The following is a 51,824-nucleotide window of genomic DNA, read 5'->3' as shown; positions in this document are numbered from 1 at the left end:
CCCGCCCGTCCAAAAAGGACGGGCGGGACGCCCATCCCACTTTCAAGAGTGGAAGTTATTTAATTCTCATTCCTTACGCTGTTGTGGGGAGTAGGGGTTGAGCAGGAACTCCCGCCATCAAGCTTAAATTTAAAGGCAAAATAGCTTATGGGGTAACAACCCAGAATATTTTTGGCCTAAACTGGGTTTTTTGCATAATTTCTCCACAAAAAAGGGAGAAAAGCCGTTTTCTTTTCCCCCAAGTTTTCCTTGTGCCTCAAGCGCGAGCTCAAAACTATTCCAAATTCGAGTCCGGGTAGTGATTGCGAATTTGTTCGGCTTCGGGACAATCGTCAGAAACTAGGGGTTCGCAGTTAGTTCGGGATACCGAAGCCAACTTCTGGGATACAGCTCCAATACTTTCAAGACGCACCATTTCTTCCCAGGAGCTGATTTCGTCTTCTTCGTCGGTTTCGTAGCGCAGCGTGACTAGATCCCCTTCAATATCTAGGATACGAGCGCGCTCTATCCAACGTTGCTGATCTCGAAGAAAAATAGAAACCTCACGACCATCACAACAGAGTTGATAGATTTTGCGCTGTAGCATTTGTCAGTTCTCCTGCGCAGTGTAACTTGCTTAAAATATGGTCTGTTTACCGTAACGTACTTTGGGTTTTACATCGGAAGGCACAGCCGTATGGACTAGCCAGTTTCACGTTTTCCGCAACTTTGGTACCGATGGGAGTTACCAAATTCGATTTTACCACCAAATCTATCCAGTACGCCATTTATCCAATTACAGGTTGTGCAGCCAGTGGCATCTCTCGTGAGAGGCATTTGCCAGCATAGATCCGAGCATTAGGACTTGACTCGGGCGATCGCGATTAACAGCGACAATAACAACAGACTCTGCCTCTAAAATCTCGCTCTGTTTTGCCTCAAGTCCCCCAGAAAGCTATTGTTTCGACGTTTGTTCGATCGCCCACTAACGCCGTCAAGGCTCAATCTCAAATCTCAAATCTCGAAGCGAAAGCTCTAAAGTGACACTCAAACAGCGACAATAAAAACAGACTCTGCCTCAGATATAGCGGTTCTCAAAAAAGTGAGGTATGCCCTATGCCCTATGCCCTATGCCCTATGCCCTATGCCCATGAGTACCTCATATGAGAGCTCGAAAGGCTATATCTCGCTCTCTTATGTCTCAATTCCCCCAGAAACCTCTTGTTTAGAGGTTATTTCTAGCCCCCAGTACCCCCTCTCAACTCAATCTAAAATCTAAAATCTAAAATTTAAAATCGATTGTTCGATCGCCCACTAACACCGTCAAGGCTCAATCTCAAATCTCAAATCTCGAAGCGAAAGCTCTAAAGCGACACTCAAACAGCGACAATAAAAACAGACTCTGCCTCAGATATCTCGCTCTCTTATGTCTCAATTCCCCTAGAAACAAGAGTGTTTCGACTTTTGTTCGATCGCCCACAGTACCGCCTATTTCCTCAATCTAAAACCTAAAACCTAAAATCTAAAATCTAAAATCTAAAATCGATTGACTGGAGTGTGATAAAAATCACTGACAGCAGGCAGCCCCTAAATGTAGAAAATGGTGGCGGCCAACAACTAGCTTCAAAACGGGCAGCGGAACCTGTGGCGGTTAAGCTAAAAGAATTGCGGTTCCGTTCAACACAAATTGGAGTCATCGCTCGTGCGTATTAAGGAGGCTAATTGATGGTGTACGCAGAAAATTGGTCGCAGCCGTCTATCTTAGAGCTAGCGCGATCGGGCAACTTTCAAGCCCTGAATTACTGGATTGACAGCTTGCTGCGCCCCGAAGGGATTTATGCCCGCGTCGAACAGGCTCAGGCCGGCTGCGTCCAAATCCTCGTAGAATTCCAGCGCGAATTTGCGCCAGAGACTACATTACTCGGGAGCACTCTCCGGGAAGGCTTAGTCAAATTTATTTGCCACCAACTCTGGAGACTCAACTCGCCAGCAGTAGAAGGAGTGCGAATTCACGCGCGCTTGGCTGGGGATGCAGACATTCTCTGGAAACAGTCAGTGCGAATTGTCACTCCGGCAAACCGCCAGCGACGGCGTTACCGTTCCCTACCGATCGTCGATTGGGTTAAATTTAAAACGTATCGTTCTCTGCTGCTAGTGGGATCGGCACTTGCCTCATTTATTTTAGGGTGTTGGGTCAGCTACCACGAGGCTGTGGCCCTGCAGTTAGGCTCTTCAGTATCCGGCTACCAGCAAGGTGCGGTAATTTCGGGGCCGCCTCCAAAACGTGCGGATACGGTGCAAGCAGCCTTAGAAGTGGTACCAGTAGTTCAGCAAAAGCAAGTTGCTAATCCTTACGATCCAACAGTAACGCTGATGTTCGGAGGAAATGTGAATCTATCGGATGCGCTCGGAGCATCTGCCGCCAACGATCACCAATGGGCTTTCGCCAATATGGACGAGTATCGGCAAGCAGATGTGGCGATGGTTAACCTAGAAAACTCCCTGACTCGCTCTACATTGGGCTCTGCTAAAAAACAATTAAATTTTAAAGCCGATCCAGAATCGGTGAAAGTATTAACAGCCGGAGGAGTGGATATTGTCAATCTGGCAAATAGCCGCGCTATGGATTACGAGGAACCGGGGCTGGTGGAGACAATGAATACTCTAGATAATAGTGGGATTCAACACCTGGGAGCCGGCAGAGATATTAAAGAAGCCAGGCGTCCAGATATTATTGAAGTTAAGGGTCAGCGGATTGCCTACCTCGGTTATTACGATGCCGAGCTGAACGTCGCTGACCAAGGGAAAGCGGGCATTAACCCCCGCCGCAACAATCGCGTGGCGGAGGATATTCGAGCTCTTAGGAGTCAGGTAGACTGGATTATTGTTAATTACCACTGGGGAGTCGAATTGGCAGATTATCCGGGGGACGGGCAGATTGATTTGGCTCGGTTCACGATCGACCAAGGAGCTGATTTGGTAGTGGGACACCATCCCCAGGTACTGCAAGGTGCAGAAATTTACAATGGCCGCCCGATAGTTTACTCGCTGGGTAATTTTATATTCGGCCCGAATGCTCGCAGGGATTACGATACCGCAGTCCTGAAAGTATCGCTCAAAGACAGGAATATGAAGGTAGAGTTTCTGCCTGTGGAGGTGAAAAATTTTCAGCCGAAGGTGGTGAAGGGATCCTCAGCCGATCGCATCCTCAAACGCGTCGAGCAAATTTCTAGTATTTTCGATCGACCGATGCGATCTTCTGTAGTTCTCGAAGCCCTAGTCCAGCCAGGAGCGGCATCAAAAACTCCAAATTATCCATTGCCAGGAGCAGCAAAGAGCGGTACATACCAGCCGGGGCGAGGTTCCGGGACCAGCGGCGGTGAAAGCAATCAGCAAGGCCCCGGACAACCCAAACCTACTTTGATTTTGCCGGCTTTGCCGGCTGCGCCCCAACAGCCGGACAACTCCTCATTTTTCCCAAACGGGACAGGGCCTGCAATTGAATCAAACCCACCTCCGAATCAAAATTTGCCGCCCCGCATCTACCCCACTCAACCTCAAAATCCCAGCCGGGAACCAGAGCCGTTTACAAAAGAGCCATTCATCAAAGAACCGTTTATTTCGCCCCCATCTCCCAATCAAGGAGCAGTGCTGAGTCCCCAAAGCTATCTTCCCCCGACTCGGGCTGTATCTTTTGAAGTCGCACTCAAAGGGCACTCGGCCTCCGCGATCGTTCCAGCTACCACCAGCAACGGCTCCAAGCAGCAGATCGCCCTGCCTCCTATAGCTAGGAGCATTGGTTAGCCGGTGGGGGCCGGAGCGAGGATGCAGGGGGAGGATAGGGGCGGTAATGGGTGAACATCAAGATAATAGCGACCAATTATTAACGATCGATTTACTGACAACCAATGATCAATGACCTACTACCGATGACAAATGTGTTTGCGATCGCGCTCAAGCAAAAGCAGTACAAAACCTATATCCTCTCCGACGAAACCGCTAACTCTACTCTAGAAGTTGTGCCGGAACGGGGTGGTATTGCCACTAGCTGGCTGGTTGAAGGCAAAGAAATCTTCTATTTGGACGCGGAACGGTTCGCCAATCCCGATCTAACTGTACGTGGCGGGATTCCCATCCTGTTTCCCATCTGCAGCAATCTCCCCGATAATACTTACACGCACAAGGGAGTGGAGCGTAAGCTCAAACAGCACGGCTTTGCTCGAGACTTGCCTTGGACAATAGGTGAACAAGTTACGGAGGGTTGCGCCGCTCTGACGCTGATTCTCGACAGCAGCGACAAGACGCTGGCTGTTTATCCGTTTGATTTCCAACTAGCCTTCACTTATCAGATTAAAGGCAATTCTTTGGAAATTTTTCAGCGATACACCAATCTGTCTGACGAACCCATGCCGTTTTCTAGTGGTTTGCACCCCTACTTTTTGGCGACGGACAAATCTAAGCTCCGCTTTGAGATTCCGGGGATGCAGTACAGAGATCAGAACACCCACACCAAGGGTTACTTCACTGGGGTTTTTGACCCGACGCTGGATGAAATTGATGTTTCCTTTGACGAACTCACTGGCCTGGCTGCTACTGTCACTGACGCGGCGACCGGCTTGCGGCTGACCGTCAGTTACAACTCCAGCTATGGGAAGTTGGTTTTCTGGATGGTGAAGGGCAAGGATTTTTACTGTTTGGAACCTTGGACTGCTCCTCGAAATGCCCTCAACACTGGCGAACACTTGATTTATTTGCCCCCGGGCGCGACTTGCGAGATGCTGGTTCGCATGACTGCAAATTTTATTTAAAAAAGACTTGCTATTTCAAATGAGGGGTGCTACTATTAGAAATTGTGTGCGGTAACAATGTTTTCGCGGGTCGCTAGCTCAGCGGTAGAGCATTCGGCTTTTAACCGATTGGTCTCGGGTTCAAATCCCGGGCGACCCATAAAAATTTGTGAGTTAAGAATTTTGAGTTTTGAGCTGAATGCTCGGAACTCAAAATTTTGTTTGTTGAACTTTTTAGTAAATCTGGAAAGATAGTGCGCGATCGGTCGCAAATTGTCTTAATATTATCGTAAGAATTGAGCTTGTCCAAAATTCACTGCCCAAAAATCACAAATAATTAGGAGGAATATCTATGGCGCTTGTACCTATGCGATTGCTGCTCGACCACGCGGCTGAAAATGGTTACGGCCTACCGGCTTACAACGTCAACAACATGGAGCAAATCCAAGCGATCATGCGCGCTGCTGACGAAACCAACAGCCCCGTGATTCTGCAAGCTTCTCGCGGCGCTCGCTCCTACGCTGGCGAAAATTTTCTGCGCCACTTGATTTTGGCAGCAGTTGAAACCTATCCTCACATTCCCATTTCCATGCACCAAGACCACGGCAATGCCCCCGGCACTTGCTATTCTGCCATGCGCCAAGGTTTCACCAGCGTGATGATGGACGGTTCTCTGGAAGCGGATGCTAAGACTCCCGCTAGCTACGAGTACAACGTTCAAGTTACTCGCGATGTGGTGAATGTTGCTCATTCGATCGGCGTTAGCGTTGAAGGCGAACTGGGTTGCTTGGGTTCTCTGGAAACAGGAATGGGCGAAGCAGAAGACGGCCACGGCTTTGAAGGTGCGCTTTCTCACGATCAGTTGCTGACAGATCCCGAACAAGCTGTTGATTTCGTTGAGCAAACTGGCGTTGATGCTCTAGCAGTCGCGATCGGCACTTCTCACGGCGCTTACAAGTTCACTCGCAAGCCGACTGGCGAAATTTTGGCAATCAGCCGCATTGAAGAAATTCACCGCCGCTTGCCGAATACTCACTTGGTAATGCACGGTTCTTCTTCTGTGCCCCAAGAATTGCTGGAAATCATCAACAACAACGGCGGCAAAATCCGCGAAACCTACGGCGTACCTGTGGAAGAAATCCAAAAGGGCATCAAGTGCGGCGTTCGTAAGATTAATATCGATACTGACAACCGTTTGGCGATTACCGCTGCGGTGCGCGAAGCTTTGTTCGCCAAGCCCGATGAGTTTGATCCCCGCCACTTCTTGAAGCCGTCGATCAAGTATATGCAGAAGGTTTGTAGCGATCGCTATAATTCTTTCGGTTGCGCCGGTCACGGTACAAAGATTAAGCAAGTATCTTTGGATGATTTTGCAGCTAAGTATGCTAAGGGCGAATTGAGCTCTTCTGCTAAGAAGACTGTAGCTGTTTAAGAATTTTAGGTTTTAGATTTTAGTTTTGTCTGAAGTCTAAAGTTTGGATTGCCGGGTAGCTTTGAAGTTGCCCGGTTTTTGTTTTTGGACACAAATCAATAGAAGTGATATCACATCCGGTAGCATAGGAATTATTCATCTCTCTGTTCTCTGACTCTGTGTTCTCTGTGTCCTCTGCGGTTTAATCATTCCAATTCAACCGGAATTCATATGATATTGAAAACTGCGATCGCTATAGCAGTAAACTGTTACGCATTTAAATTGAAAATTCGGGACAGGCTAGAAGCCCGTCCCACAATAGTTTTATGGATTTTTGACACACAGTTTAAATGTAAAACAGCTTATCCCTATTTTTGCTTACAATGAAGCTAATGTTCGTGGGAAATTCAACCGTTTGAATCAAAGGTGAACGAATGGCAAAGGTTATTGCAGTTACAGAAGCTATTAAAAGCCAAGAGGAGGCTGAATCAAGGTTGAATTTGAGCCGAACTGAGGATGAGGCTTTTTTTACAGAGTGGCAAACCCAATTGCCAAGTCTCAGCGATTCTGAACAGACTGCTTTGGATACGCTACGACGTAGATTGCTATATCATAGGGCTGATGGAGAATTGTTAGAAGGGGCAGTGACTTTGCTGGTGGCATCACCTTTGTTAGAATTGGCGGGATTCTACGATCCACCGTTTAGGATGAAGGTTGAAGCTGCGATCGAAATTGCGATCGATGATGGGGAAGAAACCCTGCGCGGACGAATTGATATCTTGATTTTGCCTTGGCAGCTTTGGGTAATGGTTTTGGAGTGTAAGAAGACTACGATTTCGACGCGATCGGCATTACCCCAAGCATTAGCATACATGATGGCAAATCCTGATTTGGATAAACCGAGATTTGGTATGTTGACGAATGGCGATGATGTGTTGTTTGTGAAACTCAGGGCTCAACCTACAGCCGAATACGGGTTATCGCGGGCATTTTCGATTTATACTGTGCGAAGTGAATTGCGATCGGCTTTTCAAGTCTTGAAGCATTTAGGGCAAGGTATTACTGCCGTCTAAGTTACGGTGAAGGTATTGCCTCAGTACAGGTGAAATCGTGTAAAAATTTGCTTGTTGTTCAATCAAGCAGCGCCGCGATAGAGATTGCAGCGCATTTAGCAAATCTGAAGCCGGAATTATGTCATTTTCTAGCAATTTTGCCCGGTTGATTGGCTGGCTTTCTTTCGCTAACAAGGAGATTACTTGTTTTTCTAGTTCGGATAGGCGATCGAACTGCTGCTGTAAAACATCTTTCAAATCTTCTGGCAACAATATCGTATCATTTGGTAATAACTCTGTCACGCCTCCACCCAAGTCTTGAATCAGAGTCGCCACGCTTTTTAACCATAGGGGATTGCCTTGGTAACGATGAATGAGAGTTTCACTGTTGTCGCTTTCTTCTAACCCATAATCTCTGAGAATTTCCCGTGCAGCGGCGATGTCTAAACCTTTGACTTGTAAGGTGCGAATGGAAGTATTTTGGTTTTTAACTTGAGTCACTTCTCTCAGTTGTTCCCAACCGATTAACATAAAGCAGCTTTGATGGGATAATTTTTCTATTTGTTTGAATAAAGAGCGATATTCTTCGGATTCTGGTTTATATTTTCCTGCCAATTCGCCGCTACAGAAAAGGTTGTGAACGTCATCTAAGACGATTAAACAGCGATGGTTTTGTAAATACTTAATCAGCGGTAAGCGTTTCTGGTTTGTTGGGGATGAATCTTGTTTTTCGGAATGGCAAAAAAGCTGTATTAGGTTAGATTGAAATTTTTCAAGGGTGGGGAATTCGTCTAGAGTGTACCAAACTGCGTACTCAAACTCGTCTTTAATTTGTTGTACGAGTTGTACTGCTAAGGTGGTTTTGCCGATACCGCTGATGCCGGTGAGGGTGATGAGGCGACAGTGTTGTTGTAGAATCCAGGTGGTGAGGGTGTGGAGTTCTGGAGTGCGATCGAAGAAATCACCCAACTCTGGCATTTCGCTTAAATCTTGATGTAGAGTTTTGGTTTGTTGTGGGTTAGATGTTTCCTGATTTGGTGGGTTTGAGTTTGGGATATTTGGTGGGTGTCTAGCTTGTCCGCAAATGTTGAAAATACTGCTCACTACAACATCTTGTGCAAAGTTTACAACATTAGAGTTTTGCAACCTCTCCATTGTGGAGCGAAAATTCGATTTACTGACTTTTTCCCCAAACTCCTCTGAAAGTATCTGCCATAATTCCGATCCGATTTCCCTGATGCGACTTTCAGAACAGTTAAAATCTTTAGCTATTTCTTTGTATGTCTCGCGTTGTAGAGTTCCCCGCAGTACCGCTTCCTGTAAATCGTCAAGGTGCTGACCTGTTTTCTCGAAAACTATGCGATCGGCGACATTTAACATTTCTTTAAGATTCATCTGGCAGGGAGATGCGAGAGTTTTGTGTATTGTAGCTCACAACTGCCAACATTTTCGTACATTTTCGTACATTTTATTACCTTTTTGTACAAAATTAGATTAAACAGAGTGAAATTGGCGACAAAGTGGCGACAAAATAGAACATTTTTTTTGTAGACAAACGTTGAAGATATAAAACAGAATAGAATAAGTATTTAAGAATAAATTCCTGCGTATTCTGTAAACAACGGATGGTTAGACATCAAAGTTTATAAGGTATCCAGGGTTGCCACAACAAGTATATGGAGGTAAGTGTCATGGAAATTGTGCAATTAGTATTCTATTTCCTTCTGGGTCTTCTCGCTCTCGCGGTTGGTATTTATTTCATTTTTTCTCCGTTTGCTTTGATTATTGGGTTATTTAACCCCCGTATAGTTCTTGACGATAAAAAACCGCAAACTCGAATGAGAGTTTTAAAACGTTATGGCGTTACCAGCGTTATTATTGTTGGGATTGGTTTGGGTACATTATCTTCTGCTACCGCTGAAGATAGCGCCTATAGGACAGACTATTCCGTCTCTTCTACAACATCCAGCTATGCACCCCAAATTCAAGAAACTACACTAGCTTCGACACCTGTTGAAACAGAAACTTGGATTAATGTGAGAGGTAATCGGGCGGTTCAAGTAGATAGTATTGAAACAATAGATCGAATTGCTCCTAATAGTTTTTTAAAGCCAGTAGAAGCACAAGGCGGTCAACTTGTTATGGTTGAGCTAAAAATTAAAAACACAGGACAAGAATCTGGTAGTATGGCATGGTCAAATTACCAGTTGATTGATAGCCTGGGGCGGAAATATGACGAGATTAATGACTTCTCAGAAACCTTCACTATTAAGGAATGGCTTAAGGGAAATGGCAGAGAAGAGTCTAGTAATCAGTTATTTCCAGGACAAATTATCGAGGCTGTTAAAATATTTCGCGTCGCCAGTGATGCTGCGGATTTTAAATTAACAGTTAATGGTAAGCAGATCGCCATTAACTAGCTTGCTTTTTTCGTAGCCCAAATGCTAATTGGACTCAGCCAAAGTTCAGTATAAGGATCGGCGATCGCCGTTTGAAGTTGAAGCGATAGGCGTTGATCGCCGAGTAAATACCAAAGCCAAATGTGGGTATCGAGTAAAAGTTTCATTCTAAAACTTCCCATAGTTCGGCGACAGGAGCAATTAAATCTCCTAATATTTCACCGCTTCCTTTCATGGCACCAAAAGTGGGGCGTGGAGCTTGGGTGGTCGCAGGATAGATAATCACTAATGGTTTCCCTTCATGGATGATGGTGAGGGGGGTTTTGGTACGTTCGACCTCTATAAGTAGAGTCTGGAGGGTTTGAGGTAATTCAGTCGTGGTAATTTGTGCCATTTGCTGACTTTTCCCAATCTTATTCTATTTCTACTATGATAATGCGAGGATTAGACGGAAAGCGATGCTTGAGTGAAAAAAGAGCGATCGCCCCTCACAGCAAATACCAAACACTACGATGATTCTACAGAGTGCGATCGCACATAATCATCATCCCTAATGTGCGATCGACCTCCGGCATCAATTCTCCACAAACCATCCGGCTGAAATTCGTTATCTGCGTCCAAGCAGACAGTAGCATTCTTGCCCAATTCCACCCCAGCCCACCTCTAATTTGATTGTGTGGTTCGCCGTGACTTCTGAATCTTAGCGATGATGCCACATAAAATATTTTTTAACTCTATTCAGTTAGCGATAAAAATTTAAGCAAACATAGCATCGGGGGGGCGAGTTTGGCAGCACTAAACTCGCTCCTAATATAAATTATAGCTAAATTCTTCCCTTCAACCTTCTCCTTCTTCCTTCGCGTCCTTCACGTCTTCGCGGTTCATTTCTAACACAAATACCCCATCCAAGCCGGCAAAACCTCCGGCGAACCGTACCACTTCCCCGGAGAACGAGGCGAATGCCAAACCCCCTCCAACACCAGATTTTCTGCCCCATCCAAAACAGCAGCTTCCACCGGCGTAATTCCATCTCCCCAAGTTTCCCCCTTCCCCACAGTCAACTCATAACTTTTATAAGCCAGCCAAGTCCCAAAACCGCGCTTGCCAAAAACAGCCTTCCCAGCAGCGCACACATAGCGCACCTGCGGGTGAAAAGCCCCCGGATAGTGAATTTTGACAAAATCTAGATTTTTGCGCGTCCAGCGCTCTTGAGAGACGTGCGGCGTGCCTAAAGTGATTAAAGTATTCACATAAGGGTGAGCTTCCCACAAACCCGCATCCTCAAGCACGTCGCCGTGAATGGTGTAAGGCTTTTCGCCCAAATAGATGCGAGAAATCCAGCCGCCGGCGGAATGACCAAGAATTTCTTGATGGTACCCGCCACGCGATCGATCCGTGGAATCAATCCAAAATCTCAAATCTCAAATCCTCAAGCCCCCGAATTGATCCGTGGGGTCAATCTAAAATCTAAAATCTAAAATCTAAAATCGAATGACCGACGAGATTGATCTGCCGAACGCCGTATTGCTGTAACATTTGTTTGACCGTGCGATCGAGCTGTCGCAAAATTGGCACCATCGACCGCCCACCAAAAGTCGGCAACCAATCTCCCTTGCCCAGAGGCACTGTTACTGTTGGGAAACCTCGATCGACCAGAGATTTTTCTAATTCGCGATAGTCGGAAGCAGCAGCAAAATATCCTGGTAAAATCACGGTTGGTAATGGCATTGTCAATTTTAGATTTTAGATTTTAGATTTTAGATTTTGCGGCCGGAGTGCTACGATCTGTTTTTCAAGTTCAAAGACGCTTGCCAAAGCATCCTTTGGATTGTTAACATCTGCCGCTCGTTAAACCTTTTGCTTAGGGAATATCTACTTCTATGGCTCGCGAGCCGATTCAAACATGGTATTTTACCCTAGTTGTCGTTCACTTAGAAGACCGTTTTCTACTGGTACAAGAGCGCAAGTACGAGCAGCAGTGGTATCTCCCAGCAGGGCGAGTGGAAAAAGGAGAGACTTTGCTCGAAGCTGCTATGCGTAATACCTTTGAGGAAGCGGGCATTTCCATCATCGTTGAGGGAATTCTCCGGGTAGAGCACACAGTCATGCCTAGGGGCAATGTGCGCCTCCGAGTCATTTTTGTGGCTCGTCCACAAGATAAGACGCCGCCCAAGAGTAAGCCGGATGAGCATACTTTGTGCGCGGGCTGGTATTCTCTCAAGGAATTAGACCAGTTGTCTCTACGGGGAGAGGAAGTGCGGGAAATGTTTCAATATATGGCAAGCGGCGCTCCAATTTATCCCATCGACTTGCTCACCATCGAGGGAGCTCCTTTTAAAAATTACCGCTATCGCTGGTGAATCCATCGATTTTGGATTTTGGATTTTGGATTTTGGATTTGAGACTTCGGCGTGAGTGCGATCGCCCTTACGATTTTAGATTTACTTGCAGCGCAGTGAATCAGGGAGCAGGAACTTTAATTTACAATTTGTAGAATCGACCCTGACGCTAGTGTCGGGGGCTTGTACTCATTTTGGGGCGGGGCTACCGAGTGACTGCGGGCTGGGCTGACAGCCACTCGATCAGTTTTTTGATGGCGTAACCGAATTGGAAACGCCGATCCATCGAACTTGTCGATCGTGTTTAATAAATTTGGTTCAGTTTCGGGCCCATGAATTTTCATCAAGGTTGATCGGGCAACTTCGAGGGCGATCGTGCTAAAATTATACCTTTGAATTCCCAACCTCTCCTCATTAAAACGAATTCACACTCAATCACAACCACAACAATATAAATTACCAATCCCTCAATCTAACAATCTCCCAATCTAACAATCTCCCAATCCCCCAATCCCCCAATCTAAAATCTAAAATCTAAAATCTAAAATTTAAATGACTGACTCTTCCTCCCTAGCCAACACCCTTTCCGAACCGCTGCGCCAGCCTTTTTGGTGGGCAGCCCTAGCTTCTGTGGGCCTGCACGGAGTCCTCGGAGCAACCGCCCCGACGCTCTCAAACATACTTTATGGTGGAAATTCCTCAAAAAATATCCCCGGTTCTGTCGGCTTAGTAGAACTAACTCCCGCAGAAGTCAGCCGCCTGCCACAAACCATACCACCGAAACCGTCTAATACGCGATTTACGCCATTTACGATCGCACCAGTTCCCCTTCCACCAGCGCCAAAGTTAGCCCCACCCTTGCCCCCCGCACCTGATACCATCAACTTGCCCGCCATGCCGCCGGGAATGCCCCCTCCTGGATTCTTTTCCCCTCTCCCTCCTTCCCCTCTCCCGCCCTTCACGGCCCCAACAGCCCCGCCACCTCCCACAACTCCATCCCCAATAGTCAGAGCCCCCTCCCAGCCAATACCCACTTTCGTCCCACCCGTACCTCCCAGCGGTTTCCTTTTCCCACCTTTACCTGGTAATTTCGATCGCAATATCCCGCCACCACCATCGCTGAATGAAGCGCCCCAGATTCCCGGCGGCGGCTCGGAAGATGAAGCAGAAGCGCTCAAAAGGATTATAGCCAGTAGAGGCGGACTGCCACTATTTCCAGACGGAGCTCCAGTCTTTACCCCGGAATTCCCAATTGGCAGGAATGTGGGACCCGATGGAGTACCAAAATTGACTCAAAAAGATCCCAATAAAAGGACTCTCATCGCAGAAACTCAGTCCGGTCAACCGGGTTCAAACTTACCCACCGACAGAGAGACACTGCTGGCGGCTGGAGAGACCTATGTTGCTTTGTTTGAGAAATTCAAAAAGGCTTATCCTGACTTGGAAATGACAGGCCCGACTCCTGTGCCTGTGCCTTATCCCGTAACAGCTTGCTCACAAAAACTCCAAGGAAGAGCAGTTTTTGGAGCAGTTGTCAGCCCTCAAGGCTTGCTCAAGGCCGAGCCACAGCCGATCGTCCCCACGGGTTACGGTATTCTCGATAATGCGGCTAAAATTGCGATTATTAGCCCTTCTCTAACATTTGAAGCAGCCAGCACGCACAAGCTTTACCAACTGGATGTCGAGTTTAAGTACGACGAAAAAGTTTGTAGTGGCATTCCTGTCACCCCAACCAGGCCCAACCCACCAGGCCAGCAGCCGCCAGCGCCCGCCCCCACAGCGCCCAGCAGACCAACAGGCCAGCCGCCCTCCCCAGCGCCTACTGAAGTGCAACCGCAGTTTGAGAAGCCGCCGGCCCCCTCAAACAAACCGCAGCCAGGGGCCCAACCGTCGCCGCCTGCACCCAAGCCTGCGGCTCAACCGTCGCCATCGCCTGAACCGAAACCCGCCGGGGAACAGTCGCCTTCTCCTCAACCGGAACCCGCCGAAGAGTCCCCGCAGCCCGAAGCTGCACCATCTCCTGCCGCCGAAGAGTCTCCGCAGCCGGAAGCCGCACCATCTCCTGCCGCCGAAGAGTCTCCGCAGCCGGAAGCTGCACCATCTCCTGCCGCCGAAGAGTCTCCGCAGCCGGAAGCTGCACCATCTCCTGCCCCGGAAGTGTCGCCGTCACCGTCGCCGGAAGCAGCGCCATCTCCTGCTGCCGAAGTGTCGCCGTCACCATCGCCGGAAGCAGCGCCATCTCCTGCGGCTACCGAAAATTAATTGGGCATCGCTAATTGGCAATCGGTATTGTAAAACTTCGTTGAGTTTATAAGCAATTATAAACAATAGTAGTTAGTAGTTAGTAGGGTGCGTCAGCTTGAATATTTGTAGCTTCTCAAACGAATTTCTACTTGCTGACGCACCCTACTTTATCAACTAAGAACGAAGTTGTTTTTCGTCCGCCTGACCAGGCTTGGGACGATTGAAGTTTGGACTACAAAGCTAATTATCTATTTCCCTTAACCTCTCAATTGTATTGAACTTTATACATTTGAAATAAGTCGCCGCTTTGCTTTTTTACTACCTTAGCGCCTGCAGCTTTAATCATTTTTTCCCAATCTTCTATTGTCTCTAAAAATACTTCGCCGGCTCGATAAGTTTCCAAAATTGCCCAATCTTCTGCTAAAGGAGCATTGGGGTTGAGGACATCAAAAACAAAATGACCGCCCGGTTTTAGTACCCGCTTTACTTCTCCCATGACAATATTCCAATAGTCTATGGGATAGTAACAGCTAAAGCCTGTAGCGAGGCATAAATCGAACTGAGCCTCCTCGTAATTTAACTGGTGAGCGGGAGCCCATTCTACGCCTTTGAACAGCTTAGAATTGAGCTGAGGGCCGCGAGCGTTTAAGGCGTCTCGCGCTGCGCTGCTGATTTCTTGACCGTAAAAATAGGCTTCCCAATCCCGCCAAGGGTAGATGAGAAAGCTGACTCCGCAGCCTATGTCTAAACAGCGCTGATTTTTTTGAGGTTTGGCAATTTTCCAGAAGGGAGAAACTGTTTTTGCTTGGAGAGTTCCTGCGACTGATTCTAGGAAAATCGGCATTGCTTCGACTTCTTCGGGTAAGGCGAAAGCTTCTCCTCGGTATTCGCGATCGAACCGGGCAGCAACCTGCGATAGTAAAACTTGCCAGCTATCTGATTTGCCTTTGGCAAACCAAGTTTGCTCGCTTGTACTTGCTGGGCGTTCGGACTTTTTAGACATTCTTGAATTACCTTTTAGAAGCTTTGAGAGCTTTTGTAAAGTTTTGGCGGTAAGGCTTATTAAAAATTAACGCGGGCCAGAGCAGGGAGAGCTTCAGGCGATTTGCAAAACTTCGATCGAAGTTAGTGCGATCGAACCCATTCCAAAATTTCCAAATACCGCCACCGTAAGCGATCAGCAATGCCAAGCTAATTAACGTACTCATTTAAAAAACCCCTAAGCAATGGATAGGATTTTGGGTCAGCTAGTCAAAGCGCTACCCTTAATCTATCATTTATCAGACGCCAAGGCACACCGATAGCTGTAGTAATTCCACCTTCCGAAAGAGACTGCAAAATCCCCGCTGGCCACAAACTTAAAAATAACACCCCCGAAATAGCTTTCACCGAGCAAGCAAGAAGGGACTTCTGGTAAAAGTCGATCGTTCTGAGGACTTATACCATTTTAGATGGAAGAATTTAAGAATTAAAGAATTGGGAATGACTGATGAGATAAGGGTTTAGAGCACGGGCCTACAGTTGCATTCTGTTTTTTAACTGGTATTACCTCACATCTTGCACCATTCTCAAGAACAGGCAAGATGCCTGTTCCACAAGAAAATCTACTCTTTGTGGAACAGGCATCTTGCCTGTTCCTAAAAGGCTAATTGAGAATGGTGCAAGATATAAGTATCACCCAACATCCCCTACAAATCCGAGCTCGACCGGGGGAGTGGTGCGATGCCGCAAGTTCTAATTCGGTTGAAATCGGTTGCTGTTGGGGGACGGCCTGGCCGAACGGGATTTACCAGACGTGTCACTACTCGAAGATAATTAACTAAGAACTGATAGCTCGCGGCCGACGAATTACAGCAGGCAAACTTTTTCTAGCGGACAATAGCGGTAGAGAGCTTTTTAAGCAAGGAGGATTTTATGCGTGCAGTGCTGATGGCTGGGGGATCGGGAACTAGGCTCAGACCCCTGACGTGCGATTTGCCCAAACCGATGGTGCCGATTCTGAATCGCCCGATCGCAGAACACATTATTAATTTGCTAAAAAGGCATCAGATTACGGAAATTATTGCGACGCTGCACTACCTTCCCGATGTCATGCGCGAATATTTTACTGACGGGGCAGAGTTTGGCGTTCAAATGACTTACGCTGTGGAGGAAGACCAACCGCTGGGTACGGCTGGTTGCGTCAAAAATATTGCTGAACTGCTCGATCGCACTTTTTTGGTCATCAGCGGCGACAGCATCACAGACTTCGACTTAACCGCAGCAATCAAATTTCACCGTAGCCAGCAATCCAAAGCCACGTTAATTTTAACTCGCGTTCCCAACCCGATGGAATTCGGGGTCGTGATTACCGAGGAAAATTACCGCATCAGTCGCTTTCTGGAAAAGCCTTCTAGCAGCGAAATTTTCTCCGATACTATCAATACCGGCATTTATATTTTAGAACCCGAAGTCTTGGATTACCTGCCGGTAAATCAGGAGTGCGACTTCTCGAAAGACTTGTTTCCCCTGCTACTGGAAAAAAACGAGCCGATGTACGGCTACATCGCCGAGGGTTACTGGTGCGATGTCGGCCAGCTAGATGTTTACCGGGAATCTCAGTACGACGCGCTGCGGGCCAAGGTTAAACTGGATTTGAGCTACTACAACGAAGTTCGATCGGGACTTTGGGTAGGTCAGAATACTTTTATTGACGATAGCGCGATCGTCGAAGTACCGGCCATGATCGGCAACAATTGCCGAATTGGAGCCCGAGTTAAAATCGATGCAGGTACTGTGATCGGAGATAACGTGACTGTGGGGGCCGACGCTAATCTCAAACGTCCCATCGTCTGGAACGGAGCAATTGTCGGTGAAGACGCTCATCTTAGGGCCTGCGTGATTTGCCGGAGTACCCGCGTAGACAGGCGCGCTCACGTCCTCGAAGGTGCTGTCGTCGGTTCAATGTCCATCGTGGGAGAAGAAGCACAAGTGGGGCCGAGCGTGCGCGTCTGGCCGAGCAAAAATATTGAATCCGGCGCTCTGTTAAATCAAAATTTAATTTGGGGAGAACAAGCTAAGCGGAATTTGTTCGGTCAGCGTGGCGTTCAAGGACTGGCAAATGTGGATGTTACCCCGGAATTTGCAGTGAAATTGGGCGCGGCTTATGGCTCGACTTTAAAACCGGGGACTGCGGTATCGGTTTCTCGTGACCAGCGGAGCATTTCGCGGATGGTTTCGAGGTCTTTGATTGCGGGTTTGATGTCGGTGGGAATTAATGTGATCAATTTGGAATCGACGGCAATTCCGATCGCGCGCACGGTTTCGTCTACGATATCAATTGCTGGCGGCATTCATGTTCGCATTTCGCCCGATCGCTCCGACCACATTTTAATTGAATTCTTCGATATCAAAGGCATCAATATTACAAAAGGAGCTGAGAAAAAAATCGAGGGGGCTTATTTTAAGGAAGATTTGCGGCGAGCTCTAATTCCCGAAATTGGAGAGATGACGTACTTTAACCAAGCTCTCGATGTTTACAACCGCATTTTTGAGCGGCAGATGAATGTTGAGGCAATACGCTACAGCAATTCTAAGGTGGTAATCGATTACGTTTACGCGGTTTCTGGAGCAATTCTGCCCCAAATGCTTGCCAAGTTCGGCTGCGATGCGGTGGTTCTCAATGCCAGTCTCAAACAGACTTCTCTAAGCAACGGGGAACGGGAATATTTGCTCGACCAACTTGGCCGGGTGGTGAAAGCACTCAGCGCTAATTTTGGAGTGCAGGTATCGGCTAACGGCGAACAGCTCATTTTGGTAGATGAGTCTGGGATAGCGATTCGTGGGGAAATGCTGACGGCGTTGATGGTAAATTTGATGCTGACTTCTCATCCCAAAGGTACAGTAGTAGTGCCGGTTCATGCGTCTTCTGCGGTGGAGGCGATCGCCCGACGCTATCAAAGCAAGGTAATCCGCACGAAGGCGAACCCAACTGCTTTGATGGAAGCCGCTAACAGGAACCCGAATGTGGTTTTGGGCGGCAGCGGCCTTATGGGTTTTATTTTCCCGCAGTTGCATCCCGGATTTGACGGAATGTTCTGCATTGCTAAAGTGATAGAAATGATGACGATTCAGGAGCGATCGCTCGGACAGATCAAGGCGGAACTTCCCCGCATCACCCACCGCAGTTACAGCGTCCGCTGTCCTTGGACTATCAAGGGTTCGCTGATGCGACATTTAGTAGAAACTCATTCGCCCGATCGTTTAGAATTATTAGATGGAGTGAAGATTTTTAACTACAGCGACGACAATTGGGTATTAGTTTTACCCGATGCTAGTGAACCGACCGTTCATATCTTCGCCAACAGTGAGGATCGAGATTGGGTATCTGAAACGTTGAAGGAGTACCGCGCCCTCGTTCACGATTTTGTCAGTCAAGCCGAGGCGGCGGTTCTCCAAGATAAATTTGGTAACGTGTAATCGGGAATTGGGCCTTGGGCATTGGCAATGGGGAATTGGTAATGCAAAAGTAAAAAATAAAATGCGTTATTTTAAGTTTTACCTTTTTACTTGAAAGTTCATGCCCAATTCCCAATCCCGAAGTCCCTGCGCGGGCCAATTCCCAATTCCCGATGCCCAATTCCCGATGCCCAATTCCCAATTCCCAATTCCCAATTCCCAATTCCCAATTACGCACAGATAACAGATGAATAGCTGCATTTTGATGGCGGAAATAATTCAACAACCGCAACTCCGTTATACTCCTGACAATCAACTTCAAATCGCTGAGATGTTGGTGCAGTTTCCTGGCCCAAAACCAGAAGATCCCCCCGAACATTTGAAAGTGATAGGATGGGGAAATTTTGCTCAAGAAATTCACGAGAAATATCACGAGGGCGATCGCGTGATTATTGAGGGGCGGCTGAGCATGAATACGATCGAAAGAGATGGTATTAAAGAAAAGCGCGCTGAACTGACAGCTCAAAGGATTTACAGTGTAGGCGCCGATGCCATGAGTTCGGCTCCCCCAGCTAGAACCGCCCCGGAACCGGCTCAAATTCGCGACACCGCCCCGGCTAATGTGCCAAGCAATGTAGTACCTTTAGGCTCGCGGAACCGCAGTTCTAATAGCGCTCCAAGCGGCCCTAATCGCACGTCTAGTTCGGATTGGAACTCCCATCAGTCGTCTAATTCTGAGTCCGATCGCCAGTCGGGTTCGTCTAACGAACCGGAAAATCCCGATTACGATCCGATTCCATTTTAAAAATTAGGGTGCATCACTTGACGAGCGATCGCAAAACTTCGCAGTTCGATCGAAAGTGACGCACCTTAATTTAAGAGCGATTCCCTACGGGATAGCTTCGCTCGCGCGTACTTCAGGAAAAAAATGGGCGATCCAATTTGGCTGAACTACGAGCTAAATTGCAAATTTTACAGCTCGATCGTCACAACTTTTTTCTTGCTTTTTTCGTCGCGCAGCACGACTGTATTGTAGGGTGATGTATCCGTCCCCAGCGGAATTGGCAGCTTAAAGCTGCCGCTCTTATGCTTAAGTTCGCCTAAATCAATGCTTTTCGTTATATTGCCATCTGTTGCCAGATAAGCGGTAAGTTCGCCTTTATAATCTTCAATCAAAAAGTCTCTGAAGAAAACGACTTCCCCAGCCTCGGCATCGATAGCAAGGATGACCGTACCGCTAAACGTTGCGCCTTTTTCTTCTTCATCAACCGTCGCCATTTTAATTTCCGAGGGGTCTTGACCGGACATATCTGCCATAAATTTTTTCTCCTGAACTGAGCGCAATAATTAACAAGAATCATACCTGACGCTACGGGGGATCGCAAAACTCTTAGGACGTATTTCTGCATCTGTCTTGCTTCTGTCTGAGGTTAGAGAAGCCCGCGATCGCGCATTATACCCCCAAGTCTCGCAAACACCGCCGCGCTAATTCGATTCGATATTTAGCATCCTTACTCTGGAGTTTTTAAGGAGCGCGAATTAAATAACTTACAATTTTAATTGTTATTGTGGGATGGGCGTCCCGCCCGTCCTTTTTGGATGGGCCCGACGCCCATCCCACAAACTTGTGGAAGTTATTTAATTATCATTCCTAAGTGATTGGGTCGAGAATTAAGCCTGATGTTTTTGATAATTTAAGAGCGATCGCACTTGGCTCAATAAAGGGCGATCGCCCTTAAAGATTATTCTTTCCAGTAACGGGTTAAAATCCGCATTATTTCACCTGCTAGAGGGGACGGTAAAGGCGGACTCCATTCCCCAACTTCTGCAAAACCCAAGACGTGAAGTAAATTGATGATGCTTTCTACTCCTTTGGGAATCCCGCAAATCAACAATCGGATCGGTTGTTTGCCGATGGGTGCGTCGGGAATTTCTTCGCGCAGGAGTTCGGGAACTGACTTTGGCTGTGATATCATAAGTTTTAACTAGACAATAGTCGGAGAGCGATCGCCCTTGAGTTTTCGAGGCCAAGGGGCGATCGCTTTTCCGTTTGTACATCCTCAGCATAGTTCATTTTCTGAATTTAGTCAACTGCCAAGCTCAAATAATTTACCGTAGCGGTTAATTAAAGGATAGTGAAGGTTGCGGGATGGTAACATCAGCTTGCAAAGTCCAGGCTATTAATTGAGCGTCAACAGTGGTCATCCGTTGGAAATTGGCAGTTGTAATGGCCGAGCGAAATATCAGCAACAAAGAGTTGGCTGCTTTGGTGGGGATGCACCCAACTTCGTTTTCGAGACTCAAAACCCGCCGTCGCCTCACGAGAATTGACGAATCCACTCTCAATGCTCTGTGCAAAGCACTAAACTGCCAACCGGGCGATTTAATGGTGTATGAGGAAGACCAGCCCGATCGCACTTAACAAACCGACTGCGATCGTTCGTAGTAAGGTGGACAGCGACGCACCCTACACATTCGTGAAGCGAAGCTATCCCGTAGGGAATCGCACAATTTCCACTGCAAAAACGCGAGCAAACTCAGCGACAAGGATCGATCGCACTCGATCGACCTCAATTCCGGGGATAAACTGCTCTAAACTGCCAACAGGTTTATCTGGAATCCCGCAAGGTACAATTTGCCCAAAGCCTGCGAGATCGGGACAAACATTTAAAGCAAAACCGTGCATCGTAATCCAGCGGCTGACTTTAATGCCGATCGCACCTACCTTGCACCCATCCACCCAAACCCCAGTCATACCGGGAACCCGCGAACCCTTCAACCCCAAAACTTCCAGCACCCCCAGCAGCACTTCCTCCAACTGCCGCAAATACCAGTGCAAATCAGGCTGGTGACGGCGCAAATTTAAAATCGGATAGCCCACCAATTGGCCCGGACAGTGGTAAGTCACCTCGCCGCCCCGCTCAACTCGGTGAAGTTCCGCCCCAGTTTGGCTTGGGTCAAATTTCAGAAATTCCAGCTTTGCTCCCAGTCCCAAAGTGTAAACCGGCGGATGTTCCAGCAAAATCAGGACATCTGGCAAATCAGGCTTGTCGCGGCGTTCTTGCACGAGTTTTTGCTGGATTTCCCAAGCTTGGGAGTAGGGAACTTGTCCCCAATCGAGGAGCAAGCAGGGTTGTGCATTTAGTGGTTGATGGATTAGAGGAGAAACCATGCAAAAAATCAATAGTATTTTTACGGAATATTGGCCCAGCTTAAATCAAGAATTGTCAACATATAATAAAAGATTTGGAAGATAAGTGTTTTCGAGAATACATAGTGCTACTGTATAAAATATACCGAAGTTACAGAAGGGAGGGAGCTCTATGAAGCTTGTTATCCAGGGTAAAAATATAGAAATCACCGATGCGATTCGCGAGTACGTCAATCAAAAGGTGGAAAAGGCAGTTAGCCATTTTCAAACTTTGACGACAGAAGTGGACATACATCTATCGGTGGCTCGTAACCCCAGGATCAATCCTAAGCAGACTGCTGAGGTGACAATTTATGCTAACGGCAGCGTGATTCGGGCTGAAGAAAGCACGGAAAGCCTGTATGCCAGCATAGATTTGGTTGCCGACAAGATAGCTCGTCAACTGCGGAAATTCAAGGAAAAACGTCACGACAACAAAATCCAGAGTAGTGCCAAAACGGTTACGGTAGTTGAGGAACATCCTGTAGTAGCGGATCTGATTGGCGATCGAACTCCCGAACTTCCTGCTGAGGTGGTACGGACTAAGTATTTTGCTATGCCTCCAATGACTGTGCAACAAGCTTTGGAACAATTGCAGATTATCGATCACGATTTCTATATGTTCCGTAATGCGGAAACAGACGAAATTAACGTACTCTACGAACGCAAGACTCACGGTGGCTATGGAGTTATCCAACCCCGGCACAGCAACGGTAACGGTAATAGCAAAAATGGCAAAACTGCCGAAAGCGCTACATCTGAAAAATCGAGTGTTGCAAAAAGCTAGATAATTGCTAAGTGCTAATTGTTAATGGCTGCAAGTCGTTAGCAAAAAAGGACTAAAGTCCTTACTACGAACCACGAGTTTTTAGTAAGAACTTTAGTCCTTTCTTGGTTTTTTAGAGAATCAGGACTGAGGTGTTCACTACGAACAAGTGGTAAAATCTGTCTTTACCAGCTAGCTGTATCTCGCGACTAAATCTTTCGCTGCTTGTCGGTGTTTTTCTACCAAACTCGGCGGGGAAAGCACTTGGGGGCTATCCATATATCTTTGCACCCACACACTGAATTCGTTCAGGGAGGGATGGGGCAAATTTATCTAATAATTAACATACAGCAGCTTGCCAAAACTGTCCCTCGGCCCTTCCTTAATTTTTTGTCGCGGGTGTCGCCGATCTCCCTCTAGACTCCTTGCGCTGCCTGGGGTGTAGAATGGAGGTGAAACTAATTGAATGGAATGTATGCGGAAGTTAGTTTTCTCAGATACAGAAATGTTTTATCGTGAGCTAAAGACAGCCTTGGAGCAAGGTGAGCAAGTTGAAGTTATTACAGACTACGAGCGATATTCAGACCTTCCAGAGAAGTTAAAAACCATTTTTGAGTTACACAAGAACAAATCGGGAGAGTGGGTAAATATAGCTACAGGCGCATTCATCCCTTCTTCTGCTGGGGTTACTGCGCTTAACTACTCTGCCCTCTATATTTTTGCTTATGCAGCAGGTGCAGGTGCTCTTGGATTCATAGTTGGTGGTCCTGTTGGAGCAGCAGTTGGCGCTGGTATCGGAGCCTTAGCTGGAACTGTTGCTGTTGCGACATCAAGCGGAAGGCATCATGTAGATATAGAAATTGAGGCGAATGGTAAACTCCGGCTTAAGATTAGCCCAATCGATTGAACAACGTGACACTCCCCACTCGCTGGGGAAACTAATTGAATGGAAAGTTTGTTAACTCTGGGGTCAAGTTTGATAATCTGTGTTGGTGCTCCCCACTGGCTGGGGAAACTAATTGAATGGAAACTGACCTGCATCGGCGCAATGGTCGCACCAAATTTGTTGGCCCAACTCCCCACTCGCTGGCGAAACTAATTGAATGGAAACGCGCGGCCTGCACTGCGATTTTCGCGCCAATATCGCAGAAACCGGGTTTTTTAGCTAATCTGCTAGATAGCAAATCATTTTCGTAAAAAAACCCGGTTTCTGGCCACCCGCGCGCCACCTAACTTTTAATAGCTTCCAAAGTTTTGAGTGCTTCTGCAACGTGTGCTTTGAAGTCTAACATGGAGTCAAAAATATGCTTGACAACGCCTTCTTTGTCAATGACATAAGTTACTCTACCGGGCATAATCCACAGTGTAGCTGGAACTCCATATAATTGCCGAACTTTGTTGCCAGTATCGCTCAGCAGTGTAAAGGGTAGCTGATATTTGGTGGCAAATTGCTGGTGCGATTGTTGCGAATCTTCGCTAATTCCTATGACTTCTGCGCCTGCGTCTTTGAAGACTTCGTAGCTATCTCGAAAAGCGCAAGCTTGAGTCGTGCATCCGGGTGTGTCGTCTTTGGGGTAAAAGTAGACTATGACGTTTTTTTTACCTTTAAAATCTTTGAGGCTGACTGATGTGCCAGTTTGAGATGGTAAGGTAAAATCGGGTGCGGTGTCTCCTACTTTGACGGTCATGTTTTTTTAACTTAGTAGATGTGTTGGCGTGAAATTTTAACTTTTGTTATTGTACTGTTTTTTTGAGCAATAGTTCGCAGTTGCGATCGCCCGATTCGGGAGTATCTGAGATGTTGCACCATTCTCAATAAGCTTTTTATGAACAGGCAAGATGCCTGTTCCACAAGAAAATTCACTCTTTGTGGAACAGGCATCTTGCCTGTTAAGGGCCTGTTATACAAGAAAATTCACTCTTTGTGGAACAGGCATCTTGCCTGTTAAGCGAGAATTGTGCAAGATGTGAGTTACTACAAAGTTATTTGTTATCTGCCTTTGGTTAAATTTTTTAATTCCCGCCAGATTGGAGGAAGTTGGCCGGAGTTTGTGCGGGGCTGGGTGAGGATTCCTTGAGTGGGACTGAACAGCAATGATAGCACAAATAATCCCGATGCAACTAAAACTATTGCGGGGCCGGATGGCAAGTTATAGAAGTAGCTGAGATACATTCCGCTAATGCTGGAAATAACTCCGATTATTGCGCCTAAAATCATGACTTGGTGCAGGCGAGTGACTAGGAGATAGGCGGTACTTGCGGGTGTAATTAATAGGGACAAGACTAGCACTACGCCCACGGCTTTGAGGCTGGCAACTATGGTGAGGGCGATGAGTACCATCAGTCCGAAGTTGAGCAGGTTTACTGGCAAACCTGTGGCTTGCGCTCCTAATGGATCGAATGTGTAAAATAGCAGTTCTTTGTAAAAGAATACTACAACTAATAAGACTACGGCGACTATGACGGCTGTGTCGATCGCATCTTCGACTGTAACGCCGAGGATGTTGCCGAAAAGAAAGTGGTTGAGGTCGATTTTGTTGTCTTTTTGGACGATCGTAATTAGGGTGATGCCGAGGGCGAAGAAGGCTGAAAATACGATGCCCATTGCGGCGTCTTCTTTGATTGTCGATCGAGCTTTGATCCAAGCTATGATTACTGTACTCAAAACTCCGGCAATGAAAGCGCCGATAAAGATATTTCCTCCGAGGATAAAGGCGATCGCCAATCCGGGCAAAACCGAGTGGCTGATGGCGTCTCCGAGCAAGGCCAGCCGCTGTACCATTAGGTAGCTGCCGACGATCGCGCAGACGATGCCGACGAGAATGGCAATTATGAGCGATCGCTGCATGAATCCGTACTGCAACGGCTCAATTAAGGTTTGTATCATAAAATTATCAAATCAAAGTTAACTAATGACTAACAACCAAAGCAACCCGGTTCGATCTGAGATGTTGCACCATTCTCAATAAGCTTTTTAGGAACAGGCAAGATGCCTGTTCCACAAAGAGTGAATTTTCTTGTGGAACAGGCATCTTGCCTGTTCTTGAGAATAGTGCAAGATGTGAGTTCGATCCGAGATTTATCGTTGCCCAATTCAAGATTATCAAAAAAACCGCGTTCAAGAGTGTAACTCCTAGATTAATGACCAAGAATTTCTTGATGGTACCCGCCACGTGATTTATCCGTGGAATCCCAAATCGAAAATCGAAAATCCTCAAGCCCCCGCATTTATCCGCGGGGTCAATCTAAAATCTAAAATCTAAAATCTAAAATCTAAAATCGATTGAGGGCTGGCTAATTAAGCTGCTTGTCCGGCAAAGAACATTACTTGTCCGCCGTAGGCGCGGTAAAGGTTTTCTTTTGTTAGCACTTCTTGGCGGGAACCAGCGGCAATCAGTTCTGTATTTAACAAAATTAAATCGTCAAAATTGGTGATTGATTCGCCTAAGTCGTGGTTGACTACTAAGACGATTTTCCCGGCATTTGCTAGCTGGTGGAATATCTCGAAAATGATATTTTGAGTTTTTTGGTCAACGCCGACAAACGGCTCGTCAAAGCAGAAAATAGCGGCTTCTTGGGCTAAGGCTCTAGCTAGAAATACTCGCTGTTGCTGTCCGCCAGAAAGTTGTCCGATCGGTCTGTCTTTGTAAGCACTCATGCCTACTCTTTCTAAGGCATCGGCAGCGGTGCGGCGGCTAGCTGCGGAGAAGCGGCGAAACCATCCGGCTTTTCTGACTCTTCCCATCATCACGACATCCCAAACGGTGGCGGGATAGTTCCAGTCAATTTGCGATCGCTGGGGCACGTAGGCTACTGTTTCGAGTCGATCGGCGATCGCTTCTTCGCCCCAGGTAACAGTGCCGCGATCGGCGGGAATTAAGCCCAACATTGCTTTGATTAGGGTGCTTTTGCCGGCACCGTTGGGGCCAATAATACCCGTCAGCCTTCCCGGTTTGACGGAAAGATTGATATCTCTGAGTGCCTCTACCGTGCGGTAGTTTACTGCTAAGTGCTTAACAGCGATAATTTCAGTGTCGGTAGCGCTGTCTTTGAGGTGGCAAACCATTTTAGACCAAGGATTCTCGTTGGGGAAGGCGGCGGTATTCATGGCGGTGAGTCTATCTCCTTTTTATTAAGTTTACTGTAAAAATGAAAAGAATATGAAATCATCGGTAAATAGGAATAATCTGGAACGCACGAGAGGTAGATAATGCGACAGTGCCAGCTCGAAACCCCTCAAACCATAGGTTTGGTGGCGAAAATCTCAAGTCGGTTAAAACTGATATCTTCCATCCTTCTCAATAACAGGCAAGATGCCTGTTCCACAAAGAGTGAGTTTTCTTGTGGGGTGGGCATCCTGCCCGTCAAGAACGGGCAAGATGCCCGTTCCACGAGTGAGTTTTCTTGTGGAACAGGCATCTTGCCTGTTCCTAAGCAAGTTATTGAGAATGGTGTCAGATGTGACTTAAAACTGATATCTTCCACCCTTCTCAAGAACGGGCAAGATGCCCGTTCCACAAAGAATGAGTTTTCTTGTGGGGTGGGCATCCTGCCCGTCAAGAACGGGCAAGATGCCCGTTCCACAAAGAATGAGTTTTCCTGTGGAACAGGCATCTTGCCTGTTCCTAAACAAGTTATTGAGAATGGTGTCAGATGTGAGTTAAAACCGACGGCAACAGTGAAGCAACTTGATAAAGGAGAGTTTAGCCGTGAGTCGGGGATTGAAACCGCCGCCCCTGGATGGGACAAGTCCAAGGCATTTTGGATTAGAACTATTGCTTGCGGCATTTTGACTGTGGGTTTATTTAGTTGCGCTCAAACTCAGACCAATAGCCTCTCTCCAGAGGCAGATGCTAAACCGAAGGTAGTTGCTACTAGCACAATTATTGAGGATTTGACCGATCGAGTAGCGGGCGACGAAATTCAGCTAACAGGAATTTTGCAGCCGGGAACCGATCCTCACGTTTACGAACCGGTGCCAAAAGATTCTCAAGGTTTAGAAGAAGCTAACTTAATTTTGTATAACGGTTACAATTTGGAACCGGGATTAATTAGGATGATGAATGCCGCCGGAATTAAGGCGCGGAAATTAGCAGTGGGGGAAGTTGTCAAGCCTTTGCTATTGAATAAAGAAGGCAATACCGTACCCGATCCGCACGTTTGGGGAAATGTGGAAAATGCAGTTCAAATGGTGGAAGCGATTCGGGATGCGCTAATCGAACTGTCGCCGGAAGATCGGGAGAAGTTTACGCAGAATGCTGTGAAACTTACTGAAGAGTTAAAACGCTTGGATAGTTGGATCGAACAACAGATTAAAACTATTCCCGAAAATCAGCGCAAATTAGTCACAAGTCACGATGCTTTTCAATATTACAGCCGCGCCTACGGATTGGGAAGTCCTAACAGTTTGATCGGGATTAGTACCGAGGAACAGCCGAGCGCTCAAACGGTGCAAAAGTTAGTAGAATCGGTGAAAGCTGCGGGAGTTCCTGCTATTTTTGCCGAAACTACAATTAACCCGCAACTGATTAGGACAGTAGCGGAGGAAGCGGGGGTGAAATTGGCGGCGCAGCAACTTTATTCGGATTCGATTGGGACACCCGGAAGCGAGGGTGATTCTTATGTGAAAATGATGTCGGCTAATACTCGCGCCATCGTCGAAGCTTTGGGGGGGAAACATACGCCGTTTGAAGTTAGCAAGTAGCAAGTATGGTGCGTCAATCGATTTTAGATTTTAGATTTTAGATTTTAGATTGAAGCCTTGACCCCACGGATAAATTGGGGGGCGTGTTTATCGGATACAGGTTTTCTATTTCTGGACGGATGAATCCGGGGGCTTGTATCCTGATGCTTTCGGTCATCCTTGATTCCCAATCTAAAATCTAAAATCTAAAATCTAAAATAGTCTGACGCACCTACAATTTTCAGTTTACCTGCTTCGACAAAATTAAATTGAGCACGTTCAATTCGTTGGAACTTAAAAGATATTTATCTGTAAAAATCTTTTCTCGACTTTGCTCTAAACTGTAGCTTCTAAACACGATAAATGGGAAATCTCGATACTTGTGTCCGATCGGCATTACACTGTCTATAGGGTAGATCTATCGCACATAAGCCGACAAAATATCCCGAAACCGCCTATCTTCCGGTTCTTCCAGTTGGCTGTCAGCAAAATACTCCTGCATCTCCTCCCCGCTGACAAAAGCAAACAGCGGTATGGCATAATAGCGATCGAACTGCTGACTCTGCTCTTCAAAATACTGAGTTTTCTCCACATCGCCGTTGAGAAATTGCAAAAGCTCGATCGCACCTCCTCTTATCGCCGATATTACATTCTCCGGGGAGGAATCGCTATCCCTAATTAGACGCATTTTGTCCAGCAACTTCTTCTCAAGACATTGCTTAATTTCTCGATGAAGCGACATCTGGTACGTTTCTACCAAATTTTGCTTAGCTAGAGGTACGAGCAACAAACTACCGCAAACATGACCGAGTTCTAAATTATCATAGCTCAACAAACCATCAAGAGGATTGCACTTTTCCAAAAACTTACGATTAAAATCGTCCCGCATTTCCAGATAAAAATCGCCCTTTTGACGAGAATTATCAGAATTTTTCAAAACATAATCCCCGCGACTCAAAAGCTGTTCCAGACTCGTATAAACCTCCTTAAACAACATATTGCCTCGCTGGCTCTCGCTCTTTAATGTCTTAATTAGAGAAGCCATTTTGCTGCTAAAAGTATCCCCAACTGCGGAAACCGACTTACCGCCAATCGGAATCATCAAAAACTTATCCCTACCCAAATATCCATATCCCACAATCCGCGTCATCACCGCAGTCTTCAGAATTAGCAATAAATTCAACAAACTCAATTTGCTTTCTTGCAGGGAAAGTTCCGCATCATCAGCGTAATAAACTGCGGTATCAGATAGGTAAAAAACCAATTGTTTGTCTTCACCATCAAGGGTTTTACCGTTGTCATATTCTCCGCGTCCCCGATAAATCACCTGTATGACTTCCATCAGATTTTTCTCAATCTGAAAGCGGGGAATATCAACTAAAATATGCTTAGTTTTCGGGAAAGAAAGTCCACGACTTCCCGATGCAGTCATAAAGATTACTTTAGCTGTATTTTTGTATTCCTGTATTTTTTCTTTCTCCTCTTCCGAGATATTCGCGTGAATTTCCAGATAACCGGTAAAAGGCTCAAACTTTTCGCGACTAGCTTTAATTTTTTCAATTAATTCTGCCAATCTTTGCTTGTTTTGAATATATACTATAATTTGTTCCACACCGGGGATTGCTAATCGCTGATTGATATCCTCAATTATTTCAGATTGTACCCGCTTGACTAAATTACTATTCTGTTTTAGAGGCGCATCTTCACTGTATTTAACACTTTCTACAAATACCTTGTAAGTTATCTCTAAACTGCGCGCCGGGTAGGAATTCGCATTAATCACCTTTGCAGCTAGATTGTTAAATTTAAAAGGAATAACTTGTAAAGGTTGAATTTCTTCCGAATCTTTCGCTAACTTTTTAAAATAGATTTTGTCCGGTTCCGGTGACGTGTTATCAAGGTGTTGTTTAATCACATCGCAGTCAACAATCGAAGCATCTGCTACAATAATTTTAGTATTAAAGCCGTGTTCCAGCTTGTGCAACTCATGTTTTTTGACAATCTTAGCAATTCCGGCTAAAAACTCAACGCCACCATCATCTCCCGTAATTTCATCTATCATAATGAAAATATGTTTGATACGGCTAGATATTTCTTGCATCTTAGCGGGAATGACCCGTTTGTCCCGTTTATTGTAAGTATCTTGAAATATTTTATCTAAATGCTCTAGGGTATTTTGTCGGTTTTCTTTCATCTTCACCGATTGAATAGAAACGGTAGCTACGATATTATTAGATACCTGGCAATTTATCAGCGCGTATATACCTTCGCAAATGCTCTTAAGCACTCCATTTCCTTTGGGATTAATGGGTTTAATTACTGTTTCTCCCTTTTTTTCAAGTTCTGATTGATGATATTCCGTCCTCTTAATTTCTGAATCATCCTTGAGGAAGCGAACAGCTTTTTTTGTCAAATCTTCGCGATATTTATTCGATGCGTACTTGACGGTACAGTGTCCTGAATTACTTTTGATGATATCGGCGTTAGTGTTGATACAAAATAATCGATCGTTGCACAGCAAACTCGTATTTTTATCTTGGAATTTCTCGATGATATCTAAGTTTACTTGCTTGCGGGGACTGACGTACAGGAATAAGAAACCGTCCTCGATATGGCTTTTGAGGAAATTGGCGATCGCAGTTGTTTTACCTATTCCCGGATTACCAGTCAAAAAGATATAAGTTTCATCAGACTGAAGCGCTTTCACAATCAATTGGGCGTGAGCATTCCTCAAATGCAAACCGCGCTCAATTTGCAATTCATCTGCCAGTTTATCTGATATAATATCAATGGAATTAACAAAATTGTCTATCCGTTCGGTATGACATACAGGTTCAGTGACATTTTTGTCAATTGCTAACAGAGAATCGACAAACTTTCGCCCTTCTTTGAAACTGCGAGCCGCGTTGAGTTGAATAACATCCAAGACTTCGCTGCGAGAGTCGCTAATTTCTTTGTTTGTAGGTTCATTTTTATAACTCTGGGCACAAGTTGCTAATAACTTGATTTTATCCTTGCGTAGGGAAATAGCGCTAATATTGCGATCGCCATAACCAACCACATTAAACAAAACCTCAGCATCACTTGAAATTAAACCTGTTTGTTGCAAAAATCCATAGAAGCTGTGAGCGTAGCTACCCGCCTGAATCAGCTTAGCGCTTTCCTTATCCTTATACTTAAAAGCTGTAAAAAAGCGTTTTAAATCCTCCGAGAAATCCACACCTAAAGTGCTGGTATCCATCCGCAGATTAGAAAACACACTTTTCGATCGCACATAGCTAATTTCTCTCAGCAAATATTTCCGAATCACCTCTATTTCATTGATATCCTCCGGTTTTGGAGCTAGCGTCGGAGAAAACACAGACAAATCAACGCAGAGAATTCTAAACTCATTTCCAGACTGTAACAGCATCAGCGTATCAGCCTGCAAAAACTCACCCTTTTTCGAGTAGCGGCGGATGTACAAGTTAATCTCATCATCTGATAAACTAGGTTTGGCAGTTTTTAACTGAGACAATAGCTCTTTAAACGCTTCTTTATCACCCTTGTTATAGGTTCTGATACTGTTAGCATCACTAAAACTGCACTGACAATACACAATTTTCAACCGCTGCAAATTCCAGCCAGTAGATTTGACGTACTCCCGAAAAAAATTCAACCCACCCAAAAAACCTTTTTGGACAAAAAACAAACTCCATTTTTCAACTATTTCAGCATCTAAACTAGCCAGCAGATTGGCTTCCCTAACGATTTCCGCCGTCATCTTTGGCAATTTGAGCCTCTGCAAATCGAGACGGTAGGAATCACCAAAATTGTGACTTAAATTTTCCCGCTGAATATATGCCAGAATCCCGATATTGAATCCTACTTCAAACAGCCGCCCAAAATCTTCACCGATCATTATTTTGTACCTCTCTCACCGACATTTAATACTTCTCTTACCTTATTCAAAAACGCCAGCGAGTTAAACTCAGCATTCCCGCGCGGATGACTAAACACAGATAAAGCACCAACCGAATCATCTCCGATAATCTGCTCGTAGGGGTCAAGTTTAAAACTCATATCTTTTTTGCGAGCTTCATAGCGGTAAAAGTGAAAAATTGTCAAATAATGTAGCAACGTATCTTTAATTGCACCGTCGTAAATTAACCCTTGGTGAAGGTCTTGATCGTCCAGAATACCGTCGTATATATGCAACAAAGTCGAGTAAGAAATCACACCGTTATAAAAGTTTTTCTCCTCCTTTACCTTAAGTCCGTTAAACAAGTTAAAAAACATTACAGCTTGTTGACTGGTATCTGCAAATAAGCTCGAAAGCTCCATAGCATCCTGAATGTAAAAAGGTTTTCCCTTATCACCTAGGAAACTGCGGACATAGTATTTATCAAAAAACATCGGATAAATTTTGATATCTCGTCGCTCTCCCTTCAAAGTTCGGAGCAATTTTTTTGACATAAAAGACAATTCCTCGTCTTCCTCAGTCTTGGTAATATGCAGCGTACTCATGTAAGGTGCTTGCGAAATATATGCGAAATTCCGATATCCTTGCTGATAAAGCTGACTCATTGCATCTTCAAGGATTAACGGCTCAGTATAAAGGCGGCTGACACTGTAATTCTCGGAAAAAGTTTTCAGCACTTTGACTTCAATTGCATCGTCTTCTAGGCGATTAATCCCAATAGCTTCTCCAATTAAACTAGCTGTTCTTTGGAAGCGGTTTTTATTACTTTTTTTAGCATCACTGTCGCGACTGGAAACAACAATGATTGCTAAATTATCCAACTCTGGAGATAACTGCACATTGCTAAATTTAAACTTTTTCGGCAGAATTGAATACATTGAACTCAAACCGTTATGCACTTTGTAACTATTTGGATCTTCTCTAATACGAAATCCCTGAGAAGTTGAGCGTTGTTTTTCACTCAAAATGTGAGATAATGTTTTGGAAAGGTTAGCCATAAATTTTTCTGAGGGCGAAGAGTTTTTGTCGTCACCTTCATGCAGCCTCACCATCGGAATAAATAAGTTTTTTGCAGTATTTTCGAGTAAAACTCTCAGGCAGATATAAGACAGCAGCAACATCGTAAATTTATAGACAAAAGCCGCCGCCGGTTGTAAACCTTTATCACCGCTGTCTAGTCGTTTGTCGTCATAAGGAAACAACACTAATTTTGTTCTTAAAAAATGCTGGTTGTATATTTTTCTAGAACGCTCGGCTTTAGGTGCTGAAAGCATCGGCAAAATATCGACACCTTTGATATTGTATTCCATGCTGAAATTTTGGCGTTCATCAGTAGGAAAATAGCGGACATCTTCGATAGTAATATTTATCGGTAGCTGACAGATTGCAGTTTCATCAACACTAGGCTGTTCGACGACAATATAATGGAGTGTCTGCTTGTAATTTCGATCCAGAACTCCATTAAAAAATTTATCATACTTCAAAATATTGTCAATGTCTTCTAACAGACCTATTTTGAGGTTTACGTGTCGCGTTTCTGTACGGCTTGGCAAAATTGTTTGGCGTTCGAGAAAGCCTTTCAGCAGTTTTTTAAGATGGTTGATTTTATGTTTAACATTAACCTGCTTAAAGCGTGTGACAAAATTTCGGAAAAGTCTTTTTTTGATTTCCTCATTATCACGATTTAATACATCTCTCATTAGTTGCTCAAAAGCCGGAATAGGATTAAATTCAAGTTCCAATTCTGGGTTGTAATTTTCCGATCCTGGGGTGTGGGGAGATGCAAACACACAGTGATACAAAAATGCTATTTTTAACACTTTGCGGACGAAGGTTTCGGTATTAGCATCTTCGGTAAGTTCTGCTTTGTGTTCTTCACTATCTGGATTTAGCAGATTCAGATGATATTCAAATACGTCCTTTCCACCGCGCGCTTGAACTGGGTTGTCTAATTTTAGTTTGAGACCAAAGATAAATTTACGTTCGTTCCGATGATTGTCCGTGCTTTCTCCCAAGTAACCTTCTACAATGGGAATAATTGGCAGCGGATCTAAAAATTCCGATCGCGCAAAAATTTCTCTGTAATTAACTTTAACACCAGCATAATTGGCAGCATAATCGCCATCGGATTTATTACTGTCGTTGATGTAATCTTCTATCAATCTGAGACGACGAATCAAATCTTTTAAATAGATGATTCCTACAGTATCTGTGCTGCTAGCGCTGATGTGTTCCAGCAGATACTCCAAATAAGTAATCTTGGCTTCTTTGTTAATTTTTCCTAGGGTTTCTTTGTCTACCAGTCGGATCAATTTATGAAAATCCGAGTATTCATTATTAACCATCTCATCAAGACGATGGTTAAGTTCTTGCCTCTCGTCGCTATTCTCGGCATTTTCCCTAATATAGTTTTCTAAACCCTCCTTTAGCTGTTGTTGAAAAATATCGGTATTTCGCACAGCAATCGTCAATTTATGCAGTTTTAAAATCCCAGGACTTCCAGAGATCGGGCGTTCCAAAGTTAGCTTTTCTTTTTCTAAAGAAGTGTGGCGAGTCCCAAAATCGTATTTGAGACCTAACTTTTTGCCGTCTCCCTGAAAAGTGGATGAATCTAAAGGAGTGATTAAGCTAGCGACAAACTTTTCAATTGAAGTATTTTGTGGGAGCAATTTAGATGCTAAGTGCTGCCGCAAACACTCTTTAATCTGCCTGACTCGATCGCCAAAAAGCTCCTCAACTTCTGGCGGAAAATTAACCGTAGCAGCATCGGCTTGACGTTCATAGGAACCCAAGGGTGTCCGCACTTGCATTTTTGCAACATCAGCAGCGATCACATCAATATCGACGATCAGACGGCGGCGGTCATCTGATATATTAAACGGGTTTTTCCCCTGCAAAACCTCTAAAATCTTGTCCAGCAAATCGCCATAGTCCACTGGAACTAAATCGCTGTCATCCAATCTTAAGATGTTCACCCTGTTAACCCCTTCAAAAAGCTTGAATCCACTCTTTCACGTCGTACTCAGTCCAAACCCCATTTAGCCAATAAGGATCGGCCTCAACCAATTGTCGCACGGCCGCCTCATCTTCGGCTTCGTAAATTGCAAAAACTTTAGTTAAATCTTTTGTTGGCCCGATCGTACTTAACACGCCCGATTCCTTCTGCTTAGCCAATCCAGCCAAATGAGCGTCTCGAAACGGAGCGCGTTTTTCGAGAACGTCTTCGCAGTAACTTCCCCACATCACATATTTGGTCATATTTTTTAGCCTTAGATGAATTTGTTTAAAAGTTATTGTACAATAAGAGTAAGAGGATTTAACGAAAATTTTAAGCATTAAGATTAATAAACCGCAGAGGGCGCAGAGGGCGCAGAGGAAGAGGGGAAAGAGAGAGGTTTGTTGGAGAGGAGGAGAAATTTATTACTTAAATGGTTGGGGAGATGTTGCGGCCATTGGTGTTAATTTAACGCTTTTTCCCTGAGTCCGGCAGGGGTTGAAACCCCCGTTTCAAAGCTGAAGTCCTCTCAAGAGGACTGAAGAGTTCATTAGTTAGCAATTATGCACTTTAGACGGCCTCGTAGCAAAAATTTGAGATTCTTCGCTTTGCTCAAAATGGCAAATTTACCTTGTAATCCGTAAGTCTTGTTAGTCCTCTTGAGAGGACTTTAGCTTTGAGCCAGGGAATTCATTCCCTGGCGGTTTCCATTGGTGAGTAGCGGCCTCTTTAGCTTCTCAAACTAACGCCGAATTTCTCAACTAAAACATCGCGCACTTTTTGTTGGGCCGGTTCGACATCGGTTTCGCTTAATGTTCGATCGCCCGCGCGGTAAATTAACCGAAAAGCCAAACTCCGCTGTCCCGCCGGCACGTTGTCGCCCCGATATTCATCGAACAGTTCCACGGAATCCAGCAAACTACCCGCCGCCTTTTTCATCGCACTCTGCATCTCAACAACCGGAACTTCAACGGGTGCGAAAAATGCAATGTCTCTGTCAGAAGCGGGGAAACTCGAATAACCCGCGAATTTGCGAGTTAAGTTGCTCGATCGCCCTAATTCACCCAACAGCACCGCTAAATCTAATTGAAACACGTAAACCTGCTCAGGCAAATCCTTTTCCTGCTGCAATTGCGGGTGCAACTGTCCAAAAACCCCTAAATGTTTCCCGTTTAACGATAACGCAGCCGTGCGGCCCGGATGCAGTCTTGTGGGGCGGGCATCTTGCCCGCCACTAATAGGATAAACATCCTGTTTACCATCATCTTGTCGATATTCCACCGCCAAACCCAACTCTTGAAAAGCGCTTTCCAAAACCCCCTTGGCCTCAAACCAAGTCAAAGGTCGATCGCGCCCTCCCTGCTGCCATTTCCACACAGTCGGATCGCCGCCGATAATCCCCGCAACTGCATCGGCTTCCTTCATTGCATCCCCATCTTTCCAGAAAATGCGGCCGACTTCAAAACCGTTGAGTGCGCCATTTCCCTGTTCCAAATTGTACTGGAAAGCATCAATCAAACCCGACAGCATTTCTGTCCGCAAAGCCGAATACTCCACAAACAGCGGATTCGCCAGCACCACCTGATTATCTCCCTCAGTTTTCACCAAAGAATAGTGCATCAACTCCGTCAAACCGGCCGCCCGAAAAGCCGATCGCACATTCCGAATTGCCGCATATTCTGGTGACAGATAACCGGGTTCCGTTTTGCTGGGCAAAGTATCGCAGAAATTGTCATAACCGTGGAGTCTGGCAACTTCTTCTATTAAATCGATTTCCCTTTCTAAATCTCGGTAGCGGTAAGGAGGAACAGTTATCCCAAACACCCGTTCTTTTTCCGTCGCAACAACTTCGCATCCCAAAGCTGTCAGAATGTTTTTCACCTCTTCCGGTTCCAGATATTTAGAACCGCCCGTTTGTCCTCTTTTCAACTGCCCTAAAACCAGATTTACTCGGTCTAAACGCAATTCGAGCGATCGCGAAAAACTGAAATCCTCGCCGGAACTCGCCGTTTTCTGCACCGTCGCAGTGCCTCCAGCCAACTCCAAAATTAGAGCTACAGCGCGGTTGCAAGCAGTCGTCAAAGCCGCCTGATTCACCCCCCGCTCGTAGCGGATCGATGCCTCGCTCCGCAGGCCTTGAGCGCGCGCAGAACGGCGAATCGTTGCCTGGTCAAAAATCGCTGCTTCCAAAACTAAATTTTGCGTTCCTTCGTGAACTTCCGTATCTTCGCCACCCATTACCCCAGCTAAAGCAACAGGTTTGTCGCTAGCAGTAATTAACAGATTTTGTGCTTGCAAATTGCGGTTTTGTCCGTCCAAAGTTTTGAAGGATTCGCCTGTTTTAGCAAAGCGGACGCCGATGCTGATATCTTGAGTGCCGGTGAAAGCTTGCAGGCGATCGCGATCGAAAGCGTGCAGCGGTTGTCCCCATTCCAGCAAAATGTAATTAGTTACGTCAACCACATTATTAATCGGCCGCACTCCCGCCGCCTGCAACCGCTGCTGCAACCAAGCTGGAGAAGCACCAATTTTCACACCTTCAATTGCCGTGCCGATGTAAATCGGGCATCCTTGCGGTTCCGATATTTCTACTGCCAAACCAGGACTTTCTTTGCCCTCAATCGCCACACCATTCGCTTCGGGAATTCTCAAACTTGCCCCAGTCAGCGCCGCCACTTCCCGCGCCACGCCCACCATGCTCAAAGCGTCAGCACGGTTGGCAGTTGCTGTCAAGTCTAAAATCACATCGTCTAAACCCAAAAGTGGGCGAATATCGCTGCCCAATTCGGGATTTTCTAACTCAAAAATGTGAATGCCGGCTGACTCTTTAGATAGTCCCAATTCCGCCAGAGAGCAAATCATTCCTTCGGAAGGAACGCCCCGCAATTTAGCAGGTTTAATCTTTAAATCAATAGTCGATAAAAAAGTTCCGACAACAGCGACAGGCACGTAAATGTCTGCCCTAGCGTTGGGTGCGCCGCAAACAATATTCAAAGCTTCGGAAGAGCCGACATCCACTTGACAAACTCTCAATTTGTCTGCATTCGGATGCTGTTTGCAGGCGATGATTTTGCCCAAAACTACACCGCTTGCCCACGGGCGGCGGTCTTCAATTTCTTCAACTTCAAAGCCTGCCATTGTCAGAGTTTCGGCTAATTCTTCCGGCGATATTGCCACATCCACCAATTCCTGCAGCCACTTTAGAGAAATACGCATAATTTAGTCAGTAGTTAGTTGTCAGTGCTCTGTAGTTATTAGTCATTAGTCGGCGCCGACGGGCTACGACTTTTGAGTCCCAGAATTTATTCGGGAAAGCTTTTCATAGCATATTAACTTAATTTTGTCAAGACTGTTATGGTACACATCAGCAAAAACGAGGGATCTGCCCAAAGGTAGATGTCTACTGGGGGATGAGTAGCATTCTCATTCAGAGAATGAGGTATGCTAGATACATCTAACAACGCAAAAAGCACTTAAGTTTAGAAAGACTTTACACAAAAAAGCACAACTTTAGCAAGTCTTTAAACTATCTTCAAGGATAATCAACCGAAAAAACTCAAACCAGCGAGATAATCAAAATAGGGAAAAGATATCGGCATAAAAGACTTAGGTGCAATTCCAATTCGCAATCGAAGGCACGGCTTGCCGAAAACTGATAGATTAGTATGTCTACCAGAAGCAGGAACAGGCTATTTGTGCAGTCGAGCGACGCTGACAAGATCAGAACAACATAGGCAAACTCAATCAATATGAGCTACTGCGTAAATCCGGGCTGTCCCCATCCTCAAAACCCTGCTGACTCTATTCTTCAGTGTCAGACTTGCGGTGCGCGGTTATTGCTGCGCGCTCGCTACCGAGTCATTGAACCGTTAGGACAAGGAGGTTTTGGAGCTACATTTCTGGCAAAAGACATCTCATTGCCCGGTCAACCGAGTTGTGTAGTCAAGCAACTGCGACCCAGTAGTTCGTCGCCGCGAGTTTTAGAAATGGCGCGGGAATTATTTAAGCGAGAGGCAAAAACCCTCGGCCAACTGGGCGACCACCCGCAAGTACCGAGGCTGCTAGACTATTTTGAAACGGAACAGCAATTTTACTTAGTTCAAGAGTATGTTAGAGGCTCGACTTTGAAACAAGAAGTCAAGCACTCAGGCCGTTTCAACGAATCTGATGTTAAAAATTTTCTATTAGAAATTCTGCCAGTAGTGCAATATATCCACAGCCAAGGAGTAATTCACAGAGACATCAAACCCGCAAATATTATTCGCCGAGTTCAAGACGGGCACTTAGTTCTGATTGATTTCGGAGCGGTAAAAGACCAAGTTAGCCAAACAATATTATTAGACCCCGCCGACCAAAGCGCCAACACGAAATTTTCAGTCGGCACATTTAGTTTTGCTCCGCCGGAACAAATGGCGCTGCGGCCGATATTTGCCAGCGACATCTACGCGGTGGGGATGACTTGCTTGTACTTGTTGACAGGAAAGTCGCCCAAGGATTTAGATTTTGATGGAGTAACCGGCGAAATTGTTTGGCAGCCCCACGTTCAGGTAAGCGCATATTTTGCGCGGATTCTCGAAAAAATGCTAAAGCCGATGGTTGGCCACCGCTTCCAATCGGCAGCAGATGTCCTCAGAGCTCTCTCTGGCGAATTTGAAGACCCAAGTCTTGTCGATGGCTTGGCAACTCAATTCAACGGCTCTTCTCGTACTGTTGAAGAACCGACAATATTTAATGACGAGGGTTCTTCGTGGTCACCGCCGAGGAGTAAAATTAATCAAGATTTACGATCGAACCACACCCGCGCTGGTAGAACTTCCTTGGGCCAATCTGGGAACACGGGGATGCAGCCCAGAGTTTCCCGGACTCTGGCTGAGTCCGGCAGAACTTTCGGAACGGTTGGACATTCTAGCGACAATTTAGCAGCGTCAAAGGTATCGAAAGTTGCTCCTAAGTGGGACACCAACAGCTTGCGAGCGGCATATTTTAAAGGCAAGCGCGATTTTGCTGACTGCGAACTGTCTGGCCTGCAACTGCAAAAATTGCAGTTAGCGGGAAGTAATTTTTATCAGGCTAGGTTGGTGAAGGCAAATTTGCAAGCAGCGGATTTGTCGGGGGCGAATTTGGGTCACGCCCGGTTAATTCAGGCGAATTTGCGAGATGCTAATTTGACTGAGGCTTATTGCAGCACTGCCAATTTTGAAGGGGCGGATTTCCGAGGTGCTGACTTGACGGGGGCTTATTTGACTAAGGCGAATTTGCGGGGAGCCAATTTGTGCGGGGCGAATCTTACTAACGCTACAGTTTCTGACGAACAACTGGCAATGGCAAAGACCAATTGGCTTACGATTAAGCCGGATGGTAAGCGGACTTTTGGATTTTAAGCAGTCATGAGTCATACCAATTTAATGTGAAGTTGCACATATCTCGATCCCCCTAAATCCCCCTTAAGAAGGGGAGTAGGGGTTGACTTTGAGCGGAATCTTGTCCCCCCCTTATTAAGGGGGGTTAGGGGGGATCGGATTCTATGCAGCCTCATAAAAAATTGGTATCAGTAGGCAGTAGTCAACAGTCAACAGTCAACAGTCAACAGTCAACAGTCAACAGTCAACAGTCAACAGCCAACAGTCAACAGTCAACTCCCCCAGTCAGGTGAGTCGTCAGGAGGAAGCCCGATCGCCCCAAAGCCGCCTAAATTAAAAACTAGGAATGGAGGATTCGATCGCACCTAAACATGAAACTGCTCAACCGCCGCACTCGAACGCTTCTGTACACCGGCATCCTGGCGCTGGCCTACTTTGTTACCGGAAAACTCGCAGCGTCGATGCTGGGACTGGTGAAAGCCGAAGCCTCCCCCGTGTGGCCGCCCGCCGGTATTGCTCTAGCGGCACTGCTACTGCAAGGGCGACGGATGTGGCCGGGAATTGTCCTCGGTTCAGTGCTGTTAAACTCTACCGGCGGTGTACCGTCGGCTGTCATTGCCACATCGGCCTTTAGCGTCACCCTGCAAGCGCTGGCTGGAGAGGCTTTGCTGACTTGGAGCGGATTTTCTACTAAACTCGATCGACTGCGAGATGTTCTGGCTTTAGTAGCGGGGGCTGTCATCGGGTCTACTTTACTAGGCTCTATCCTCGGCAACTTGGGTACGTGCATTTTTGGTTGGGCTCAGTGGAGCAATTTCTCTCGCAACTGGTGGACTACGTGGCTGGGAGACGGTATGGGAATTTTGATTGTGACGCCTGTGCTCCTGACTTTGAACCACGCGGTTAACAGTTTTAAATTTCCACTCAAACTGAGATGTTTCATTATTCTCAATTACTTGTTTAGGAACAGGCAAGATGCCTGTTCCACAAGAGATGAATTTTCTTGTGGAACAGGCATCTTGCCTGTCCTTGATAATGGTGTAAAATGTGAGATAAAACCTGGGATTATTTCAAGTTTAAAAACATTTTTTAACTGGGACAGTTACCCATCACAAGTTACAAATTATCCCAGGAGATTTTCGGCAAAGTCAAACCGCTATAATCTTCTATTTTTAATTGTTAATTATTCCGAAATCGCGCTCTGGCTGACTCTCTTGCTGAGCGTGAGCTGGCTGTTTTTTTGCTCAAAAACACAAGCGGCGATCGCTCTGTATCCGCTGGAGTATCTGCCTTTTCCTCTGATAGTTTGGGCCGCTCTGCGGTTTCAACCGGCAGGAGCGATTTTTGCTTATTCGATCGTCTCTTACATCGCGATTTGGGGAGCAGTACAGGGAGGCGGCCCGTTTTTGGCCAAAAGCGATAATCTCAAACAGGCGGTTTTATTTTTACAAGCTTTTACCGGTACGATCGCCCTTGTGGCTCTGATGTTGGCCGCCGCCGTAGCAGAACGCCAGCAAGCGCTCTTTGAGGTGCGCCGCACGGCGGCCCGGCTGCGCGATCGCGAAGCTAGTTTAGCCAACGCTCAGCGCATCGCTCAGTTGGGAAATTGGGATTTAAATTGCGCCGCCCTCACAGCAACTTACAACTGCCAAGAATCCGCAGAACATCATATATCCCATATCGAATTGCGGTGGTCAAACGAACTTTACCGCCTCTTGGGTTTTGCTCCTGGAACTGTCAAACCGACACCATCCGTTTTTTTGCAAGCTGTACATCCAGAAGACAGAGAATTGGTGGCGCGATCGCAGCGCCAAGCTATGTTGGAACGCCAAGCCTATTGCATTAACTACCGAATTGTGCTGCCAGATGGCTCCGAACGCACTGTCTGCGAACAGTCGGCCATTGAGTCAGGGGCGATCGCCGCCACAGTCCAAGACGTTACCGAACGCCACCGCGCGGAAACCGCTTTGCGGGCGTCCTCCGATCGCGATCGCTTGCTCTCAGAAATCGCCCTGCGAATTCGCAACTCCCTCGACCTCGAAGAAATTCTCAATACTACTGTTGCCGAAGTCCGGCAATTTTTCAAGGCAGACCGCGCTTTCATCGGTATTGTGGACACGGACGGGGTAAATCTTCCTAGCCCGGTGTACGGTAAGGTTGTGGCTGAGTCTGTGGGAGGCCAATGCCGTTCTCTTTTGGGGTGGGTACTCGCTGACGAGAATCAGCTCGAAAACCAGAAAACTTTTTATGCTAACAACCGCGTCCGAGCTATCTCCGATACTGCTAGCGTTCAACAGAGCGTTCCAATTGCCCAATTGTACAGCGATTATCAAATTAGAGCGACGTTAAATGTGCCGATCTTCCTGGGGGATGAATTGTTCGGGATCTTGGCCGTCAACCAGTGTTCCGGGCCCCGCCAGTGGCAGGAATTTGAAATTGATTTGTTGGAAAAACTCGCTACCCAAGTGGCGATCGCCCTACAGCAAGCCCAACTTTTGCAGCAGGTAAAAGCTCTCAATGCCAACTTGGAATCTCAAGTGGAGGAACGCACCCGCCAACTACAGCAAAAAATGCACGAGTTGCAAGAAAGCAACCGCCTGAAAGACCTATTTTTGCACGCAGTTTCTCACAATCTCCGCACTCCTGTTATGGGAATGTTAATACTGCTGAAAAATTTGCTCAACAAATCGCCCTCTGACTCTCTACAAGATGTTCCGGTTTCTCGATCGATTTTGCAGCGCATCGTTCAGGCCAGCGAACACCAGTTGACTATGGTTAATACCCTGCTCGACGCTCACGCTAGCGAGGTGAAAGGGATTGTTCTCCATACTGTACCGCTGCATTTGCCGTCTTTAGCTTCAGCCATTGTTGCCGATTTAGAACCGATGCTGGCCAAAAATCAAGCAACTTTGACGTTTGAAATTCCGGCGGATTTGCCACAAGTCAATGCCGATCGCCAACACTTGCAGCGGGTGCTAGAAAATCTGTTGACTAATGCTATTAAACACAATCCTCCGGGAGTCAATATAACTTTTAAAGCCGAGGTAATTGAAGTTGAAACAGCGCTAAGTTATGAAGAAAATTCCCAGGCTTTAACATCTCCAACTACTCAGATTGCCCGCTGTATCGCTAACCGGATACCTGCTGCGGGCGATCGTCCTAGGATGGGCGAAACCACCCAGAAAAATCAGGAAACCCTGGCCAAATTCAACCTCGACGGCAGTTGCAAAATGCCCCGCTATCAGGGCCAAATTGGCAATATCGGCAGCAAATTGCCGGGTGTCACCGTAAAAATGGTTCGCTGTACTGTAACAGATAATGGAGTGGGAATCAGCGCCAAACAGCGGGAATCTCTGTTTGAACTTTACGTTCAAGACCCTAATAGCCGACAATTAACAGGGCTGGGTTTGGGATTGTACCTCTCCAAGCAAATTATCAAAGCTCACGGCGGCTCGATCGGCGTCGAAAGCACTCCCGGCGGTGGTTCGACTTTCTGGTTTTCGCTACCTGTTGTCAACTCGGACGATCGATCTTTGTCAATCTAAAATCTCAAATCTAAAATCTAAAATGATATGAAGTCTTTGGGCAAGGCAAAATCAGTTCAGGCATTAACAGTTTACGAGGTGTGGCGCGATCGCTTCCTCCGAGATCGGCTGCGCCCTGCTGTCGGAATTGCCATCTTTTTTGCTTTCAGCATAACGGTCTATTTTCTGGGCGAAAGATTTTTTGCGGGCCAGGAGTTTAAAAGTGTTTATTTGTACACGAGCGCTGCTGTAGAATTGGGTTTGTTGACCTGTTTTGTATTGCAAAAAACCTCCTTTGGACAGCGCTATCCCGGTTTGCTATTTTTGGGTTTTTCGTGGTCGCTGACGGTGGTTGTACAGATTGGGCTAGCTGTCGCACAAGTCGGGGACTTACCAATTTTTACCTGGAGTTTAGCGTTTCTGATCCAAGCTACGCTGATGCCCGTCCGCTGGCGCCTCCACCTGATTTCTCAACTCGGCGTTTTGTTTTGCCACGTCGGGATAAATTTGGTTTTAAATCTAAGTTTTGCTAAGTATACTGCTTTTAAGTTGACCGGGTTTTACTTATATTTGTTTTGGTTTTGTTTGATTTGCGATTTGTCGGTTTATTGGTACGAATGTCTGCAACGGAAAGAGTTTAGTACGAGGCGTGAGTTGGAATCTGCTTACCAGCAGTTGGAGGCGGCGGAGGCGAAGTACCGCAGCATTTTTGAGAATGCGGGCGAGGGGATTTTTCAAAGCACTCCCGATGGTCGTTATATTACTGCCAATCCAGCTTTGGCGCGGATTTACGGCTGCGATTCCCCGGAAGAAGTGACGGCAAAGTTTACTGATATCGATCGGCAGTTGTACGTCGATCCGGCTCGCAGAAATGAGTTTTTGCGATCGATCGAGAAAAGCGGCACAGTATCGGATTTTGAATCTAAAATTTACCGCTGTGACGGCAGTATTGTCTGGATTTCTGAGAAGGCGCGGGCGGTACGGGACAGCAGCGGCTCCGTGCTTTATTATGAGGGTTTAATTGAGGATATCACGCAGCGCAAACAGGCACAAGAATCGCTGCGGCTGTTTATCCACGCTCTTTCTCACGACTTGCGAAACCCGGTAGCGGGAATGTTAATGGTGCTGAAAAATTGGCAGACGAAAACGGGGGATGCGATCGCAATTCCCCGTTCTATTTTGGAGCGGATGATTCAAGGTAGTGAGCAGCAATTGCGCTTGATAAATTCGCTGTTGGAAGTTCACGCCGGGGAATTGCGCGGTTTGGTTTTGCACTGCGAATCGGTTGATTTGAGGGCGCTAGTTGAAGCTGCGGCGACCGATTTGGAGCCTTTAATGAAGGAGGGTAAAGCTACTTTTAAAAATTTGGTTCCCGATGATTTGCCAGCAGTGAATGCGGACAAAACTCAGTTGTGGCGTGTGTTCTCTAATTTAATAGCTAATGCTTTAAAACACAATTTTCCGGGACTTAATTTAACTGTTTCTGCTCAAGTAATCAATGCGGAAAAATTAACTATAAATCAAAGCACAGCAAAACAAAACATCGACAAATTACCGATTACTAATCCACAATCCCCCATTACCAATTCCCAATCCCCAATCCCCAATCCCGGAAGTAGGATGATTTACTGTACCGTGGAAGATGACGGGGCGGGAATATTGCCGGAACAGTGCGAACATCTTTTTGACCTTTACGTTAGGGGTTATGAATCCCGACACTCCGTCGGTTTGGGTTTGGGTCTATATCTTTGTCGGCAAATTATTGGTGCTCACGGCGGCCAAATTGGGGTAATTAGCACTCCCGGTGCTGGGGCAAGTTTTTGGTTTACTTTGCCGCTGGCTGAGAATTTTAGGTAATTTTTTGGTATTTTAAATTACATTTAATCTAGCAATTGTGCCAAATATTTAGAACGTTATTAATTGCTGAAACCATTGCCAAATATGCTTCTTCGTTCTGCAGTGGCTATACTTGTGTTGTGCCGTCGCAGGTTCTTTTTGAGTGGTTCAAGCCAAATCTATCGCTCGGAATATTTCGATCGGACTATTGATATTAATTTAAAACCGTGGTATAGTTACCGAAATGTTTTTAAATAAAAAATAAATTTCCGATCTTCACATTTTCTTTAGAAACATCATTTAATCTAGAAAATCTCTAAAACTAGATAAAAAATATGCAATTTATGTTTATCGAGCAAAGCTCTGAAAATACAGCTAAGTACGACTCAGCTAAGTACGACTCAGCTAAGTACGACTCAGCTAAATATAACGAGCGGTCGTTCTCAACTTTAATTCGGACTCTCCGTCTTTCCCAAGGTTACTTTTCTTTCGTTTTAGTCAACTGCAACTCGCTGGCTTTGCGGCAGCAAATAGTCGATCGACTGCAAGTAAATTGTCCCGTGAAACCGCGACAACTGTTTTTGCCCAAATCGGCGACAACTCTCTACAGGACAATCGCAGCAGAAATAGACGGCGAACAGCCTCCAGCTTTAATGCTATTGGGTTTGGAATCAGTGGAGGCGATCGATCGATTGCTCGTTTCTACCAACCTATTATGCAGCGAATTCAGCAAAACATTTTCGTTTCCTCTCGTCTTTTGGGTGACGGATGAGCTCCTGAGAAAAATCATTCGCACCGCCCCAGATTTATACAATCGGATGACGACAATTAGATTCATCAGTAATTAGTAATTAGCCCATCGATTTTAGATTTTAGATTTTAGATTTTAGGTTTTTAACCGTCAACAGTCAATAGATTTTAGATTTTAGATTTTAGATTTTTAACAGTCAACTGTCAACTGTCAACTGTCAACTGTCAACTGTTAAATTCCGCTTCCCAAATCAGGACTAATTCCCGCGCCGCCGCAGTTCCCTCAGCAGGAAAACTTGCCAAAAAGTCTTTATCAGCCCCCACGTCGTAAGGCCCTTCCTTAAACTCCAAAATCACAGTATCCTGTGTCAAAGCTACTAACGTGTGAATAGTGCCCTCTGGCAGTTCGACAGCGCGAGTCGGGCCCGCCGCGCTGACTCGCAACGATCGCAGGATTTGACCGTTTTCGTTCAAAATAACAATACCGACTTCTCCTTGAATCACCACAAAAAACTCAAAACCGTTAACAGCAGGCGGGCGCAGGTGTTGGTGAGGGCGGACATAAGTGCCCGGTTGCAGCACGTTGACAAACCGCTGCACCTTTTCAGACAAATCATGGAAATTATAATTTTGTCGCTGGCGGGGACTGCGGCGGGAGGAAGCGGCAACTTCGTCTAGCAATTCTTGCGTCAGCAATTTGATCGGAGGGGACTGCACAACAGATATCCTGTATTTAATAGTTTTTGAACAAATGGGCTAGTCTGGGATCATCGTTATCAGCATCTCTTGACACATGGAAATCGCAACTCAGGTGCGTATCACTAAGGCAATGCGTTTGTCAAGTATCTTTAGAAAAAGTATTAGCCCGATCGCCCTTTTGACTATTCTAGTCTGCGCCAATACCGTTTTTGCATCTGAACCGACGGCGGCACTGTTGGTTCAGCAGCAATTCTCACAGCAGCAACTTAAAGAAGAAATTCGCGATCGAGTTCAAGAAGAAGTTGACATTGCTTTCGGGCGCACGGCGGTACTGCTTAACGGGCTGGTAATTGCCCTAACTTTGTTTCCGGCAGCAGCCGGAGTCGGGGTTTGGTTTCTGTTGAGCAAATTGTCCAAGCAGACAACAATTGCCCGCCAAGAAATTGAAAGTCTCCATTACGATACAATCTCTCAATTAAAACTATTAATTTCCGACGCTGAAACTATCTTAGGCGAAATTCAACACCAAAATCACTCGGCAGAGGCAGAAACAGACCTTTTATTCCCCGATGCCCAAATTCAAGAATTTGCTCCGGTTAACTATGGCAATTACCAACAGCTATTGACGGCCGCCGACTATGCTAAACAGGGAGATGCTTGTTTCTTTGAAAACCGTTATCAAGATGCGATCGCAGCTTACGATCGGGCCCTGCAAATTCAGCCGGATTTAGCCGATACTTGGAATAACCGAGGAGTAGTGCTCACAAGAATGCAGCGGTATCCAGAGGCGATCGCCTCTTACGAACAAGCTACTACAATTCGCCCCAATTATCCCGATGCTTGGAACAATCGAGGCGTGGTATTGTTGGAGTTGCAGAAGTACCAGGAGGCGATCGGCTGTTACGAACAGGCAATTCAAGCCAAACCCGATTATGCCGATGCTTGGAACAACCGAGGCGTTGCTTTTTCCAAAATGCAGGAGTACGAACAAGCAGTAACTTCTTACAATCAAGCCCTACAAATTAAAAATGATTATACTGACGCTTGGAACAATCGAGGCGTTGCACTATCCAAATTGCAACAATACGAAGCTGCGATCGCTTCCTACGACAATGCTGCTAAAATCCGACCTGATTTTTACAGAATTTGGTACAACAAAGCCCGATGTTATGCGCTACAAGGTAAAATTGAATTAGCAATTGAAAATTTAAAGCGCGCCCTCAATCTCAATCCCAATGTGTGTAAAGAGTTGGCCAAAAGCGAAGCTGATTTGGAGAAGATTCGGGAACATGAGGCATTCAAGCAGTTGATTAATTAATCCTTCAGAAATAATCGTAATCTCTACGATAACAAATAGTCGTAAGATTAAATGAACCGCGAAGACGCTAAGGACGCGAAGGAAGAGAAAGAAGGGATGCAGTTTTTCCTTCGCGCTGTTTGCGTCTTCGCGGTTCGTTTTACAAATATTTCTGCAACAACAAACCCATTTTCTCCTTAGTGGCTGCCGGCACTTGATCCAGCCGAGTCAGAATTGCATATTTCAAAGCAGAATGTGCATCAGATACTGGGGGATTTTCTGTTAGTCTACGGACTGTTTCTTGAATGACTTTTTGAGCATTCTCTGCATTGCGGTGCAAATTTGCTATTACCATTTCTACAGTTACGCTGTCGTGATCTTCGTGCCAGCAGTCATAATCGGTGACTAATGCTAAAGTTGCGTAGGCAATTTCTGCTTCTCTGGCTAATTTTGCTTCGGGCAAATTTGTCATTCCGATGACTGTCGCCCCCCAACTGCGGTAAAGGTGGGATTCTGCTTTTGTGGAAAATGCGGGGCCTTCCATGCAGACGTAAGTGCCGCCCCGGTGCAGGGTAACGTCGGAGAGGTTCAAGGATTCGATCGCACTTGCCAATACTTTAGCCAATTCGCCGCAAACCGGATCGCCGAAAGTGATGTGACCGACTATTCCTTCTCCAAAAAAGGTAGAAACTCGATTTTTTGTGCGATCGATAAACTGATCCGGCACTACCATATCTAAAGGTTTCGCCTCTGTTTTCAGGGAACCAACCGCCGACGCTGAGATTAAATACTCAACTCCCAAACTCTTCATTGCATAAATATTTGCGCGATACGGCACTTCTGAGGGCAAAAAAGTGTGGTTGCGGCCGTGTCTAGCCAAAAATGCTACCGGCGTACCGTCCAATGTTCCCACAATTGCGGCATCCGATGGCGCTCCAAAAGGTGTATCAATTTTCACCTCTTCAATATCCTTGAGGGCCTCCATTTTATACAAACCGCTGCCGCCGATAATTCCGATTTTTGCTTGTGCCATTTTTACCCTCTGCTTGAGTTTTACAAGAGTAATTCTATTGGGCCATCGTTAAGTTGACGTAAAGATAATTAAAGATTTCGTGACAACAGTCACCCTGCATACACTATTTTGTCACTAAAATTATGTGATCGTAATCACAAAGTAGCTTCACAAAATCTTTAAAAATAAAGGTACATAGTTCTGTTATCAACTTTTAGCGTGTTAAGACCGTCAGGAACCTCAGCTATCAAGGCATGAGGCTTGAAAGAGAAATCTAACAAGCCGTCCTGACCAGCCTAAGTCTTAACTGACTACGTTTTTTGAGTCATGACACCGGGCGGATGCGAAGCTAGTCCTCTGCTCTGTCGCTAGTAGTTAAACAACTTTAAGGTAACAGAAGTAGTGCTGCTAGCCCGCGCAAGCTCAGAAAACCTTGGCGAAGCTAACTTTACCCCAGAAATGGGAGTTTGAGGCAACCATACCTCATCGGAGGGGCAACCATACCCCTCCACCCCGCGAGGGATTTAAATTAATGTAAAGCCGTGCTCAAAGCACGGGGTTTCTACCCATTTTTATGATGACAGTCAGCTCTGCTAACCTCCCCAAAATCTCGATCGAGGCGATCGTCCAGCGCATCTTTGCTTTCCGTCAAATTACCCCCCTTGACAGACGGCTGCTGAAATCAGCAATGCTAGCCCAGAAAGGTCTAAACGAAAAAGACCAGTGTCACATCAACCGAGTGTGTCAGGGCATCCAAAACGGCTTGATTTTAGTTGTAGAATAAATTTGCAGCACGATCTCTTGCTAGCTCAAGAACCTGTTTGAAAATTTGTGTCTGAGTCTGTATCTGCTAAAACTGCGTTCGAGCGCTGTTTTACTATTTTTCAGCGCGCGATTTATCAACATCACAAATAATATTATTTACATCTTATCGATCAAAATTTAACAGCCAAAAGCCTGTATAAGTCATGCCACTATCATCGGGCTGGACTAACAAAAAATGTAATCCTTTACTTAATTGCTTACGCTGTTGGTAAACTTGGGCCGCGGCTTTCACCTCGCTATCTTCAAAAGTAGCCACAACCCACCTATCTACTAACCCAGCTTCCAATATCAATCCGTCTGGTTCTCCAGCAATATAATTCAAAGCAAAAGGTTTGGCATCCTGAAGCCATCTAGCCAACCGCATAGACTGGCGTCCACCGTCAATAACAACTCCCGGTACGGGTACTGTTGAGGCCAAGCCCAAATTCAGCGGTAACAGTAATTCTGGCATTTCCAAAATTGGCAGGGGACGCCCTTGGAAAGCATCTTCAATGTCGCCGGCGGGTAGGGAAGCAAAACGCCAGCCATCGCCCCAGAGGTTTTCGGGTAAGGGTACGGGCGGTGGCGAGTCGAGGGCGATCGCACTGTAAGTTTCACCTGTATAATTAGGCAGACTCGAATATTCTTTTGCGCGTTGTTGCAGCAGCAATTTCAGAGCCGCAGTGCGCCGAGTCGCTTCCACCTTGACACCCAAAACTTTGCCCGCAGCCTCAATTAAGCCCAGAGACTGAGGCCTAAATACTTGAATCAAATCTGGCAAATTCTGAGTTTGAGCTTGCTGCTGCAACTGCGAGGCTAGCCAATTAGAATTTGCGTCCCCCTGGCTGCAAACAGCGCTAAATTGAAAACTGCCTTCCGATTCGCAAATTAAGAGTTCCCACAGTGGTTTACCAGTTTCGTCTTGGAGAGGGCGGCGGTAAAAATCGGCTTGCCAAATACGCATAAATAATTAAAATTCAAAATCTACAACTCGATCATTTTAATATAGCTTGGGGACACTGCGATACAATACCGCTTCACTGAGAAAAAACTTCGAGCGATATATTCTCAGTTCATAGTTGAGTTTTATTTCTACTAACACCAGTTAAAAATAATGCAACTGTAGGTCCGCGATCCCAACCGTGACAGTCATCAGTCATCCCCTATTTTCTCATCTAAAATCTAAAATCTAAAATGGTATAAAGGCTCGCTTAGCCATTTTCCATTAGGATCGCGAATTAAATAACTTATAATTTTAATTGTTATTGTGGGATGGGCGTCCCGCCCGTCCAAAAAGGA

General features: G+C 45.9%; 45 protein-coding genes, 1 tRNA gene and 1 pseudogene. 23 read left to right on the top strand and 24 right to left on the bottom strand.

Annotation, left to right across the window (positions count from 1 at the left end; genetic code table 11):
• Nucleotides 1-274: 274 nt before the first annotated feature.
• Entirely contained in the window at nt 275-586 is a 312-nt protein-coding gene (locus tag QUB20_RS13945) for a DUF6679 family protein (RefSeq protein ID WP_006633466.1), read from the bottom strand.
• A 950-nt stretch (nt 587-1,536) separates the two neighbouring features.
• Here QUB20_RS13945 and QUB20_RS13940 point away from each other — a divergent pair.
• The 6 genes from QUB20_RS13940 to QUB20_RS13915 all read left to right on the top strand — a co-directional run bounded on the left by QUB20_RS13940 (nt 1,537) and on the right by QUB20_RS13915 (nt 7,250).
• The gene (locus tag QUB20_RS13940; RefSeq protein ID WP_333246909.1) at nt 1,537-1,692 is read left to right on the top strand and encodes a hypothetical protein; all 156 of its coding nucleotides are present in this window, start codon (nt 1,537-1,539) and stop codon (nt 1,690-1,692) included.
• Nucleotides 1,693-1,704: 12 nt separating this feature from the next.
• On the top strand, nt 1,705-3,783 hold the full coding sequence (locus QUB20_RS13935; protein ID WP_333246955.1) for a CapA family protein: 2,079 nt from the start codon (nt 1,705-1,707) through the stop codon (nt 3,781-3,783).
• Between the two features lie 134 nt (nt 3,784-3,917).
• Complete coding sequence (locus QUB20_RS13930; RefSeq protein ID WP_445299400.1) at nt 3,918-4,787, top strand: aldose epimerase family protein; 870 nt, start codon at nt 3,918-3,920, stop codon at nt 4,785-4,787.
• A 67-nt stretch (nt 4,788-4,854) separates the two neighbouring features.
• Nucleotides 4,855-4,926 (top strand) — tRNA-Lys (locus QUB20_RS13925).
• 192 nt (nt 4,927-5,118) lie between these two features.
• Nucleotides 5,119-6,198 (top strand): class II fructose-bisphosphate aldolase, encoded by a 1,080-nt coding sequence (gene fba, locus QUB20_RS13920; protein WP_333246959.1) that lies wholly within the window; start codon nt 5,119-5,121, stop codon nt 6,196-6,198.
• A gap of 413 nt (nt 6,199-6,611) precedes the next feature.
• Nucleotides 6,612-7,250, top strand: a complete 639-nt coding sequence (locus QUB20_RS13915) for a type I restriction endonuclease (RefSeq protein WP_333246961.1) — start codon at nt 6,612-6,614, stop codon at nt 7,248-7,250.
• Here the strand turns inward: QUB20_RS13915 and QUB20_RS13910 are convergent.
• Nucleotides 7,224-8,624 carry an NB-ARC domain-containing protein gene (locus QUB20_RS13910; RefSeq protein ID WP_333246963.1) on the bottom strand — a complete coding sequence of 467 codons (1,401 nt, stop codon included), beginning with the start codon at nt 8,622-8,624 and terminating at the stop codon, nt 7,224-7,226. The two genes, QUB20_RS13915 and QUB20_RS13910, sit on opposite strands and share 27 nt — an antisense overlap.
• 296 nt (nt 8,625-8,920) lie before the next feature.
• On the opposite strand from QUB20_RS13910, the gene QUB20_RS13905 reads away from it, so the two are divergent.
• Nucleotides 8,921-9,649 carry a DUF4352 domain-containing protein gene (locus tag QUB20_RS13905; RefSeq protein ID WP_333246964.1) on the top strand — a complete coding sequence of 243 codons (729 nt, stop codon included), beginning with the start codon at nt 8,921-8,923 and terminating at the stop codon, nt 9,647-9,649.
• On the opposite strand, the gene QUB20_RS13900 is transcribed toward QUB20_RS13905, so the two are convergent.
• From QUB20_RS13900 to QUB20_RS28705, 4 genes and pseudogenes are all read right to left on the bottom strand, one after another.
• Nucleotides 9,646-9,795: a hypothetical protein gene (locus QUB20_RS13900; RefSeq protein WP_333246965.1), complete on the bottom strand. Its 150-nt coding sequence runs from the start codon at nt 9,793-9,795 to the stop codon at nt 9,646-9,648. The two genes, QUB20_RS13905 and QUB20_RS13900, sit on opposite strands and share 4 nt — an antisense overlap.
• Nucleotides 9,792-10,022 carry a type II toxin-antitoxin system Phd/YefM family antitoxin gene (locus QUB20_RS13895; RefSeq protein WP_333246966.1) on the bottom strand — a complete coding sequence of 77 codons (231 nt, stop codon included), beginning with the start codon at nt 10,020-10,022 and terminating at the stop codon, nt 9,792-9,794. Before QUB20_RS13895 ends, QUB20_RS13900 begins: the two co-directional genes overlap by 4 nt.
• A gap of 124 nt (nt 10,023-10,146) precedes the next feature.
• A complete protein-coding gene (locus QUB20_RS13890; RefSeq protein WP_333246968.1) occupies nt 10,147-10,344 on the bottom strand; it encodes a hypothetical protein in 198 nt (65 codons plus the stop codon).
• Between the two features lie 171 nt (nt 10,345-10,515).
• Nucleotides 10,516-11,356 (bottom strand): annotated as a pseudogene (locus QUB20_RS28705) (esterase/lipase family protein).
• Nucleotides 11,357-11,508: 152 nt separating this feature from the next.
• Here QUB20_RS28705 and QUB20_RS13875 point away from each other — a divergent pair.
• Together QUB20_RS13875 and QUB20_RS13870 are read left to right on the top strand one after the other, a co-directional pair.
• Nucleotides 11,509-11,988 carry an NUDIX domain-containing protein gene (locus tag QUB20_RS13875; RefSeq protein ID WP_333053933.1) on the top strand — a complete coding sequence of 160 codons (480 nt, stop codon included), beginning with the start codon at nt 11,509-11,511 and terminating at the stop codon, nt 11,986-11,988.
• A 531-nt stretch (nt 11,989-12,519) separates the two neighbouring features.
• Nucleotides 12,520-14,229 (top strand): hypothetical protein, encoded by a 1,710-nt coding sequence (locus tag QUB20_RS13870; RefSeq protein ID WP_333246973.1) that lies wholly within the window; start codon nt 12,520-12,522, stop codon nt 14,227-14,229.
• A 247-nt stretch (nt 14,230-14,476) separates the two neighbouring features.
• On the opposite strand, the gene QUB20_RS13865 is transcribed toward QUB20_RS13870, so the two are convergent.
• Nucleotides 14,477-15,214 (bottom strand): class I SAM-dependent methyltransferase, encoded by a 738-nt coding sequence (locus QUB20_RS13865; protein ID WP_333053930.1) that lies wholly within the window; start codon nt 15,212-15,214, stop codon nt 14,477-14,479.
• 7 nt (nt 15,215-15,221) lie between these two features.
• Nucleotides 15,222-15,419 carry a hypothetical protein gene (locus tag QUB20_RS13860; RefSeq protein WP_333030091.1) on the bottom strand — a complete coding sequence of 66 codons (198 nt, stop codon included), beginning with the start codon at nt 15,417-15,419 and terminating at the stop codon, nt 15,222-15,224.
• A 706-nt stretch (nt 15,420-16,125) separates the two neighbouring features.
• Between QUB20_RS13860 and QUB20_RS13855 the strand changes: the two genes are divergently transcribed.
• Entirely contained in the window at nt 16,126-18,669 is a 2,544-nt protein-coding gene (locus tag QUB20_RS13855; protein WP_333053928.1) for a mannose-1-phosphate guanyltransferase, read from the top strand.
• Between the two features lie 78 nt (nt 18,670-18,747).
• Here QUB20_RS13855 and QUB20_RS13850 read toward each other — a convergent pair whose 3' ends face one another.
• The gene (locus QUB20_RS13850) at nt 18,748-18,909 is read right to left on the bottom strand and encodes a hypothetical protein (RefSeq protein WP_333291418.1); all 162 of its coding nucleotides are present in this window, start codon (nt 18,907-18,909) and stop codon (nt 18,748-18,750) included.
• On the opposite strand from QUB20_RS13850, the gene QUB20_RS13845 reads away from it, so the two are divergent.
• Entirely contained in the window at nt 18,896-19,453 is a 558-nt protein-coding gene (locus tag QUB20_RS13845; RefSeq protein ID WP_333246975.1) for a single-stranded DNA-binding protein, read from the top strand. The two genes, QUB20_RS13850 and QUB20_RS13845, sit on opposite strands and share 14 nt — an antisense overlap.
• 167 nt (nt 19,454-19,620) lie before the next feature.
• Here QUB20_RS13845 and QUB20_RS13840 read toward each other — a convergent pair whose 3' ends face one another.
• Together QUB20_RS13840 and QUB20_RS13835 are read right to left on the bottom strand one after the other, a co-directional pair.
• Nucleotides 19,621-19,965: a hypothetical protein gene (locus tag QUB20_RS13840; protein WP_333240135.1), complete on the bottom strand. Its 345-nt coding sequence runs from the start codon at nt 19,963-19,965 to the stop codon at nt 19,621-19,623.
• A gap of 425 nt (nt 19,966-20,390) precedes the next feature.
• Complete coding sequence (locus QUB20_RS13835; RefSeq protein ID WP_333246977.1) at nt 20,391-20,624, bottom strand: hypothetical protein; 234 nt, start codon at nt 20,622-20,624, stop codon at nt 20,391-20,393.
• Nucleotides 20,625-20,845: 221 nt separating this feature from the next.
• Between QUB20_RS13835 and QUB20_RS13830 the strand changes: the two genes are divergently transcribed.
• Nucleotides 20,846-21,070, top strand: coding sequence for a helix-turn-helix domain-containing protein (locus QUB20_RS13830; protein ID WP_333053918.1), 225 nt, complete (start codon nt 20,846-20,848; stop codon nt 21,068-21,070).
• A 66-nt stretch (nt 21,071-21,136) separates the two neighbouring features.
• Here the strand turns inward: QUB20_RS13830 and lipB are convergent, their stop codons facing one another.
• Entirely contained in the window at nt 21,137-21,820 is a 684-nt protein-coding gene (gene lipB / locus QUB20_RS13825; RefSeq protein WP_333246979.1) for a lipoyl(octanoyl) transferase LipB, read from the bottom strand.
• Nucleotides 21,821-21,971: 151 nt separating this feature from the next.
• Between lipB and hpf the strand changes: the two genes are divergently transcribed.
• Both hpf and QUB20_RS13815 read left to right on the top strand, forming a co-directional pair.
• Nucleotides 21,972-22,625, top strand: a complete 654-nt coding sequence (gene hpf, locus QUB20_RS13820) for a ribosome hibernation-promoting factor, HPF/YfiA family (protein WP_333162386.1) — start codon at nt 21,972-21,974, stop codon at nt 22,623-22,625.
• A gap of 454 nt (nt 22,626-23,079) precedes the next feature.
• Nucleotides 23,080-23,511, top strand: coding sequence for a hypothetical protein (locus QUB20_RS13815; protein ID WP_333246981.1), 432 nt, complete (start codon nt 23,080-23,082; stop codon nt 23,509-23,511).
• 322 nt (nt 23,512-23,833) lie between these two features.
• Here QUB20_RS13815 and QUB20_RS13810 read toward each other — a convergent pair whose 3' ends face one another.
• A complete protein-coding gene (locus tag QUB20_RS13810; RefSeq protein ID WP_333246984.1) occupies nt 23,834-24,292 on the bottom strand; it encodes a peroxiredoxin in 459 nt (152 codons plus the stop codon).
• A gap of 151 nt (nt 24,293-24,443) precedes the next feature.
• On the opposite strand from QUB20_RS13810, the gene QUB20_RS13805 reads away from it, so the two are divergent.
• A complete protein-coding gene (locus QUB20_RS13805; protein WP_333291416.1) occupies nt 24,444-24,575 on the top strand; it encodes a hypothetical protein in 132 nt (43 codons plus the stop codon).
• Nucleotides 24,576-24,594: 19 nt separating this feature from the next.
• Here QUB20_RS13805 and QUB20_RS13800 read toward each other — a convergent pair whose 3' ends face one another.
• Nucleotides 24,595-25,491: a metal ABC transporter permease gene (locus QUB20_RS13800; RefSeq protein WP_333246986.1), complete on the bottom strand. Its 897-nt coding sequence runs from the start codon at nt 25,489-25,491 to the stop codon at nt 24,595-24,597.
• Between the two features lie 22 nt (nt 25,492-25,513).
• A complete protein-coding gene (locus tag QUB20_RS13795; protein WP_333291414.1) occupies nt 25,514-25,636 on the bottom strand; it encodes a hypothetical protein in 123 nt (40 codons plus the stop codon).
• Nucleotide 25,637: 1 nt separating this feature from the next.
• Between QUB20_RS13795 and QUB20_RS13790 the strand changes: the two genes are divergently transcribed.
• Complete coding sequence (locus QUB20_RS13790) at nt 25,638-25,781, top strand: hypothetical protein (RefSeq protein ID WP_333291411.1); 144 nt, start codon at nt 25,638-25,640, stop codon at nt 25,779-25,781.
• Nucleotides 25,782-25,902: 121 nt separating this feature from the next.
• On the opposite strand, the gene QUB20_RS13785 is transcribed toward QUB20_RS13790, so the two are convergent.
• Both QUB20_RS13785 and QUB20_RS13780 read right to left on the bottom strand, forming a co-directional pair.
• A complete protein-coding gene (locus QUB20_RS13785) occupies nt 25,903-26,712 on the bottom strand; it encodes a metal ABC transporter ATP-binding protein (RefSeq protein ID WP_333246988.1) in 810 nt (269 codons plus the stop codon).
• A gap of 128 nt (nt 26,713-26,840) precedes the next feature.
• Nucleotides 26,841-27,023, bottom strand: coding sequence for a hypothetical protein (locus QUB20_RS13780; RefSeq protein WP_333291409.1), 183 nt, complete (start codon nt 27,021-27,023; stop codon nt 26,841-26,843).
• Between the two features lies 1 nt (nt 27,024).
• On the opposite strand from QUB20_RS13780, the gene QUB20_RS13775 reads away from it, so the two are divergent.
• The gene (locus tag QUB20_RS13775) at nt 27,025-28,308 is read left to right on the top strand and encodes a metal ABC transporter substrate-binding protein (RefSeq protein ID WP_445299399.1); all 1,284 of its coding nucleotides are present in this window, start codon (nt 27,025-27,027) and stop codon (nt 28,306-28,308) included.
• A gap of 397 nt (nt 28,309-28,705) precedes the next feature.
• Here QUB20_RS13775 and QUB20_RS13770 read toward each other — a convergent pair whose 3' ends face one another.
• From QUB20_RS13770 to pheT, 4 genes are all read right to left on the bottom strand, one after another.
• Nucleotides 28,706-32,188: a helicase-related protein gene (locus QUB20_RS13770; protein ID WP_333246990.1), complete on the bottom strand. Its 3,483-nt coding sequence runs from the start codon at nt 32,186-32,188 to the stop codon at nt 28,706-28,708.
• Nucleotides 32,188-35,223, bottom strand: a complete 3,036-nt coding sequence (locus QUB20_RS13765; protein ID WP_333246992.1) for a hypothetical protein — start codon at nt 35,221-35,223, stop codon at nt 32,188-32,190. The genes QUB20_RS13770 and QUB20_RS13765 overlap by 1 nt, the downstream gene beginning before the upstream one ends.
• A gap of 13 nt (nt 35,224-35,236) precedes the next feature.
• On the bottom strand, nt 35,237-35,506 hold the full coding sequence (locus QUB20_RS13760; RefSeq protein ID WP_333246994.1) for a YciI family protein: 270 nt from the start codon (nt 35,504-35,506) through the stop codon (nt 35,237-35,239).
• A 466-nt stretch (nt 35,507-35,972) separates the two neighbouring features.
• On the bottom strand, nt 35,973-38,459 hold the full coding sequence (pheT, locus tag QUB20_RS13755) for a phenylalanine--tRNA ligase subunit beta (RefSeq protein WP_333246996.1): 2,487 nt from the start codon (nt 38,457-38,459) through the stop codon (nt 35,973-35,975).
• Nucleotides 38,460-38,992: 533 nt separating this feature from the next.
• Between pheT and QUB20_RS13750 the strand changes: the two genes are divergently transcribed.
• The 4 genes from QUB20_RS13750 (at nt 38,993) to QUB20_RS13735 (ending at nt 46,811) form a co-directional block, all read left to right on the top strand.
• Complete coding sequence (locus QUB20_RS13750) at nt 38,993-40,624, top strand: serine/threonine-protein kinase (protein WP_333246998.1); 1,632 nt, start codon at nt 38,993-38,995, stop codon at nt 40,622-40,624.
• 350 nt (nt 40,625-40,974) lie between these two features.
• Nucleotides 40,975-44,148, top strand: coding sequence for an MASE1 domain-containing protein (locus tag QUB20_RS13745; RefSeq protein WP_333247000.1), 3,174 nt, complete (start codon nt 40,975-40,977; stop codon nt 44,146-44,148).
• Between the two features lie 27 nt (nt 44,149-44,175).
• A complete protein-coding gene (locus QUB20_RS13740) occupies nt 44,176-45,984 on the top strand; it encodes a PAS domain-containing sensor histidine kinase (RefSeq protein WP_333247002.1) in 1,809 nt (602 codons plus the stop codon).
• A 314-nt stretch (nt 45,985-46,298) separates the two neighbouring features.
• Nucleotides 46,299-46,811 (top strand): hypothetical protein, encoded by a 513-nt coding sequence (locus tag QUB20_RS13735; RefSeq protein WP_333247004.1) that lies wholly within the window; start codon nt 46,299-46,301, stop codon nt 46,809-46,811.
• Nucleotides 46,812-46,938: 127 nt separating this feature from the next.
• On the opposite strand, the gene QUB20_RS13730 is transcribed toward QUB20_RS13735, so the two are convergent.
• A complete protein-coding gene (locus QUB20_RS13730; RefSeq protein WP_333162416.1) occupies nt 46,939-47,430 on the bottom strand; it encodes a WbuC family cupin fold metalloprotein in 492 nt (163 codons plus the stop codon).
• A gap of 76 nt (nt 47,431-47,506) precedes the next feature.
• On the opposite strand from QUB20_RS13730, the gene QUB20_RS13725 reads away from it, so the two are divergent.
• Nucleotides 47,507-48,730, top strand: coding sequence for a tetratricopeptide repeat protein (locus tag QUB20_RS13725; protein ID WP_333247006.1), 1,224 nt, complete (start codon nt 47,507-47,509; stop codon nt 48,728-48,730).
• A 139-nt stretch (nt 48,731-48,869) separates the two neighbouring features.
• Here QUB20_RS13725 and QUB20_RS13720 read toward each other — a convergent pair whose 3' ends face one another.
• Nucleotides 48,870-49,742 (bottom strand): S-methyl-5'-thioadenosine phosphorylase, encoded by an 873-nt coding sequence (locus tag QUB20_RS13720; RefSeq protein WP_333247008.1) that lies wholly within the window; start codon nt 49,740-49,742, stop codon nt 48,870-48,872.
• A 553-nt stretch (nt 49,743-50,295) separates the two neighbouring features.
• On the opposite strand from QUB20_RS13720, the gene QUB20_RS13715 reads away from it, so the two are divergent.
• Nucleotides 50,296-50,505 (top strand): hypothetical protein, encoded by a 210-nt coding sequence (locus QUB20_RS13715; protein WP_333247010.1) that lies wholly within the window; start codon nt 50,296-50,298, stop codon nt 50,503-50,505.
• A gap of 144 nt (nt 50,506-50,649) precedes the next feature.
• Here QUB20_RS13715 and QUB20_RS13710 read toward each other — a convergent pair whose 3' ends face one another.
• A complete protein-coding gene (locus QUB20_RS13710) occupies nt 50,650-51,489 on the bottom strand; it encodes a Tab2/Atab2 family RNA-binding protein (RefSeq protein WP_333247013.1) in 840 nt (279 codons plus the stop codon).
• Nucleotides 51,490-51,824: the final 335 nt, after the last annotated feature.

The sequence above is a fragment of the Microcoleus sp. B4-C2 genome, from assembly GCF_036705265.1.
Lineage (GTDB): Bacteria > Cyanobacteriota > Cyanobacteriia > Cyanobacteriales > Microcoleaceae > Microcoleus.
Note: the sequence above shows the minus strand (reverse complement) of the source record. Positions and strands in the feature narration are given on the sequence as shown.

What these genes read in the sequence shown, in the direction of transcription:
- QUB20_RS13710 (WP_333247013.1), bottom strand. Translation starts at nt 51,489, where the DNA reads ATGCGTATTTGGCAAGCCGATTTTTACCGCCGCCCTCTCCAAGACGAA.
- QUB20_RS13850 (WP_333291418.1), bottom strand. Translation starts at nt 18,909, where the DNA reads ATGCAGCTATTCATCTGTTATCTGTGCGTAATTGGGAATTGGGAATTG.
- QUB20_RS13905 (WP_333246964.1), top strand. Translation starts at nt 8,921, where the DNA reads ATGGAAATTGTGCAATTAGTATTCTATTTCCTTCTGGGTCTTCTCGCT.
- QUB20_RS13770 (WP_333246990.1), bottom strand. Translation starts at nt 32,188, where the DNA reads ATGATCGGTGAAGATTTTGGGCGGCTGTTTGAAGTAGGATTCAATATC.
- QUB20_RS13780 (WP_333291409.1), bottom strand. Translation starts at nt 27,023, where the DNA reads ATGCCTGTTCCACAAGAAAACTCACTCGTGGAACGGGCATCTTGCCCG.
- QUB20_RS13815 (WP_333246981.1), top strand. Translation starts at nt 23,080, where the DNA reads ATGCGGAAGTTAGTTTTCTCAGATACAGAAATGTTTTATCGTGAGCTA.
- QUB20_RS13855 (WP_333053928.1), top strand. Translation starts at nt 16,126, where the DNA reads ATGCGTGCAGTGCTGATGGCTGGGGGATCGGGAACTAGGCTCAGACCC.
- fba (WP_333246959.1), top strand. Translation starts at nt 5,119, where the DNA reads ATGGCGCTTGTACCTATGCGATTGCTGCTCGACCACGCGGCTGAAAAT.
- QUB20_RS13725 (WP_333247006.1), top strand. Translation starts at nt 47,507, where the DNA reads ATGGAAATCGCAACTCAGGTGCGTATCACTAAGGCAATGCGTTTGTCA.
- QUB20_RS13865 (WP_333053930.1), bottom strand. Translation starts at nt 15,214, where the DNA reads ATGTCTAAAAAGTCCGAACGCCCAGCAAGTACAAGCGAGCAAACTTGG.
- QUB20_RS13720 (WP_333247008.1), bottom strand. Translation starts at nt 49,742, where the DNA reads ATGGCACAAGCAAAAATCGGAATTATCGGCGGCAGCGGTTTGTATAAA.
- QUB20_RS13875 (WP_333053933.1), top strand. Translation starts at nt 11,509, where the DNA reads ATGGCTCGCGAGCCGATTCAAACATGGTATTTTACCCTAGTTGTCGTT.
- QUB20_RS13935 (WP_333246955.1), top strand. Translation starts at nt 1,705, where the DNA reads ATGGTGTACGCAGAAAATTGGTCGCAGCCGTCTATCTTAGAGCTAGCG.
- QUB20_RS13715 (WP_333247010.1), top strand. Translation starts at nt 50,296, where the DNA reads ATGATGACAGTCAGCTCTGCTAACCTCCCCAAAATCTCGATCGAGGCG.
- QUB20_RS13740 (WP_333247002.1), top strand. Translation starts at nt 44,176, where the DNA reads ATGAAGTCTTTGGGCAAGGCAAAATCAGTTCAGGCATTAACAGTTTAC.
- QUB20_RS13760 (WP_333246994.1), bottom strand. Translation starts at nt 35,506, where the DNA reads ATGACCAAATATGTGATGTGGGGAAGTTACTGCGAAGACGTTCTCGAA.
- lipB (WP_333246979.1), bottom strand. Translation starts at nt 21,820, where the DNA reads ATGGTTTCTCCTCTAATCCATCAACCACTAAATGCACAACCCTGCTTG.
- QUB20_RS13810 (WP_333246984.1), bottom strand. Translation starts at nt 24,292, where the DNA reads ATGACCGTCAAAGTAGGAGACACCGCACCCGATTTTACCTTACCATCT.
- QUB20_RS13845 (WP_333246975.1), top strand. Translation starts at nt 18,896, where the DNA reads ATGAATAGCTGCATTTTGATGGCGGAAATAATTCAACAACCGCAACTC.
- QUB20_RS13735 (WP_333247004.1), top strand. Translation starts at nt 46,299, where the DNA reads ATGCAATTTATGTTTATCGAGCAAAGCTCTGAAAATACAGCTAAGTAC.
- QUB20_RS13800 (WP_333246986.1), bottom strand. Translation starts at nt 25,491, where the DNA reads ATGATACAAACCTTAATTGAGCCGTTGCAGTACGGATTCATGCAGCGA.
- QUB20_RS13915 (WP_333246961.1), top strand. Translation starts at nt 6,612, where the DNA reads ATGGCAAAGGTTATTGCAGTTACAGAAGCTATTAAAAGCCAAGAGGAG.
- QUB20_RS13785 (WP_333246988.1), bottom strand. Translation starts at nt 26,712, where the DNA reads ATGAATACCGCCGCCTTCCCCAACGAGAATCCTTGGTCTAAAATGGTT.
- QUB20_RS13745 (WP_333247000.1), top strand. Translation starts at nt 40,975, where the DNA reads ATGAAACTGCTCAACCGCCGCACTCGAACGCTTCTGTACACCGGCATC.
- QUB20_RS13900 (WP_333246965.1), bottom strand. Translation starts at nt 9,795, where the DNA reads ATGAAACTTTTACTCGATACCCACATTTGGCTTTGGTATTTACTCGGC.
- QUB20_RS13750 (WP_333246998.1), top strand. Translation starts at nt 38,993, where the DNA reads ATGAGCTACTGCGTAAATCCGGGCTGTCCCCATCCTCAAAACCCTGCT.
- QUB20_RS13945 (WP_006633466.1), bottom strand. Translation starts at nt 586, where the DNA reads ATGCTACAGCGCAAAATCTATCAACTCTGTTGTGATGGTCGTGAGGTT.
- QUB20_RS13840 (WP_333240135.1), bottom strand. Translation starts at nt 19,965, where the DNA reads ATGGCAGATATGTCCGGTCAAGACCCCTCGGAAATTAAAATGGCGACG.
- QUB20_RS13835 (WP_333246977.1), bottom strand. Translation starts at nt 20,624, where the DNA reads ATGATATCACAGCCAAAGTCAGTTCCCGAACTCCTGCGCGAAGAAATT.
- QUB20_RS13910 (WP_333246963.1), bottom strand. Translation starts at nt 8,624, where the DNA reads ATGAATCTTAAAGAAATGTTAAATGTCGCCGATCGCATAGTTTTCGAG.
- QUB20_RS13805 (WP_333291416.1), top strand. Translation starts at nt 24,444, where the DNA reads ATGCCTGTTCCACAAGAAAATTCACTCTTTGTGGAACAGGCATCTTGC.
- QUB20_RS13795 (WP_333291414.1), bottom strand. Translation starts at nt 25,636, where the DNA reads ATGCCTGTTCCACAAGAAAATTCACTCTTTGTGGAACAGGCATCTTGC.
- QUB20_RS13860 (WP_333030091.1), bottom strand. Translation starts at nt 15,419, where the DNA reads ATGAGTACGTTAATTAGCTTGGCATTGCTGATCGCTTACGGTGGCGGT.
- pheT (WP_333246996.1), bottom strand. Translation starts at nt 38,459, where the DNA reads ATGCGTATTTCTCTAAAGTGGCTGCAGGAATTGGTGGATGTGGCAATA.
- QUB20_RS13895 (WP_333246966.1), bottom strand. Translation starts at nt 10,022, where the DNA reads ATGGCACAAATTACCACGACTGAATTACCTCAAACCCTCCAGACTCTA.
- QUB20_RS13870 (WP_333246973.1), top strand. Translation starts at nt 12,520, where the DNA reads ATGACTGACTCTTCCTCCCTAGCCAACACCCTTTCCGAACCGCTGCGC.
- hpf (WP_333162386.1), top strand. Translation starts at nt 21,972, where the DNA reads ATGAAGCTTGTTATCCAGGGTAAAAATATAGAAATCACCGATGCGATT.